This window comes from Microbacterium flavum (genome assembly GCF_018717645.1).
Taxonomy (GTDB): Bacteria; Actinomycetota; Actinomycetes; order Actinomycetales; family Microbacteriaceae; genus Microbacterium; species Microbacterium flavum.
Map to the genome: position 1 here is coordinate 1 of NZ_JAFLHG010000018.1, position 45,704 is coordinate 45,704.

Genomic DNA, 45,704 nt, shown 5'->3' on the forward strand with positions numbered 1-45,704 from the left:
GGCGCGGGCGGTGCGGGCGGCGCGGGGGCTGCGGGCGCAGGAGCCGCGGGCGGCGCGCTCGCGGGAACGGGCGCGATGATCGGCATGGTCGCGGCGGGAGCCCTCGTCGCGGGCGCGGCCGTGGCGGCGATCGTCGTCCCGCAGGTCATCGACAACAGCTCCTCGGCACCCGCCGCCGGAGCGGGCGGGCCTGACTCCGGATCCGGCTCGGACGGACCGGGTGCGCCGCTCGTTCTCGGACCCACGCCGAGCACACTGCCCTCGGCGGCGCCCACGTCGACTCCGGTGCCCTCGGCATCCGCGGAGCCCGACATGGACCCCGACCCGCTTCCGATCCCCGCGCCGACACGTCAGCCCCCCCCCCCCCCCCCCCCACCCCCCCCCCCCCACCCCCCCCGCGCACCGCCCGCGACGCGGCGCGCGCCCCGCCTCCGGGCCCCACGCCCCCCGCGGCCCCGGCTCGGGCCCCCCCCCCGTTCCCGCCCCCCCCGCCGCGCGCCCCCCCCGCCCCGCCCGCCCCGCCGGCCCCGCGTCCTTCCCCGACCTCGACTCCGACTCCGAGCCCGACCGCGACGCCGACACCCAGCCCGACCCCCTCCCCCACGCCAAGCCCCACGCCCACGCCGACGCCGACGCCGACACCCACACCGACGCCCACCCCCACACCGACCCCGACCCCGACGCCGACGCCGACGCCGACGCCACGATTCACGTCCGGCCTCTTCCAGTGGGACGCGGGCAGCACGACGACCGGGACGCTCGATCTCACCGTCGCCGGGACACCGCACGAGACCGTGCAGCTCGTCGTCGGCGGCATCGATCGCGGACGTCGAATCCTGGACGCGGACGGCCAGACCACCTTCAGCTTCGGGGCCGACTACGCGTCCGTCCTGCATGCGCCCGCCACGACCCGATACGTGAACGGCGAACAGCTCGGGCCGGAGTACACGGTCTTCCTGTGGGGTCCTCCTCCGCAGGAGTGACCGGGCTGACCGGCGAACCCACGGCTGCGCCCTGCCCCGCCGCGTAAACTGAGGCCATGTCCGACCTGCCCCATGTCCGCCCCGCCGTTCCCCCTGCGCCGCGGACGGGCGGCACCGCACAGTCACTCCCGGCCGGAACGCGTCCCGCCCTCGACGCGGTGGATGTCCTCGCGTTCCTCTGCGAACTGTTCGCCTTCGGCACGCTCGCCGTGTGGGGGTTCACCGCGTGGCCCTTCCCGTGGAACATCGTCGTCAGCATCGGCGCACCGGTGGTCGCGATCCTGCTCTGGGCGCTGTTCGTCTCACCGCGCGCCGTGATCGCGGTGCACCCCTTCGTCCGCGCGCTGGTGGAACTGCTCGTCTACGCCTCCGCCACCATCGTCTGGTGGACCAGCGGGAACGTGTGGATCGGTCTGGCGTTCGCCGTCGTCGCGGTGACCGTCGGCCTCGTCGCAGGACGCCGCCGCCTCCCGTGACGGATTCCGCCGGATCCGAGGCGGCATCCGTCCTCGGCCGCCTCGTCGCCGCTCTCGGCGAGCGCGTCGACACCGACCTCGCGCACCTCGACGCCGCCCGCGCGGACAAGTCCGGCCACGCCGCCGACGGCCTGCCTCTCGCGATCGTGCGGGCGCGAGACGTCGGCGACGTGCAGGAGACACTCCGCATCGCCCACGCCACCGGGACCCCCGTCGTCACCCGCGGCGCGGGCACCGGTCTGGCCGGCGGCGCGAATGCGGGTGACGGCGAGATCGTCCTCTCGGTGCGCGGGATGGACCGGATCCTCGAGGTGCGGCCCGACGATCTGATCGCCGTCGTCGAGCCCGGCATCCTGAACGCCGATCTGAACCGCGCCCTCGCCGCGGAGGGACTGTGGTGGGCGCCCGACCCCGCCAGTCGCGAGATCTCGACCGTCGGCGGGAACATCGCGACGGGTGCGGGCGGGCTGCTCTGCGCGAAATACGGCGTCGTCCGTGACGCGGTGCTCGGCGTCGACCTCGTCCTCTCCGACGGCCGACTGCTGCGGCTCGGCCACCGGAGCGTGAAGGGAGTCACCGGCCTCGACCTCACCTCCCTCGTGATCGGATCGGAGGGGACGCTGGGCGTCGTGGTCGGGGCGACGCTGAAGCTCCGCAGACTCGTCCCCGGCAGCCCGCGCACACTGACGGCGTCCTTCCCCGACGTGCGGAGCGCGGCCGCGGGCGCGGCCGCGGTCACCGCGTCGGGCGTGCAGCCGGCGATCATGGAGCTCATGGATGCCGCGTGCCTGCGCGCCGTCCACCGCCTCCTCGCGCTCCCCTCCCCTCGCGACGGTGTCGCGCAGCTCACCGTCCAGACCGACGGCCCCGCCGCGACGGCCGAGGCGGCCGCGATCGCCGCGACCCTCACGGAGGCCGGCGGCACCGTGCGCCTGGCCCGTGACGAGGCCGAGGCGGAGCTGCTCCTGCGCATCCGCCGGTCGATGCATCCCGCGATGGAGACCCTCGGCACGACGCTCATCGAAGACGTCTCCGTGCCGCGCAGCGCCCTCCCCGCCATGTTCGACGAGATCGCCCGAATCGAGCGCGCGTACGACCTCGTCATCCCGACCGTCTGCCACGCCGGCGACGGCAACCTCCACCCCAACTTCGTGTTCACGGGCGATGACGTGCCGGATCGGGTCTGGCAGGCCGCGGACGAGCTCTTCCGTGCCGCGCTGCGGCTGGGGGGAACACTGACCGGCGAGCACGGGATCGGCGTCCTGAAGCGGCGCTGGCTCGCCGATGAACTCGGGGACGATCAGTGGGAGCTGCAGCGCCAGATCGCCCGCGTGTTCGACCCGGCCGGCATCCTCAACCCCGGCAAGGTGTTCGCGCCCTGACCGGGGCGGGGGCGCTCAGGCCGACGGATAGATGCGGGGCGATGCCGCGGGGAGCCCGCGACCGCCCAGGGCCATCGCCGCCCCGCCGAGGACGAGCGGCACGACGACGGCGGACACGAAGCCGCCGAGGGCCAGGGCGACGCCCCAGTGCTCGAGGCCCTGCGGCCCGACGGCGACGCCGACGATCTGGCCGATGACCTGGACACCGACGACGACGGCCAGTCCGATCGCGGGCGCCCACCGCCAGGGGCCCGGGACGACGCGCGCGCGGGCGATCTCGACGACGGCGACGAGCGCCGCCGCCGCCGTGACCGCGAGTTCCACGTAGCCGAGCGTCTGCAGCAGCGCCACATCCGACAGATCGACCTGCGTCGGCGTGACGAGGCTGAACAGAAGCGGGGTGATCCCCAGGACGAGGAGGGCCACCATCCCTGCGCCGCGGCGTGCGACGACCGACCCCGCGCCGCGCAGTCCGAACGCGAACACCGCCATCGCCGCCAGAAAGAGCAGGCCGGCGAGGGTCCGGGTGAGGGTCCCCGCATCTCCCGGGCCGAGTGCCCACGGTACGACGGCCGACGCGGCGAGCAGCCCGCCGCCCCAGATCCAGCTGGGCTCGGTCCTGCGGACCTCGGCATCCGTCATGGCGCCACCGTATCAGCGGGCCCGGGCGGGCGCGACGCTCAGAGACCCTGCCAGGCGGGCTTGTTCGCGTACGCGTACCGGTAGTAGTCGGCATGGGCGAGATCAGCAGCCGCGGCCTCATCGACGACGACGGTCACGTGCGGGTGCAGCTGGATCGCCGATCCCGGCAGCGACGAGGTCACCGGACCCTCGACCGCCCCGGCGATGGCCGCGGCCTTGCCCTCGCCGAACGCGAGGAGGAACAGGTGCTTGGCCTCGAGGATCGTCCCGAGTCCCTGCGTGATGCAGTGCATCGGCACATCCTCGACCCGATCGAAGAAGCGGGCGTTGTCCTGACGGGTCTGCTCGATGAGGGTCTTCACGCGCGTCCGCGAGGCGAACGACGATCCGGGCTCGTTGAACCCGATGTGACCGGAGGTCCCGATGCCGAGGATCTGCAGATCGATGCCGCCGGCCGCCGCGATCGCGCGCTCGTAGTCCTCGCCGGCGTGAGCGATCGTCTCGAGGGCGCCGTCCGGGGTCCGGATGAGGGCCGGGTCGAGTCCGAGCGGCTCGACGACCTCCTTGGTGATGACCGACCGGTAGCTCTCCGGGTGGTTCGGGTCGATGCCGACGTACTCGTCGAGCGCGAAGCCGCGCACGCGCGAGAGGTCCACGCCCTCCACGCGGGGCCGCAGCGCTTCGTAGACGCTGAGCGGGGTCGATCCGGTCGCAAGCCCCAGCACCGCGTCGGGTCGTGCGGCGATGAGCTTCACGATCTCGTCGGCGACGAGGACTCCGGCCGCTGCGGCCGATGGGACGATGACGATCTCAGCCATGGGCGACTGCCTCCTGTTCGGTTGCGCTGGCCCCGACGAGGGCGGCACCGACGGCGGCCGCCGGTGAGCCGGGCGGAAGCAGCTCCACCCGATCGGCCAGACGAAGGGACCTCATGAACGGCGACGCCGCGGCGCTCGCGGCCAGGTCGCCCTTCACGAGGCTCAGCATACGGTCCCCGAGGGCGGTCACGCCGCCCCCGAGGATGACGGCGTCGACATCCGCCGAGAGCACGATCACGCGCACCGCGGATGCCACGCCGTGCGCGAGTCCGGTGCGCAGGACGAGCGCCTCGGGATCACCCCGGTCCGCGGCGTCGAACACGTCGAGGACGGGCAGAGCGGAGGGGCGGCCCCAGCGTTCGGCGATCGCGCCGCCGCCGCAGAATGCCTCGATGCAGCCGCGCTGACCGCACTTGCAGAGAGGTCCGTGCGGGTCGACGGAGATGTGGCCGACCTCGCCGGCCGTGCCGTGCACGCCCCGCCACAGAATGCCGTCTCGGACGAACCCGGCGGCGACGCCCGTGCCGAGGTTCAGGTACGCCATCGCGCCGGAGGCGGAGAGGCCCCCGAGACGGGTGCCGTGCGCGCGACCGTGGAGAGCGTAGGCGCCGACCGCGGCGGCCTTGACGTCGTTCTCGGCTCGGACCGGGATGCCCAGCACGATCCCGAGGGCGCGCGCGAGGTCGAGCTCGTCCACGCCGAGGTTGACCGCGTGGGTGACGACCGCGCCTCCGGGCGCGACCTGACCCGGCATCCCGATGCCGACCGAGTCGAACTCGTCGACACGGATGCCGACGGCGGCGGCGAGCTCGGCGGCGAGGCCGAGGACGGTCGCGATGACCCCCTCCGGCCCCCACGCGGTCGGGCGCCGCAGCCGGGCGAGGATCTCCCCGCCGGGCGCGACGGCGACGGCGTCGGTCTTGGTGCCCCCGACGTCGAACCCGAGGCGCATCAGCCCTTCACCGCTCCCGAGACCAGCCCGCTCGTCATCTTGCCCTGCACGATGAGGAAGAAGACGATGACCGGGATGGCCATGAGCGTGGAGCCAGCCATGACGACCGCCCAGTCGGTGGCCTTCGTGGCCTGGACGAAGCTGCGCAGCCAGATCGGCAGGGTCTCCATCTCCGGGCGGGTCATGATGACCAGCGCGAAGACGAACTCGTTCCACGCCTGGATGAAGGCGAAGATGCCCGTGGAGACGAGCCCCGGCGCCAGCAGCGGGAAGGTGACCCGCCAGAACGCCTGCGTCCGCGTGCAGCCGTCGATCATGGCGGCTTCCTCGAGGTCGGCGGGGATCCCGTTGACGAACCCGCGCAGCGTCCAGATCGTGAACGGCAGCACCATCGCGATGTAGACCGCGGCGAGGCCGATGACGGTGTTCAGAAGGTGCCATCCGTCGAGCACGCGGAAGGTCGAGATGATCATCGCCTCGGCGGGGATCATCTGGATGACGAGGATCGCGATGATGAACGTCTTGCGCGAGCGGAACCGGTAGCGCGAGACGGCGATCGAGGCGAGGAACGCGAAGACGAGTGCCGTGACGAGGGTGAGGAGCGTGACGGCGAGCGAGATGCCGAGCGCCGGGACGAATCCCCCGTTCCACGCCGACTGGAAGCTCTTCAGCGTGAACTCGTCGGGCCAGAAGTGCGGGACGTCGGTCTTGACCGCGGAGCCGGGGAGGAGGGCCGTGTTGACCATCCAGTACACCGGGAACACCGAGCACAGGAAGACGATGACGGCGGCGACGTTCAGGGCGATGCGGCCGGTCATACGGCGCGTCCGGGCGCTCACGACTCGTCCTCCTTCAGCATGGTGCGGATGTAGTACGCCGAGATGGCGAGCAGGATGATCACGAGGAGCACCGAGATCGCTCCGCCGGAGCCGAGGTCGCCGGTGGCCATCGAGACGCTGTAGATGTAGACGCCGATCGTGTTCGTGTCGGCGCGGATGCCGCCGACGGTCTGCAGGGCGTAGATCTGCGCGAAGACGCGGAGATCCCAGATGACCTGCAGGATCAGGAGCACGATGAGGATCGACCGCACGTAGGGCAGCACGATGAAGCGGAAGCGCTGCCAGGCGCTGGATCCGTCGAGCGATGCCGCCTCGAGGACCTCGTCGGGGACCTGCGAGAGCCCCGCGTAGGTCGAGAACGCGACGAACGGGATGGCGCCCCAGGTGATGATGATGGCGGCGACCCCGAAGAAGCTCAGCGGGTCGGACAGCCAGCTGTGGCCGATCCAGTTCTGCCCCGTGATCTGGGTGAGCAGGTAGTTGACGAGGCCGTAGGAGGTGTCGAAGATCCAGCCCCAGACGATCGTGGCGGTGAGCGCGGGCATGGCCCACGCGAGCAGCAGGCCGATCGAGACGACCGTGCGCATCACTTTGCCGAGCGACTTCATCATGAGCGCGATGGCGATGCCGAAGACCATCGTCGCGGCGGCGCAGACGATCATGAGGCCGAAGGATCGGCCGAGCACGATCCAGAACTGCGGGTCGGTGAGGACCTTGACGTAGTTGTCGAACCAGACGAAGGAGGGCGGGGCTCCGAAGATCTGTTCGCGACCGTACTTCTGGAACGACATGATGATCAGTTGCAGAAGCGGCCAGCCGATGAAGACGACGAGCATCACCAGCGCCGGCAGCAGGAGTGCCAACGGCGTGCCGTCGAAACGGCGGCGGCGGCGCGGGGTGGGCGCGGCGGGTGCGGGTTGCGTCAACTCGGGGGAGATGAGCTGCGAGGTCATCGCACGATCTCCTTCCGTGAATCGTGGGGGGGGCGGCTCCCCCGGGGGTTCGGGTCCCCGGGGGAGCCGGTGGCGGGCGTCAGCCCGCCGGGATGCGGCTGCGATCAGGCGGTGCTGATCAGCCGTTGAGGATGGACTCGATCTGGGTGTCGAGGTCCGTCGCGAGCGCCTTGACGTCGCCGCCCTGGGCCACCTTGACGAAGAAGTCCTGCAGCAGGCCCTTCGCCTCGACGTCGGCCCACTTCGGGGATGCCGGGGTCAGCTTGGCGTTCGCCGCGGACTCCGCGATGACCTTCGCGAGCTCAGGAGTGGCCGCGGCCACGTCGCCACCGAGGGACTTCTTCGCGGGGACGAGGCCGCCCTTGGCGAGGATGGTCTGGTAGTCGTCACTCAGCATGATCTCCAGCGCGCTCTTGGCGAGGTCGGGGTGAGCCGACTTCGCCGCGATGCCGATGTTCGATCCACCGGCGAAGACCTTCGCGGCGCCGCCGTCCTTGCCCGGAAGGGCGAAGTAGCCGAGCGAGTTCGCCAGCGGGGTCGCCGCCTTGTCCTCATCGGCGACGATCGACCAGTAGGCCCAGCTGGGCGCCGACAGCGTCGCGGCCTTCTCGGTGCGGAACGGGACCCATGCCTCGGTCTCGTCGCCGTCCTTCGGGGCGAGCGAGGATGCCATGACCTCCTGGACCTGCGTGATGCCGGCCACCGAGGCGTCGCTGGAGAGCTGCGCGTCCCACTTGCCGTCCTTCTGCACGGCGATCTCGCCGCCGTTCTCCCAGATGAAGGGGAGGGCGTTGTACCAGTCCTTGCCCGGGAAGTAGACGCCGGAGACGCCGGGGAGTGCCGTCGCGAGCTTGCCCGCGTTGGAGACGTACTCGGCGAGCGTCGTCGGGACGGTCGCACCGGCGGTCTGGTACTGGGTCGTGTTGTAGAACACGACGCGCGCACCCGAGTAGTACGGCGCCGCGTAGAGCTTGCCGTCCCACGAGCCGGCCTCGACGAAGCCGGGGAGCAGGTCGTCGCCGCCGAGGTCGCCCTGGATGTCGGAGATGTCCAGCAGAGCGCCGCTCGAGGTGAAGGCGGCGGCCTGGGTGTTGCCCATCTCGACGATGTCGGGGGTGTCGCTCGAGGAGAGGCTCGTGGTCAGCTTGTCCACGAGGCCCGTCCACTGCTGCTCCTCGATGACGAGCGTCGAACCGGGGTTGTCCGCCTCGAACGTCTTCTTGAGGTAGTCGCGGGCATCCTGAGGCGTGTCGGTGCCGACCAGCCAGACGCGCAGCTCTGCAGCGGCCGGAGTGCCATCGGACCCGCCGGACGTGCCTCCGCCGGCGCAGCCTGCGAGAACGACAGCCGAAGCGCCGAGGAGCGCCAGGGCTCCAAGCTTCTTGTTCATGGTGTCTTCCTTTTTTCTTGGTGTTCCCTTGAGGCCGGGTGACGGGAACTCCGACCGACCCTCCGGGGGGATGGGATGAGGGCTATGAGACCCCGAGTTGTCCGGAGAGGACCATGACGGCCGCGCCGCGGAGGACGATGTCCTCGCCTTGCTCCGTCATCCGCACCCGCACGCCGTCGTGGAACTCGGCGAGCGTGCGAGCACGAAGAGTCTCGACGGTCGCCTCGGCGAGGGGGCCTTCGAGAAGTTCCTGGGGGCCGGAGAGGACGACCTCCGACAGGTCGAGCGCGCCGACGATGGGGGCCAGGGCGATGCCCAGCCGCTCCCCCGCGTCGCGCAGAACCGCGTCGCGGTCGGCGCCGGGCTCGGACAGCGCACGCCGCAGCGACGGCTCGGACAGCCACGCCTCCAGGCATCCGACCTTCCCGCAGACGCAGACCGGTCCGCCGTCCGTTCCGACGGTGACATGGCCGATCTCGCCCGCGGCGAAGCGGCTCCCGACCATCGGCTGGCCGCCCGCCAGCAGCCCCGATCCGACACCACGGCCGACCCGGACGAGCATGACGTCCTCGCCCGCGCCGCCGAACGTGTACTCGGCCAGCACCGCGGCGTTCGCGTCGTTGGCGACCAGGATGGGCAGAGCCACCTCGGAACGGAGGATCTGCTGCAGGTCGACACCGGACCACCCGAAGTTCGGTGCGGTCAGCACGACGCCGTGCGCGTCGACGATGCCGGGAGAGCCCACGCCGATACCGAGGATCGGTGCGTGCGCGTCCGCGACGAGGGTCCGCATGAGCTCGATGACGGCGGGCAGGATGCCGGCGCGATCGGCCGGCACGTCGACGTCGTGGCGAGCGACGATCTCGCCGTCCAGGGTCAGCACCGCGCCGAGGAACCGGTCGCTGCGCGAGAGATCCAGGCCGATGATGCGGTGGCCCTCGCGGTCGAGGTCGACGAGGATGGCGGGCTTTCCGGGGCCGGTGACCTCCCGCACGCCCCGTTCGGCGACGTAGCCGTCGTCGATGAGCTCGGCGACGAGATCGGAGATCGTCACGCGCGTCAGCCCGGTCTCGCGCGAGAGGTCCGCCCGCGACATGGCACCCTGGTGGAAGAGCGTCTGCAGCACGAGCGATCGGTTGTGGGCCCGGGCGTGCTCGGGCAGAACCTTCACAGCCTGCCGCAGCGCACGGCCTGCGCCGAACGAGCGCCCCGTCCGCGGGGCGGTCTCGGCGGAGGAGCTCCGCTGCGTGTCCGATGCTGGCATGTTTGTTAGTAAACCTTACGAACTAACTTTACGCAAGCGAACGGACGGGCAGGACGCGCCTGTTTACACAACTGTTACAACACCTCCGGGAGGCCCCGTGCACCGCGTGATCGCCCGTGCGAGCGTCGTCCCGCTCGCCCTCATCGCGCTCCTGCTCGCCGGATGCGCGGGAGGACCTTCCGGGGATCCGACCGCACCCGCGGGCACGCAGGACCTCGCGGCGGCCTGCGCCTCCGTCCGCGACCACGTCGCCGACGCGACCGCCCGCCTGCAGAGCCTCGATGTGACCGATCCGCAGGCGGCAGCCCAGGCGATGAGCGACGTGGCGGCCGATCTCGCCGATGCGGGCGCCGCGGTCGACAACCCCGAGATCGGCGAGCTCCTTCCCGGCCTCGCGTCCGGTTTCCGCTCGGCGGGAGACGCGCTGAGCGCCATCGCCGCAGGCGACCTCTCCCGCCTTCCCGCCCTGCAGGAGGCGACCGCCGGCATCCGCGACGCGCTCGCGACCTTCGCCGACCGCTGCGCGTGAGCGCGGCCTCTCGCGAGGCCGCGCCGAGGCTCCGACCCCGACCAGAGGGCAATTTCGCGTAGCATTGGGGGGCGGAACGGTGCATTGGGATGCCGCTTCGCTCTGGACCGGGGGTGGGCGCAATGACCGATCTGGCTTCGAAGTCGGAGACCGACGGGACGCCGGACCCTTCGTCGTCCCCCGAGGATGCGACACAGGTCCTGCAGGCCTCGCCCGAGGCTCCCGTCCAATGGGCTCCCGCCGAACCCGCCCGCCGCAGCCGCACGAAGCTGTGGCTCTGGATCGGCATCCCGGTCGCGCTCGTCGTCGCCGGCGTGGCGGCCGCGTCCACCCTCCTCATCGCTCCCGGCACGACCGTCGCCGGTGTTCCCGTCGGGTTCATGACCGCGGGAGCGGCGACCGATGCCATCGACCAGAGGCTCGCGCAGACCTCCGTCGTCCTCGGCGAGGGCGGACCGACCGTGTCGGGCTCCGAGCTCGGTGCGAAGGTCGATGCCGCCGCACTCGCGGACGCCGCCTTCCAGGACCGTCCGATGTGGAATGTCACCCAGTGGTTCGGTGAGCCGCTGGCGGCTCCGGTGGCGCTGGACGAGGCAGCGGCGACGGATGCCCTCCGCGCGGCGGCCCCCGGCGACTACACCGACCCCGTCGGCGCGACCGTCTCCTTCACGGGCGCCGGGTTCGCCGTGACGCCCGCCGTCGACGGGAGCGGCATCGACGTCGCTCAGGTCGGCACCGCACTCCAGGACGCCCTCGCGGCCGGTCAGTCCACGACGACCATCGCCCTCGACCCCGTTGCCGTGTCCGCTGCGGCGAGCACCGCGAAGGCGCAGGCCGCCGCCGACCAGGCGAACGCCATGCTGCAGAACGCCGGCTTCTATGTCGGCGACGAGCGCACCGTGCCCATCGATGCCGCCACCGCGGCGGGCTGGCTGACCATCACGGCGGATCGGTCCGGCGCGTTCAGCATCGCGGCCGACCCCGCCAAGATCCAGGCCTCGGTCGACGCCCTCCCCGCGCTCGTGAACCGGGCGCCGGCCAACGGCGCCGTCATCACCGATGCGGAGGGCACGGTCCTCGAGACGACGACGCCCGGCGCCGACGGCCGCGCGCTGGGTGACCTCGGCGGCGTGGCATCCGACTTCGCGAAGCAGCTCGGCGAGGGCAACGCGGTGTACGCACTGCCGGTGACCGTCACCCCTGCGACGATGGCGGCGTCCGCCCGCATGGTCGAGGTGAACCTCTCCGAGCAGACGCTCTACATGAAGGAGAACGGTCAGGTCATCGACTCGTGGCCGATCTCCAGCGGCATCGCGGACTCGCCGACCACCGTCGGACACTTCACGGTCCAGTCGCACCACCGCGTGCAGACCATGACGTCCTCCTCGGCCACCGACGACTACTGGAACTACGACGTCCCGAACGTCGAGTGGATCATGTACTACTACGGCGGCGAGGCGCTGCACGGTGTCTACTGGCACGACGATTTCGGCAACCCGCGCAGCCACGGCTGCGTCGGCATGCCGAACTTCCGCGCGGAGCAGATCTACGACTTCCTGCCCGACGGCGGAGACGTCTGGATCCACAACTGACCCGGCGCTGACCCGCGGACTGCGGACGGAGAAGGGGTCCGGATGCCAGGCATCCGGACCCCTTCTCTGCGAGTGCCGCCGCGCCTGTCAGAGGGCGTCGATCACCGCGTTGAGGGTCTGCGACGGACGCATGACGCGCACGACCTTCGCCTCGTCGGGGTGGTAGTAGCCGCCGATGTCGACGGGGTGGCCCTGCACCGCGTTCAGCTCCTCGACGATCGCGGCCTCGGCATCCGTCAGCTGCCGGGCGATCGGCGCGAAGGCGGCGGCGAGGTCCGCGTCGGCGGTCTGGCCGGCGAGCTCCTGCGCCCAGTAGAGGCCCAGGTAGAAGTGGCTGCCGCGGTTGTCGATCGTGCCGAGCGCGCGCCCCGGGGAGCGGTCCTCCTCGAGGAACGTGCCCGTCGCGGCGTCGAGGGTGTCGGCGAGGACCTTCGCCTTCGCGTTGCCGGTGTACTCCGCGAGGTGCTCGAAGGATGCCGCGAGCGCGAAGAACTCACCCAGCGAGTCCCACCGCAGGTAGTCCTCCTCCAGGAGCTGCTGCACGTGCTTGGGCGCCGAGCCGCCGGCGCCGGTCTCGAACAGCCCGCCGCCCGCGAGGAGCGGGACGATCGAGAGCATCTTCGCGGACGTGCCGACCTCGAGGATCGGGAAGAGGTCGGTGAGGTAGTCGCGCAGCACGTTGCCGGTGACGGAGATGGTGTCCTCGCCCTTGCGCAGTCGCTTCAGCGTGTAGCGCGTCGCCTCTTCGGGCGGCAGGATCACGATCGTGATGTCCTGCGTGTCGAGCGTTGCGAGCGCCTGGTGCACCTTGCCGATGAGCTGTGCGTCGTGGGCGCGGTTGACGTCCAGCCAGAACACGGCCGGGACGCCGGTCGCGCGGGCGCGGCTCACGGCCAGGCGCACCCAGTCCATGATGGCGATGTGCTTCGCCTGCGTCGCGCGCCAGATGTCGCCCTTCTCGACGTGGTGCTCGATGAGCACGGTCCCCGCGGAGTCGAGCACCTCGACGACGCCGTCGGCGGGGATCTCGAAGGTCTTGTCGTGGCTCCCGTACTCCTCGGCCGCCTGCGCCATCAGGCCCACGTTGGGAACGGTGCCGATCGTGGCGGGGTCCAGCGGGCCGTTCGCGACGACGTCGTCGATGACCGCCTGGTAGACCCCGGCGTACGACGAGTCGGGGATGACGGCGATCGTGTCGTCCTCACCGCCGTCCTTGCCCCAGAGCTTGCCGCCGTTGCGGACGAGCGCGGGCATCGAGGCATCCACGATCACATCGCTGGGGACGTGCAGGTTCGTAATGCCCTTGTCGCTGTTGACGTAGCTCAGGCGCGGGCCGACATCGAGGTCCTGGGCGATGCGGGCGGAGATGGCCTCGCCACCCTCGAGCTCGCCGAGACCCGCGAGGATCGCGCCGAGGCCGTTGTTGCCGTCGAGGCCCGCAGCGTGGAGCTGCTCGCCGTAGGTGTCGAAGACGTCTCGGAAGAAGGCGCGCACGACGTGACCGAAGATGATGGGGTCCGAGACCTTCATCATCGTGGCCTTGAGGTGCACCGAGTAGAGGACGTTCTCGGCCTTCGCCTGTGCGAGCGTGTCGGCGAGGAAGGCGTCGAGGGCCTTCGCGGAGAGGAAGGTCGCGTCGACGACCTCGCGCGGGAGGACCTTCAGACCCTCCTTGAGGACCGTGACGGTGCCGTCCGCGGCGGTGTGGCGGATCGTCAGGACGTCGTCGTGGGCAGCGATCCAGCTCTTCTCGTTGCTCTTGAAGTCGTCGTGGCCCATCGTGGCGACACGGGTCTTCGACCCGCTCGCGAACGCCTTGTTGCGGTGCGGGTGCTTCTTCGCGTAGTTCTTCACGGCCAGGGGCGCGCGGCGGTCGCTGTTGCCCTCGCGCAGCACCGGGTTCACGGCGGAGCCTTTGATCCGGTCGTACCGCGCGCGGATGTCCTTCTCCTCGACGGTGGATGCGTCGTCGGGGTAGTCGGGGATGTCGTAGCCCTGCGACTGCAGTTCGGCGACGGCGGCCTTCAGCTGGGGGATGGATGCCGAGATGTTCGGCAGCTTGATGATGTTGGCCTCGGGGAGGGTGGCGAGGCCGCCGAGTTCGGCGAGCGCGTCGCCCACCTGCTGCTCGGGGGTCAGTCGCTGCGGGAACGCGGCGAGGATGCGCCCGGCGAGCGAGATGTCACGGGTGTCGATCTCGACGCCCGCCTGGCCCGCGAAGCCCTTCACGATGGGCAGGAAAGAGGCGGTGGCAAGCGCCGGAGCCTCGTCGGTGTGGGTGTAGATGATGGTGGACTCAGGCACGTGTGATCTTCCTGTCTGCGCGTCTCGGGAGCGGGATCCACCCTACCGCACCGGGCGAAAGTATCTCGATATCGAGATACTTCGCCCGGTGCGGCGGATCGGTCTCGGCCTTACCGGAACGTGAGGACCTCGTCGCCCCACGCAGAGCGCAGCGACGCGTCGAGATCGGGCATGACGGTGTCCTGACGGTCGATCACGAGGGTCGCGCGCGAGGTCGTGTCGTAGCTCTCCCACTCGGGCGCGCCGGTGGCATCCGGAGTGCGTCCGTGCGCGAACGCCGTCCAGCGCTCCTGCATCCGCTGCGAGATGGCTTCGGCGGCCCGCCGCCCGCCGAAGCGGAACGTGGGGTCCTTGGGTCCGCTGGTCAGATTGCCCCACAGGTAGGGCAGCTCGGTCGCGTGCGTGGCGCCGAGCCCGATGAGGCGCAGGAAGGGCGCCGCGTGGTCGAAGCGGTACAGCCACACGTCGGCGACGGCGCTGTGGCCCTCGGCGATCCACAGGGTGGGCATGCGGAAGCCGATGTCGCGCGCGATGCCGAGCCCCACCTCGCGCGAGCGGGCATGCGCGTACGCGGCGCGCACCTGCTCCTCCGACGGCAGATCGAGAGCGGGGTTGTCCCCGGCCATGTCGGTGAACATCTGCGCGATGCGGTCGTCCGTGATGGGGATGAGGGGTGACTTCATGAAGCGGAACAGCGAAGCCTCGTCCTTGTTGGTGCCGATCATGAGCGGCACCGCGAGACCGCGACCCTCGCGCAGGACGAGGGCGGGGGCCTCCGGCAGCAGCTCGCCGTCGATGACGGGCGCGAACGCGAGCGTACCGGGATCGGCGTCGGGGACGTCCGCGTAGACCTTCATCCCGGCCGTCACGAGGTCGTCGGCGGATGCCGCGCGCAGCCGCTCCGCCACGTCGGCGGCATGGGGGTCGAGACCCAGCTCACGCACGAACCGCGCGGCGACGTCGCGGGCACGGTCGCTGCCATAGACGCTCGAGGCGGGCGAGGACTGCGCGATCGCCCGGTGGAACAGCCCGGCGGCGGAGGGCGTCGCCAGCAGCGTCGTGACGAGGCCGCCCCCGGCCGACTCCCCGAACACGGTCACGCGCTCGGGGTCGCCGCCGAAGGCGCGCACGTTCTCCTGCACCCAGCGGAGGGCCAGCAGCACGTCGCCGAGGGCGAGGTTCCGGTCGAACCCCGCGTCCGGCAGGAGGGCGGCGAGATCGAGGAAGCCGAATGCCGCCAGGCGGTAGTTGATCGTCACGAGGACGACGTCGCCGTGCGAGACGAGCGAGACCCCGTCGTAGAGGGGCTGGCTCGAGGAGCCGAAGGTGTACGCGCCGCCGTGGATCCACACCATGACGGGCCGAGGGGCATCGGCGTCGGTGTCGGGAGCCCACACGGTGAGCGACAGGCAGTCTTCGTCCATCTCGGTGTGCTCGCCGAGGGGCACGGCGGGGTTGATCGGCTGAGGGCAGACGGGGCCGTAGGCGGTGGCATCCACCTCGCCGTCGGCGACGCGCGCGGGCTGGGCGGCGCGCCAGCGCCCCTCTCCCCCCGTCGACTCGGCATAGGGGATGCCGCGCCACACGCGCACTCCCGCGGCGGCGACACCGCGGAAGGTGCCGGCCGGGGCGGAGGCGATGCAGGGAACGGACGCGGGGGTGGACGCGAAGGGGGGAGTCGAGTGGGACATGGCGGTCTCCGTCGTGGGATCAGGTGAGGTCGGGGGGGCGGGATCAGGCGAGCTGGTGGAGGACGTGGGCGCCCTCATTCGCGGCGAGGATGGCGAACAGGACGGTCATGATAATCGCGTTGTGCGCCATCATCTCGGTCTTCACTCGGTCAAGACCCGCGGCCACGCGGGCGGAACCGGTCGCGGCGAGCAGCGTGGGGATGACGAGCGCGAGGACACCCACGAAGGCGACCGCGAGGCACAGGAGCGCCGCGATCAGAGGGGGCACGTGGGCGGCCCCGATGAGGGATCCGCCCTTGAGCTCGAGGGGGATGTTCTTGCTGTTGGTCGCGGCCATGACGAGCCCGAGCCCGGCGGCGCGCGCAGGGGTGATGCTGTCGATCGCGGAGAGCCACCCGGGGGTCTTCGCGGGGGCGCCGGCGCGGGGCCGGGTGAGCCAGCTGACGAGCGCCATCGCGGCGAACCCCGCAGTGAGCGCGATGGTCAGGACGAGGACGACGACCTTGCTGCCGTCCCGCGTTCCGGATGCCGCGGAGGCGCCGGCGCTGGAGAGCGCGCCGAGGGCGATGAAGGCCAGGGTGACCGCCGCGAACGCCGCGGTGAAGGCGGGAGCCGCCTTACGTCCTCGGGCCGACAGCACGATCGCGACGATGGCGACGATGGGCAGCGGCGAGATGAGGATTCCGACGGCGAGGGGAAGGAGTTGGCTGAGAGCGTTCATGGCGTTCATCCGTTTCGTGTCCGGCTCCGGAGGGTGTCCCCGGGCCATGACGACGACGTTAGGAGCGCCGGAGGAGGCTTCAGACCGGATGTTCGGCTGACACGACAGAACCGTCGCGGGCGGGCGCGTCCACGCGGATGAGCGCCTCCAGCACGGCCCCTTCGGACGTGCTGCGCAGCGTCGCGCCGAGCGAGCGGACGTGCGATGCCGGGCGGAGCTCGGCGCCGGCAGACAGCGGCGCGGACGAGCGCACGCGCACACGCAGCGCGGGCCCCGCACCGGTGGCGACGACATCCAGCAAGACCTCCGCGCGGCGCTCCCCGCTGTGCTTGACGGCGTTGAGGATGCCCTCTGCGGCGACATCGTAGGCATCCTGGGCTGCCGTCGCGCCGGCCTCGAGCAGCGCACGGGCGGCCGGGTCGATGTGCGCCCGCAGGTCGATGATGCGGCTCCAGGTCGCCAGCAGCGCGTCGAGTGAGACCGCGTCGGATCGGGCGGGAGCGTCGAACACGCCGCGGACGCGGACGAGCAGTCCGCGCAGCTCGGTCACGAGCGCATCCGTCTGCGACGCGGTCGGCCGCGGATGCTCGAGCGCGAACGCGGTGCACCGGCCCTGTCCGTCGCGGTGCAGGAGCTCGGATGCTGCGCGCAGGGCCTCCCGCGCGGGGCGCGTACCCGCACGCGCCGTCCGCTGCTCGGCGGCGATGACCCCCGAGAGCCGGTGCTGATCGACCTGCAGCGCATGGATCGTCCCGGCGCACGCGGCCATGGCGAGCGCGATGAGCGTGTACACGATCGCAGGGACGGCCGCCTGCAGCGGCGGAGCACCGGAGGCGGCGGCGATCAGGCTCAGCGCTCCCCCGCACCCCACGGCGCCGGCGAGGAACACCGCGACCCGCCGTCGCACGCGGCGGAGACGGCACACGGCATCCATGAGCGCGCCGCCGATGACGGCGACCGCGGCGCCCGTGATCAGCGCGCCGCCCGATGTGGCTCGCACCGCGTAAGGCAGCAGGCACGCGAGATAGAGGACGGTGACGATTCCCCGCGGCGCGACCCGGAGGCGCGGCGCCCGGAGGTGCGGCGCGGACCGGGGGCGCGGCGAGCGCTCCGTGAGAGGAGGCGATGCCGGAGCGCGCCACGAGGTCGGCGGCTCGGCGGCGGCGAGCTCCGCGAGGGCGTGGCCGGCAGGGCGGACGACGTCGGCCGCGAACGCCCGCGCATCGATCGTCGGAGCCTCCGCACCTCCGCCGGAGGCGAGACCATCGAGACCGCGCTCGACCTCCGCCGCACGCAGGCGGACGGCGTCCCGCGCCTGCGCGCGGTAGTCGCGCGCCTCGTCGCCCGCGTCGGCGAGCGCTCCGGCGGCCACGCGCAGGAGCGCGTTCGTCTCGCGCAGGGACCGCAGCGCGTCCACGATCACCGCGATCGTCGTGAAGACGACGAGCCAGGTCACGACGTTCGTCGCGATGCGGGAGGGGAGCTGCCAGCCCGGCGGCGGCACGAGGTCGACCGCGCGGAGCCAGGCATCCTGCACGAGGGGCCGCGCGGCGGCGACGACGGTGACGACGGCGAGGACGACGCCCGCCCGCGCGGCGGGGGTGCGCAGGGCGCGCTCGATGACCGCGAGGAGGCCCAGGGCCGCGGCCATCGCCGCCCAGGTCAGGATGCCCGCGACCAGGAGGGCCAGGGGCGGGCCGCCCGTCGTCGGCGCCATCAGCGTCGGCGAGAGAAGGAGCGCGGCGAGCAGGCTCCACATCGAGACGAACCGCCCGCCGCCCACCGCCCGGCGGACGGCGGCGACGAGGCGGGTCATCGGGCGGGACCGAAGGCCGCGACGTACATGGTGGCCGCCGCGACCCTCGAGCTGACCGCGGCGTCTCCCGTGACGCCGAGCCGCTCGAACAGACGGCTGACCGAGCGCTCGACGGCACGCACCGTCGATCCGGACGCCTCGGCGATCTGCTCGTTCGACCAGCCCCGCGCGATCATCGCGAGCACCTCGAGCTGGTGTCGGGTGAGGGTGCCCAGGGCATCGGTCGGCGGTGGCACGGAGGGCGTCGGCACCGGCCCGGTGGACAGCGCCACCTCGAGCGCCGCCACGAGGTCGGCGGGAGAGCCGAGGTCCTGCTTGGAGACGAAGACCGCGCGATCGAGGCCCATCACCTTCGCGCCCGCCGCGGCTCGCGGATAGCTGCTGAGGAAGACGATGCCCAGGTGAGGGGCCAGTTCCGACAGCATCGAGGCCAGCTCGGCACCCGACGGTCGCGAGCCCAGATCGATGTCGGTGAGCAGTGCATCGGGATCGAACTCGGCGAACAGACGCGCGGCCTCCGCCGCGTCGGCCGCCGCGGCGGTCTCCCACCCGCAGCGTTCGAGCATGTCGCAGACGAGCATCCTCAGCGCGGCCTGATCCTCGACGACCAGCACTCGGCGCACCCAGCTCACGCCCTCACGATAGCGGAGCGCCGAACAGGGGAACCGGCCGGGCCCGGATCGTATTTCTCCCTCTTTCGTCGGTGCCGACCGCAGCGGCGGGCAGGGTAGCCTGTGCACATGACCGAGCTGCGCCTCGTGGAACTGTCCGCCGCAACCATCGTCGCGGTCAACGCACTGTCCCTGAAGCCGGGCCAGGAGGCGTTCATCGCACCGACGAGCTACGCCGTCGCCGGCGCGGTCGTGAACCCCGCGACCTCCTGGCAGCGGGTCGTGCTCGACGGAGACGAGGTCGTCGGGTTCGTCTCGGCGAACTTCGACGACGAAGCCGAGCGCGAGTACTTTCGGTCCGTGCTCTGGCGCATCAACGTGGACGCCGACGACCAGGGCCGCGGCGTCGGCCGCTACGCCGTCGAGAAGCTCCTCGAAGAGGCGCGCACACGTGGCATGGACCGCGTCGATGTGATCTACGAGGCCGGGCAGGGCGGCCCCGAGGCCTTCTTCAGCCGCGTCGGCTTCTCCCCCGTCGACGAGACGGAGTACGGCGAGGTCGTCGCCGAGATCCGCCTCTGACCCTGCGCTGCCCCGCGCGCTCCGCCTGCGCGGCGCCTGCGCGTTCGCCCCGAAATCGGAATCCGACAGCAGAATCGGAGACTCTGGGGCGAGGCATCCGATTCTGTTGCCGTTCTCCGGATCCGCGGTGGCACCGATGCCCCCTCATCACCTCCTCCACCGCAGGTCGATCCGCGATCGTGTGCACAGATCGCTCCCGTCGCAGTCGCGCGCCGCCGCGGTTCGTGAGAATCGGGGAATGGACATCGCGGATGCCGTCGAGCGCGCGGGAGGCATCGTGCACCGGCAGCGCCTCCTGGACGCCGGGGCGAGCGCCTCTCGCCTGCGCGCCGCGATCACGGACGGTGCCGTCCGGCGCGTGCGCCGCTACTGGATCGCCGATGACCATGCTCCGGCCGACCTGCTCGCGGCAGCGCAGGCCGGCGGCCGGCTGGCCTGCGTCTCCGCCGCGCGTCACCACGGCTGGTGGATCCCCTCCGGGGCGCCGGACGGTCTGCACCTTCATCTCGCCGCCGGGGCCCACGCCCCCAGCGGCGGCGGCATCACGGCCCACTGGCGCGCGCCGCTCGTCCCCCGCAGCCGCTACGAGCTCGTAGAATCGGTCGCCGACACCCTGCGACACGTCGCCGGCTGCCTGCCCCGCGAGCAGGCGCTCGTGCTGTGGGAATCAGCGGTCCGGGCGCACCGCATCCCGCTCGCGGAACTCCGACGCACCACGTGGCACAGCGCGGCATCCGCCGAGCTCGCCGCACTGGCCACCGATCTCTCGGGGTCGGGGATCGAGACGATCTTCGCGCACCGCCTCCGCCCCTGGGGCATTCGACTGCGGCAGCAGGTCCACCTCGCCGGTCACGACGTCGACGCCCTCGTCGGCGAGTGCCTGGTCGTTCAGCTCGATGGGTTCGCCCACCACTCGTCGTCGGCGGATCGCACCCGCGACCTCGCGCACGATCGCGCTCTCATGGCCCTCGGCTATCGGGTGCTGCGCTTCTCCTACGCGGAGGTCGTCTTCAGCTGGCCCGCCGTCGAGGCCGCGATCGCGCGCGCTCTTGCGCAGCGACTCGATCTGCCGAGCCGCTGACGCACCCGCCGTCCCGCGCGGAATCGGTGAAGAGCAACAGAATCGGATGCCGGGGGCACAGGCATCCGATTCTGTTCGCTGTTTCCGATCCCGATGTCGGGCGGCGTCAGACGAGGGACTCCCGCCACGCCCGATGCAGCTGGGCGAACTTCCCCGTGCCCGCGATGAGCGCGTCGGGGGTGTCGTCCTCGATGATCTCGCCGTGCTCCATGACGAGAACGCGATCGGCGATCGACACCGTCGAGAGCCGGTGCGCGATGATGATCGCCGTCCGCTCCGCGAGGAGCGTCTGCAGCGCATCCTGGATCTGACGCTCGCTCGGCATGTCGAGCGATGCGGTCGCCTCGTCGAGGATCAGCACCGCCGGGTTCGCGAGGAACGCCCGCGCGAACGAGATCAGCTGACGCTGCCCCGCCGAGACGCGCCCACCGCGCTTGTTGACGTCGGTGCCGTACCCGTCGGGAAGCTCCTGGATGAAGGCATCCGCGCCCACGGCGCGCGCGGCGGCCGTGATCTCGTCCAGAGTCGCGTCGGGCTTTCCGAGAGCGATGTTGTCGGCGACCGTGCCGCTGAACAGGTAGGCCTCCTGCGTGACCATGACGATCGCGCGGCGGAGGTCCTTCGGGTGCAGCGACCGCAGGTCGACGCCGTCGAGCGTGACCTGCCCCCGCGACGGATCGTAGAACCGCGACACGAGCTTCGCGAGCGTCGACTTGCCGGCGCCCGTCGTGCCCACGAGGGCGATCGTCTGACCGGCGGGGATGTCGAGCGAGAAGTGCGGCAGGATGGTGCGCTCGTCCGAGTAGCCGAACAGGACGTCCCGGAACTCGACGTGACCACGCGACTCCCAGAGGTCGACGGGGTCCACGGGGTCCGGAACGGTCGGCTGCTCGTCGAGGACGCCCGAGACCTTCTCGAGCGCCGCCGTCGCCGACTGGTAGGAGTTCAGGAAGAAGGCGACCTCCTGCAGCGGGGCGAAGAAGTTCCGGACGTACAGGACGGCGGCCAGCAGGGTTCCGACCAGCAGGGCGCCGTCGGCCACGCGGATGCCGCCCCACAGCAGGACCCCCGCCACGGCGAAGGCCGAGACCGCCATCATGCCCGGCTCGAAGGTCCCGAAGATCTTCAGCGACCGCATGTTGACGTCGCGGTACTGCCCCGAGAGCTCGCCGAACTCGTCGTCGTTCCGCTCCTCCTTGCGGAACGCCTTGACGGCGCGGATGCCCGTCATCGTCTCGACGAACTTGACGATGACCTTCGCGCTGACCACCCGGGACTCGCGATAGGCCTTCTGCGAGTTCAGGTAGAACCACCGCATGAGGAAGAACAGCGGAATCCCCGCGACAGCGAGCACCACGCCCGACCGCCAGTCGATCAGCAGCAGGGCGATCAGCGTGAAGCCGCCGTACAGTACGCCCGAGACGAGCTCGTTGAGGCCGCCGTCGAGGAGCTCGCGGATCGAGTCGAGGTCACTTGTCTGCCGCGAGATGATGCGCCCCGACGTGTACGACTCGTGGAACTCGAGGCTGAGCCGCTGCGTGTGCACGAAGATGCGCTTGCGCAGGTCGAGCATGACCGCCTGTGTGAGGCGGGCGGCCACGACGGCGTACCAGCCGATCAGCGCGGCGCCCCCGATACCGGCGACGAGGTAGACGGCGACGATCACGATCGTCGAGGTCCAGTTTCCCTCGTCGATCACCTGGGGCAGTGCCGAGTTGATGCCGTAGGCGATCAGCGCCGGGCCGGCGACGCGCAGGGCGGTCGAGATGACCAGCACGACGCCCGCCAGCACGAGCTGCCAGCGCAGCGGCGAGACCAGTGAGCCGAGCAGGCGCAGCGAGCGCCGGCGGATCGCGCGCGATTCCTCGCGCGAGTAGTCGGAGCGGTCTTCACCGGTGGTACCGGAGACGGATGCCGTGCTCATGAGGTCACCTCCTGAGTGGAGCGGGTGGGTTCGGATCCTGAGTCGTGCGCCTGTCCGCCCGGCCCCCGAGCCTGTCGCTCGGCGTCTTCGAGGCTCGAGATGACGTGCCGGTAGTGGTCGCTGTCGCGCAGCAGGTCGCTGTGCCTGCCGACGGCGGTGACCCGGCCGGCTTCGAGCAGCGCGACGCGGTCGGCGAGCGTCACGGTCGACGGGCGGTGCGCGACCACGAGGGTCGTCGTATCGGACATGACCTGGCGGAGGGCATCCTCGACGAGCGCTTCGGTGTCGACGTCGAGCGCCGACAGCGGGTCGTCGAGCACGAGGATGGCCGGACGCGCCGCGACGGCGCGGGCGAGCGCAAGCCGCTGACGCTGGCCGCCCGAGAGCGAGAGGCCCTCCTCCCCGATCACCGTGTCCACGCCGTCGGGCAGGTCGTCGACGAACCCGGCCTGCGCGACGGCGAGCGCCTCGCGCAGGACCGCCTCGGCCTCGGGGGTTCCCGGGTCGAGGTCTTCGCGGCCGAGCAGCACGTTCTCGCGCACCGTCTGCGAGAAGAGGGTCGCGTCTTCGAAGGCCATGCCGACGTGCGTGCGCAGCTCGTGCAGCGTGAGGTCGCGGACGTCGACGCCGTCGATCGTCACGCGGCCGGCGGTCACGTCGTAGAGGCGCGCGGGCAGGGTCGTCAGGGTCGTCTTGCCCGATCCGGTGAGGCCGACGAGGGCCATCGTCTCGCCCGGTTCGAGCACGAGGTCGATGCCGTCGAGCAGGTCGCGCTCGGAGGCGTGGGCGTCCTGGTACCGGAAGTGCACGCTCTCGAAGGCGAGTGCACCGCGCGGCGCGCTCACGGTCTGCGGCGTCTCGGGATCGGTGATGGTGTTCTCCTCGTCGAACACCTCGAAGATGCGGTCCGTCGCGGTGCGGGCATCCAGCAGGAACGAGAAGAGGAAGCCGATCGACTCCATCGGCCACCGCAGCACCGTCGCCATGGCGAAGAACGCGACGAGTTCGGCCACCTGCAGCTGACCCGTCTGCTGCAGCACGATGCCGACGCCGAGGCACAGCGCGAAGGCGATGTCGGGCAGCAGCACGAGCCAGAACCAGATCCACCCGATCGCACGCGCCTTGTTCAGCTCGGTCTCGCGCAGCGTCTCGGCCTGACGCGTGAACTTCACGAGCGCGTGCTTGCCACGGCCGAAGGCCTTGAGCACGCGGATGCCGTGGACGCTCTCCTCGACCGAGGTCGCCAGGTCGCCGGCCTGATCCTGGCTCTGGCGCGCAAGACCGCCGTAGGTCTTCTCGAAGCGGTAGCCGGCGTACCACAGCGGCGCGCACACGATCAGGAAGGTGAGGCCGAGCGCCCAGTGCCAGCGGAACAGCAGCACCATGCCGACGAGGATCGTCAGCACGTTGACGACCAGCAGCACGACGCCGAAGGCGATCCACCGCCGCAGCATGCTGATGTCCTGCATCATCCGGCTCAGCAGCTGGCCCGACTGCCAGCGGTCGTGGAATGCGACCGGAAGCCGCTGCAGGCGCTCGTAGAAGCCCGTGCGCATGTCGTACTCGACGCTCGTCGAGGGGGACAGCACGAACCATCGGCGCAGCCACACCATGAGCGCCTCGAGCAGGCCGAGGAGGAGGATGAGCCCCGCCCCCCACGCGAGCGCGCTGACGTCACCCGAGGCGATCGGCCCCTGCACGAGAACCTCGAGCACGAGCGGGATCGACAGCGCCAGCAGTGCGGCGACGAGGGCGCTGGTCGCCCCGAGCACGAGGCGTGGCACGACCGGTTTGGCGAACGGGTAGAGCCGCGCGAGGGCGCGCGGCGTGGAAAGCGGGGAGTGTCTCTCGGTCGAAGAAGTCATGATCCTTGCGGGGGGGTGGAGCGGATGCCGGAACGGACGACCGGCGGAGTCGGGGGCGCGTGAGAGCGCGGAGAACGGAGAGCCCGAGTGCCGGATGTCCGGTCTCTCAGGATGTCCTCAGGGGCCCTGAGGGGAGGAACGCGATGCGCGGCGGGAGTATGCCGCCGAGGAGGTGGGCGGTCGCGCTAGCCCCGGTTCGACCCGGCCGCGAACGGGCGGAGGACGACGGGCTTCGTGAAGACGATTGCCGTGGACATGAGTTCCTCCAGGTTCGGTGAGCGGGGGCCGGCGCCGGATCACGGCGACAGCCCTCCAGAGTATCCCTGGGCGTTCGCTGAACGCAACACCCGATCCGTGGCGGGCTCAGCGAGCCCGGCCCGGCTGGCTCATCGGGCCGCGGCGGCCTCCCGCGCGAGCAGGGCCCGCTTGACGTCGAGCCCCCAGGCGAAGCCCCCGAGAGCGCCGCCGGTGCGGAGCACGCGGTGGCAGGGCACGAACAGGGCGGGGGCGTTCTTCGCGCAGATCGAGGCGGCCGCGCGCACCGCGGCCGGGGAGCCGAGCGCGGCGGCGAACTCGGCGTACGTGAGGGGTGCCCCCGGCGCGATCTCCCGCAGCGCCGCCCAGCCGGCGAGCTGGCGCGGGGTGCCGATCTGGTGGACGCGCACCGTGTCGAGTGCGGCGAGGTCGCCGCCGTAGTAGGCGCGGACGGCGTCCGCGGCATCCGTCTCGCCTTCGCGCACCGCCGCCGGAGCGGTGCGCACGCGCGCGAGGATCGCCTCGGGGTCGGCGGTCCAGCCGCTCGCGAGGACGCGCCCCTCCTCGTCGGCGAGGAGGGAGAAGGCCCCGTCGGGGGTGTCCAGGGTCTGGATCGTGGCGCTCATGCGGAATTCCCCTGTCGGGTCGTCGGGTCGGTGGGGCGGGTGACGGCGCGCCAGAGGTGCGCGGTGAGGTAGCTGCGCCAGGGGGCGGTGCGAGCCGCCCACGCCTCGAGGCCGCGGGGGTCGGCGGGGATGCCGGCGGCCGCCGCTCCGGTGCGCACGGCGACATCCCCCGGGAGAGTGATGTCCGGATCGCCGAGGACGCGCATGCGCACGTAGTCGGCGGTCCACGGGCCGATGCCGGGCATGGCCAGGAGCGCGGCGCGCTGCGCCGTGGCGTCGTCGCCGCTCGTGAGCGGCAGATCCCCGCTTGCGAGCGCCGCGGCGGCACCCGTGATCGCGCGGATGCGCGCGCCCGGCCCACGGAGGACCTCGTGGCCGCGCTCGGCGATCGCCGACATCGTGGGGAAGAGCCGATCGTGACCCTCGAACCCCTCGACCCGCTCCCCCAGCGCCTCGGTGAGTGCATGGAGAGCGGTGGTGGCGGCGGCGACGGTGATCTGCTGGCCGACCATCGCCCGCATGAGCATCTCATGCGGGTCGGCGGCTCCCGGCACCCGGATGCCGGGGATCCGCGCGACAAGCGGCGCGAGCTCCGGATGCGCGGCGAGCGCGGCATCCACGGCGACGGGATCGGCGTCGAGGTCGAACAGGCGCCGCGCCCGTGCCACGAGCACGGGGAGGTCACCCAGGTGTGCGAGCCGGGCGCGCAGGCGCATCCGCCCGCCGGCATCCACGCGCAGGGCGAACCAGGCGGGTCCTCCGGGAAGGCGGAGGACCCGAGCGAAGGAGTCCGACGTGCCGATCTCCACGCCGCGCACGGCGCGCGCGGCCATCCACGCGAAGAGGCCGGCGTGGTCGAGGGGACCGCGATGGGGCAGGAGGAGGTCGATCGCGCCGGGCGACGGTACGGCAGCCGGCGCGGCCGGTCGGCGTGCGCGGAGGGCGAGGGGAGGCATCCCGAACACCGCCCCGATCGTGTCGTTGAACTGCCGCACGCTCGCGAACCCCGCGGAGAAGGCGACCTCGGCGGCGGGCATGTCGGTGGACACCAGGAGCATCCGCGCGGTGTGCGCCCGTTGCGCGCGGGCGAGCGCGAGGGGCCCCGCGCCGAGCTCGGCGGTGAGCAGTCGCGTGAGGTGGCGGGAGGAGTATCCGAGTCGCGCCGCCAGGCCCGGGACGCCCTCGCGTTCGACGACGCCGTCCGCGATCAGCCGCATCGCCCGCCCCGCGACGTCGCCGCGGAGGTTCCACTCGGGAGACCCGGGCGCGGCCTCGGGGAGGCATCGCTTGCAGGCGCGGTATCCGGCCTCGTGCGCGGCCGCCGAGGTCGGGTAGAACGTCACGTTCTCGGGCTTGGGCGTCCGTGCCGGGCAGCTGGGGCGGCAGTAGATCCCTGTCGATCGGACGGCCGTGACGAACTGTCCGTCGAAGCGCGCATCACGGGCGTCGATCGCGCGGTAGCGCTCGTCGAAGGTCAGGGATGCTGCGGACACCACCCCAGCCTCGCACGCCCGACGCGCACCGTCTCGCGGTTTTCGGACACGGCACCCACCCGTCTCCCCGCGTGTCTTGGACACTCGGCAGAGGCGGAGGGCGCAGCAGACGCACTCGGCGGAGGCGGAGGCAGCGGGCGGAGCGGACGCAGAGAGCAGGAGGGCGCCGGGGAGGCTCAGTGGAAGAAGTGCCGCTCTCCCGTGAAGAACATCGTCACTCCGGCGGCCCGCGCCGCGTCGATGACCTCCTGGTCGCGCACCGATCCCCCCGGCTGGACGATCGTGTGGATGCCGGCGTCGATGAGCACCTGCGGACCGTCCGCGAACGGGAAGAACGCGTCGGATGCCGCCACCGACCCCGCCGCGCGCTCCCCGGCGCGCTCGACGGCGAGGCGGCACGAGTCCACGCGGTTGACCTGCCCCATCCCGATGCCGACCGTCGCGGACCCCTGGGCGAGGACGATCGCGTTCGACTTGACGGCGCGGCACGCCTTCCAGGCGAAGGCGAGATTGCCCTTCTCCTCGTCGGCGGGCATCTCGCCGGTGACGAGCTCCCAGCCGTCGACGAGCGCCTCGACGACGGGCGGGAAGCGGTCGGCGTCCTGCAGCAGGAGCCCGCCGGAGAGGAGGCGGACGTCCATCGGCTCCTGACGCCAGTCGTCGGGCAGGCGCAGGACGCGCAGGTTCTTCTTCAGCGCGAACACCTCGAGCGCCTCCGGTTCGAAGTCCGGCGCGACGATGACCTCGGTGAAGATGTCGCGCAGGTTCTCCGCCATCTTGAGCGTGACGGTACGGTTCGCGGCGATCACCCCGCCGAACGCCGACACGGGGTCGCACTCGTGCGCGCGCAGGTGCGCGGACGCGATGGGATCGAGGGCCTGCGGGGCCGCGATCGCGATCCCGCAGGGGTTCGCGTGCTTGATGATGGCGACAGCGGGCTTGACCATGTCGAACGCGGCGCGCAGCGCGGCATCCGCATCGACATAGTTGTTGTAGCTCATGTCCTTGCCCTGCAGCTGCGTCGCCTGCGCGATCCCGTGGCCGCCGACGCGGGAGTAGAGGGCGGCGCGCTGGTGCGAGTTCTCGCCGTAGCGCAGCGTCTCCAGGCGCTCCGCCTTGATCGTCAGGTGCTGCGGGAGGTCGCCCTCGGGCTCGAGGGTCTCCTCCGCGAACCACGTCGCCACCGAGCGGTCGTAGGCGGCGGTGTGGGCGAACGCGCGCGCCGCGAGCTCGCGTCGCTGGCTGAGAGTCGTGCCGCCCTGGCCGAGCGACTCGATGATCGCCGGGTAGGACTCCGGCGAGACGACGATCGCGACATTGGCGAAGTTCTTCGCGGAGGCGCGCACCATCGCGGGACCCCCGATGTCGATCTGCTCGACGACGGCGTCGCCGGTGGCGCCGGAGTTCACGGTCTCCACGAACGGGTAGAGGTTCACGACGACGAGCTCGAAGGGCAGGATGCCGAGTTCCGCCAGCTGCTGCTCGTGGTCCTCGAGGCGCAGATCCGCCAGAAGGCCCGCGTGCACGTTCGGGTGCAGCGTCTTGACCCGGCCGCCGAGCGACTCGGGGAATCCGGTGATCTCCGCGACGTCCTTCACCGCGAGACCCGCTTCGCGCAGAAGCGCGGCCGATCCTCCCGTGGAGACGAGCTCGACGCCCGCCCCGGCGAGCGCCTGCGCGAGCGGCAGCAGGTCGGTCTTGTCGCTGACCGACAGGAGCGCGCGTCGGATCGGGACGAGGTCGCGGTCGCGGTAGAGGGCGGGATCGATGGTGGGGCCGGCCATGCGGGACTCCAGTGCTCGGGACGTCGGGTGGGTGTCGGGAAGGTCAGTGGGCGCCGGGATCGATGGCGGGGGGATCGGCGACCCGGTCCCTCGCGCGGGCGGCGAGGTCGATGTCGCCGGTGGCGACCGCGCGCACCACGTCGATCAGCAGGCGCCTCTCGACGGGCTTGATGCGCTCGTGCAGGGTGTGCTCGGTGTCGCCGGGAAGGATCGGCACGCGCTCCTGCGCGATGATCGGGCCGGTGTCGACGCCGCTGTCCACGACGATGACGCTCGCGCCCGTCTCGGCGACGCCGGCGGCGAGCGCATCGCGCACCCCGTGGGCGCCGGGGAATTCGGGCAGGTACGCCGGGTGGGTGTTCAGCAGGGCCGGGGCCCAGGCATCCACCAGGGCCTCCGGAAGCAGCCGCATGAGTCCGCTCAAGACGATGAGGTCCGGCGTCCAGACGTCGATCTGGCGGCGCAGTTCGTCGCCCCATTCGTCTCGCGTCTCGAACTCGCGGAACGGGACCAGGACGGTCGGGATGCCGAATCGTTCGGCGTGGGCGAACCCGTCAGCCTCCCGGTCTGCGCCGACGACGACGATGCGCGCGGGGAAACCCGGTTCGGCGGCGGCGTCCAGCAGCGCCCGCAGGTTCGATCCCGCGCCCGAGATGAGGACGGCGACCGTGAGCACGCGGCAAGTCTACCGGGGGGCGGGAACGGCGTCAGGCGGGACGGTGATCGTCCGAGTCGCCGAAGGAGGCGAGGGGGTCGAGGTCGAGCGGGTCCAGGGGCGCGGTCTCGGCGTCGTCGGCGATCGGGAACGGCGTCGACCGGGGCGCGGCGGCAGCGGTCGACGCCGGTGCCGCCGCAGCAGCGGGCGCACGGTCACCGGGCGATCCCCGACGCACCGGGGAGAAGAGCGCGATGGCCGCACCGACGAGGAGCTCGGCGCCCACGGCGAGCGCGACGGGCCCCGCCGACGGCCCGGTCTGGGCGAGGCGTCCCGGCCCGAACGAGCCGGACGCGAGCATCGCGAGAAGGGCCGCCGCGCCGGCTCCGCCGAGCACGATCACCGCGAGGGCCACCGCACGGGCGAATGCGCCGGGAACGGCATCCCGCTCCCCGCCGCCGTCGAGGAGGCGCCTGCGCGCTGTCGCGCCGGCGACGAAGCCGACCGCGACGATGAGGAGGACGAGAAGGAGGGTCCAGGAGGAGGCGGCGGTCGGGACGAGCCCGAGCACCGGGATGCCGGGGAGGACGCCCAGCTCGACCCCCGAGGGCGAGACCGCCGTGCCCGCCCCGATCGAGAAGCCGGGGCCCGCCGCGAACGCCCCGCCCCAGACGACGAGCGTCGGCAGGTAGGCCAGCTGCGCGAGTCCGACGATGACGGCGCCGAGCGCGTCGACATGCGCCGATTCGAAGAGGGCGACCATCTCACCGCCCCGCAGGATCGTGAGGACCGCGAGGAGGAACGCCCCGACGGCCACGAAGCCGAGGACGGCGACGCCGAGGCCCCGGGCGGAGGCCTCGGCGACCTCGCGGTTCCGCGGGTCGTGCTCGAGGCGGATGCGCAGCGCGTCGATGATGCCGTCGTCGCCGTGGCGCCACGCGCCGATGATCGCGCCGAGGAGCGCGGGCACGGCGAAGACCGCGACGGGCAGGAGGAGCGCGGCCGCCGTGGAGACCGCCACCACCTGGTTCGCCGAGGTGCTCCAGAGCAGCCACGCCACCGCGAGGGTGACGACCCCGCCCGAGGCGACTCCGACGGCCCACGCGCCCGAGCGCGCCGCGCGCGCACCCGACCGAGCGGCGAAGAGGGCGGTCGCGCCGGCCGCGGCGAGGGGGACGAGGGAGAGGGTGAAGGTCGCGGCATCCGCCGGGAGTCCGGTCGCCGTGAGGTATTCGGGGGGCAGCGTGAACTGCAGCGGCACGAGCTGACCGAGCTGCCACAGCCGCACCGATGCCGGCCACAGCGCCGCCCAATCCGCCGTTCCGCCGAGGCCCAGCACCCACAGCACCGTGAGCGGCGCGAGCGCGGCGCCCACGCCGACGGCCGCCGCGATCAGGGCATCGAAGGCGGCGAGGAGGGCGACGAGGAGGCGGTTCATGCGGCTTCGACCCTACCTACGGGGGGTGGACGTTCCGAACGGGGCGCGCAGAGCCACTACCTTTTCCCAGAGGAGGACCCCATGACATCCACACCCTCGGCACCGACGCCGACGTCTCCCGCGACCCCCACCAGCGGCCTCGACCGCTTCTTCGAGATCTCCCAGCGCGGCTCCACCGTCGGCGCCGAGATCCGCGGCGGCATCGTCACCTTCGTGACGATGGCCTACATCGTCATCCTCAATCCGCTCATCCTCTCGACTCCGGATGTGGAGGGCACGGTCCTGAGCGGCAGCGCGGTAGCCGCCTCCACGGCGCTCACCGCCGGCGTCATGACGCTCCTGTTCGGCATCATCACCCGCCTGCCGTTCGCGTTCGCGGCAGGCCTCGGGATCAACGCGTTCCTCGCCTTCTCGATCGTGGGATCGGTCAGCTGGGCCGAGGCCATGGCCCTCGTGGTCATCAACGGTGTGATCATCGTCCTGCTCGCGGCGACCGGTCTGCGGAAGCTGATCTTCGATGCCGTCCCCGTCGAGCTCAAGCTCGCGATCACGGTCGGCATCGGCCTGTTCATCGCCTTCATCGGCTTCGTCAACGCAGGATTCGTCACCGCGACCGGGAACCCCTCCCCGCCGGTCGACCTGGGCGTCGGCGGATCGGTCGCCAGCATCCCGACCCTCCTGTTCGTGATCACGCTCCTCATCGGCGGCGTCCTCATCTCCCTGCGCGTTCGTGGCGCAATCCTCATCGCGCTCGTCGCGGGAACGCTGCTCGCCGCGATCACGAGCGCGATCTGGCCGTTCGGCCTCGACTTCGGCTTCTCGGGCGGCATCGTCGCGCTCCCCGACTTCAGCCTCGTCGGTGCCGTCGACTTCGGCTTCGACCTGCAGCGGGTGAGCGTCGTCGCCCTCATCATGTTCGTGTTCACGCTGCTGTTCTCGAACTTCTTCGACGCGATGGGCACCATGACGGGCCTCGCGAAGGAAGCGGACCTCGCCGATGCGAAGGGCGACTTCCCCCGCATCACCTCCGCTCTCGTCGTCGAGGGCGTCGGTGCGATCGTCGGCGGCGGCACCTCGTCCTCGTCGGCCACGGTGTTCGTCGAATCCGGGTCGGGGATCGGCGAGGGCGCGCGCACGGGCCTGGCCTCGGTGGTCACGGGGGCGCTCTTCCTCCTCGCGATGTTCTTCACTCCGCTGACCTCGCTCGTGCCGGGCGCCGTCGCAGCGGCCGCCCTCGTGCTCGTCGGCGCCATGATGCTCTCGCAGATCAAGAACATCGACTTCTCCGACTTCCGCGTCCTGCTGCCCGTCTTCCTCACCGCCACCGTCATGCCGATGACCTACTCGATCGCGAACGGCATCGGCGCGGGCTTCGTCAGCTGGATCGTCCTGCACGCGTTCTCCGGGCGCATCAAGCAGATCCACCCGCTCCTGTGGGTCGTGGGAGTCGGCTTCGTGCTCTTCTTCGCGCGCGGACCCATCGAGGCTCTCTTCGGCGTCGGCTGACTCGTCCCTGCGCGCGGGATGCCGCATGGGGACTTCTCCCCATCGCGACCGCGCACGCGGCCTCCGTACGATGGACGGCGGAAGGAGCATCATGACTCTCGCACTGCCCACGCAGGTCGCCCCCATCCCGGGCAGCCCCGCGACGATCCGCTCGAAGGCGGCTCGGTTCGCCGCGACCGCCGATGCGATCCACGAGGCGGTGGCGGGCCTTCGGACCGCGATCGCCGACACCCGTCAGCACGAGAGCGACGCTCTGGACCAGCTCGCCGAGAACGCGACGAAGGTCGCCGACCGGCTCGCATCGCTGCAGGGCCGCTACGACGACGCATCGGAGGCTCTGGCATCCTTCGCCGGCGACCTCGAATCAGCGCAGCGCGACGCGCAGGCCCTCGTGGCGGAGCACGCGGATGCCGCCCATTCCGAGTCCTCCTACGACCGGCAGATCGCGCACTTCCGCGACGAGCGGGCGCGCACGACGGATCCCGTCGAAGCCGCCGACCTCAACCGGCACCTCCTGACCCTCGCCCAGCGGCGTGACGGCCAGGCCGCGCAGGCGGCCGATGCGCAGGCGCGCTTCGACCGCATCACCGAGCGGCTGCGCCAGTCCGGCGGTGACGCGGCCCGGAAGATGCGCGACGCCGCGGACGGCGATGGCTTCAACGACGGCTGGTGGGACGACTTCTCCGGATGGGTGGCCGAGCACGCCGAGATCCTGAAGGCGATCCACAGCATCCTGCAGAAGATCACGATGGCGCTGTCGATTCTCAGCTTCTTCTTCCCCGTGCTGGCCCCCTTCGCACTGGCCGCGGCGGCGATCACGGCCGGACTCGGGCTGGTTCTCGCCGCGACGGGTCAGATCTCGTGGATCGACTTCGCCCTCGACGTGCTCGCGGTGGCGACGATGGGCGTCGCCGCCGCCGCCTCCCGCACGATCGGCGGGGTCATGACCGCGCTGAAGGGCACCCGCGTGGCCCGGCTCGCCGCGCAGGGCACGAGCAATCCGCTCCGCGTCGTCACGGGCAGCTTCAACGGAGTCCTCAAGGGCAAGAACGGGCTGAGCCTGCTCGGCGGCAGGGTGCGCCTGCCCTCCCCGACCTGGCTGCGTCAGGTGAATTCCGTCAAGGGCACGACCAACGCGCACTTCCTCCGGGTGGCGGAGTCGGCGAAGGCGGGAGCCGGCGGCCCGCTGGACGACATCCTCCTCGGCATCGGGCGCCAGGAGATTCTGAAGATCCGGGTCGCCTCGGCCGTGACGGCGGGATCGAAGGCCGTGGACAGCGCCCTCGGAGACGCGCTGCCGAACCTGCTCGACCTCTTCGGCGACACCGACCACGAGACGGCGGTTCTCGGCCCGGTGGCGGACTGGTACGAAGGCGTCGAGGATGCCGCGACCTGGCGGATCGGCTCGTGAGCGGCAGGCGCACGCTCCCCGCTCCCGCATCCCGACGGCGGACTCCGCCCTCCCGACGGCGGAAGGGGAAGGCCCGCAGCGCCCGGGAGCGCCGGGTCGGGACGGCCGCGCTGTGGTCGATGGTGCTCGTGGTGATCCTCGGGCTCGGCCCGCAGATCCTCCTCGGCATCATCGGGGTCGTGCGAGGCGATATCCCCGCGGATGGTGTCCTCGGCTCCTCGGAGACCTATCCGATCTTCCAGCCGCCGTTCTGGCTCCTCTGGATCCCCGCGCTGCTCATGCTCGCCGCCGCCGTGCTCTCGATGGGTCCGGGGCGCCCCGGCCCGCTCTGGCTCTTCCCGGCGCGATGGGAGCTCGCCGTCCTCGCCTTCGTCGGGCTGAGCATCACGCTCATGTGTGCGGGGGCGTACGGCGGCCCCCAGCTCATGGTCGTCCTGTGGGCGGGTGCCCCGTGGCTGCTCGCGGTGGTCATGCTCGCCGTCCGCGGCGGGTGGGAGCTCGCCCGGGAGGCGTGGACGCTCTGGCGTCCGCGGCGTCCGTCATGACCGTCATCCCCACGCTGTCCCCCCGACTGATCCTGCCGCCGGGATGGCAGTACCTTCCGGTCGCCGCGGACAATGCGCCGACGGTGCACCGCACCTTCGCCTCCGTGCGCACTCTCGGCCCGCGCGACTCGATCACGCCGTTCGCGCGCGAGCTCGAACGCGCTCTGCAGGCGCAGCTCGATGAGGCGTTCCGTGCGGGAGCCTTCGCCGTCGCGCTGCCGCTCGGGCGCCCCTGGGAGGTCCCGGTGTCCACCTCGATCGCCTTCAGCGCCGTATCGCCGGGGACCGGAGCGCCATCGCTGCCGACCGTCGGGGAGCCCGTCGACACCGATGCGGGAGCGGCCCGGCGCCACATCGTCGATGCCGTCATCCCGGACGGCGCGGCCCCCGGAGAGCTCGTGCTCCTGCGCACCCTCGACTACACCTGGGTGCACGGCGAGGGCTACCTCGTCGCCTTCGCCTCGATCACCGGCGACGCCGATCCCGACTACGCACCCGTGACCGATGCCCTCACGCTGCTGCTCACGACGATGCTGGATGCCGTGACGTTCGACCCTGCGGGCACGCACACCGACACCGACCGGCCGGAGGCCCGCCCATGACGCTGCACGTCGACTTCGACCACGATCTGTGGGTGTACGTGCCCGCCGAATGGCCCTGGGAGGGCTTCGCCTCCCTCGAGCAGTGGTCGAGCGCGCTCGTGGGTGCCCTCTCCGATGCCTACGGCTACGACGCATCGATGCGGGAATGGCTCACCGCCACTGTCGAGGGGATGTCGCGGAGCGTCGACGACGAGGAGCATCGCTTCGCCTACCTGTCGCGCCCGCACGAGGCGATCGGGATCGCCAGCATCTACGAGCTGCCGGCGCGCACCGACGCCGAGCTCGCCTCGCTCGTGGGGGTGGGCGACCCCCGCGCGACCCGACCCGTGATCGCCGAGCCGTTCACCGGCGGGCGGCTCGGTCCGGGGCTCACCGCGACGCGTCACATCCAGGACGAGGACGGCACGATCAGCGTCGTCACCCACTGGGCGTGGCGCATCGACGAGCGGGACGTGCTGATGATCGTCGGGGACTTCGACCTCGCCCGCTTCGAGGCCCTGCGCCCCGACTACGACGGCCTCGCCCGCGCCATCGGCACCGCCGACTGAAACGAAGGAGAAGAGCATGGCCGCACGCCTGAAGGTCGATCTGGATCAGGTCGAGATGGTGTCCACGAATCTGCAGTCGATCGTGCAGCGTCTGGGGTCGGCGCAGGCGGACGCCGACTCCCTCGCCGATGCGATCCCCGTCGAGTCGCTGGCGTCTGCGAGCACCGATTTCGCCGCCAAGTGGGATGACCGGCGCAGGGAGCTCGTCGAGCAGGTCGGCTCCCTGCAGAAGGAGGCCCAGGCGTTCGTCCAGGCCTTCACCGACGTCGACTCGCAGCTCGCCGACGCGCTCACCCGGCCCCCGCAGCCGAGCGCTGCCTCGCACGGCCCGACGGCGGTCTGATCGGCCCGGCGCTCGTCACCGGGCGCTCACGACGAAGGGGCTGGATGCCATGGCATCCAGCCCCTTCGTCGATCTGTCCCGATCAGTGCGTCACAGCGCGGTGATGATCTCGCGCATGAGGGCGGCCGTCTCGGACGGGGTCTTCCCGACCTTGACGCCGGCGGCCTCGAGGGCCTCCTTCTTGGCCTGCGCGGTGCCCGCCGAGCCGGACACGATGGCGCCGGCGTGGCCCATCGTCTTCCCCTCGGGGGCCGTGAAGCCGGCGACGTAGCCGACGACCGGCTTCGTCACGTGCGCCTTGATGTACTCCGCCGCCCGCTCCTCGGCGTCGCCGCCGATCTCGCCGATCATGACGATCGCCTTCGTCTCCGGATCGGCCTCGAACGCCTCGAGCGCGTCGATGTGCGTCGTGCCGATGATCGGGTCGCCGCCGATGCCGATGGCGGTCGAGAAGCCGAGATCGCGCAGCTCGAACATCATCTGGTAGGTCAGGGTGCCCGACTTCGAGACGAGGCCGATCGGGCCCTTGCCGGTGATGTTGGCGGGCGTGATGCCGGCGAGCGCCTCCCCCGGCGTGATGATGCCGGGGCAGTTCGGGCCGATGATGCGGGTCTTGTTGCCGCGGCTCTTCGCGTAGGCCCAGGCCTCGGCGCTGTCGCCGACGGGCACGCCCTCGGTGATCACGACGAGGAGCGGGATGTCGGTGTCGATGGCCTCGACCATGGCATCCTTCGTGAACGCGGGCGGCACGAAGGCGATCGACACGTCGGCGCCGGTCTTCTCGATCGCCTCGGCGACGGAGCCGAACACGGGGAGCTCGACCGGGGTGCCGTCCTTGTCGACGTGCGAGACGGTGGTGCCGGCCTTGCGGGCGTTGACGCCGCCGACGACGTTCGTGCCCGCCTTCAGCATCAGCGCGGTGTGCTTGGTGCCCTCGCCGCCGGTGATGCCCTGGACGATGACCTTGGAGTCCTTGTTGAGGTAGATAGACATTGTTTTAGTCCTGTTCCGGTTCCTGAGCTCGTCGAGGGATCAGGCGTTCGCCAGCTCGGCGGCCTTATCGGCGCCCTCGTCCATACCGGCAGCGAGGGTCACGAGGGGGTTGTTCGCGGCGGCGAGGATCGCGCGACCCTCCTCGACCTGGTTGCCGTCCAGCCGGACGACGAGCGGCTTGGTCGCGGTGTCGCCGAGGATCTCCAGCGCCTTCACGATGCCTTCCGCGACGGCCACGCACGAGGTGATGCCGCCGAAGACGTTGACGAAGACCGACTTGACCTGCTCATCGCCGAGGATGACGTCGAGGCCCGCGGCCATGACGGTCGCCGAGGCGCCGCCGCCGATGTCGAGGAAGTTGGCCGGCTTCACGCCGCCGTGGTTCTCGCCGGCGTACGCGACGACGTCGAGCGTCGACATCACGAGGCCCGCGCCGTTGCCGATGATGCCGACCTGGCCGTCGAGCTTGACGTAGTTGAGGCCGGACGCCTTGGCCTTCGCCTCGAGAGGGTCGGCGGCATCCTTGTCCTCGAGCTCCTCGTGCTCGGGGTGGCGCACCTCGGTGGCGTTGTCGTCGAGGGAGACCTTGCCGTCGAGGGCGACGATGTTGCCCGCGGCATCCTGGATGAGCGGGTTGACCTCGACGAGGGTCGCGCCTTCGCCCTTGTAGACATTGTAGAGCTTGACGAAGACGTCGGCGACCTTCGGGGCGAGCTCGTCATCGAAGCCGCCTGCCTTGGCGATCTCGAGGGCCTTCGCCGCGTCGATGCCCGTCAGCGGGTCGACCTCGATCTTGGCGAGCGCGTCGGGCTTCTCCACGGCGAGCTGCTCGATCTCCATGCCGCCCTCGACCGAGCAGAGGCTCAGGTAGGAGCGGTTCGCGCGGTCGAGCAGCACCGAGAAGTAGAACTCCTTCTCGATCTGCGCGCCCGCGGCGACCATGACGCGCTTGACGACGTGGCCCTTGATGTCGAGGCCCAAGATGGCCTTCGCGGCCTCGTAGGCATCCTCGGGGGTCTTCGCGACCTTCACGCCACCGGCCTTGCCGCGGCCGCCGACTTTGACCTGCGCCTTGACGACGACGACACCGCCGAGCTTCTCCGCGGCCGCCTTCGCCTCCTCAGGGGTGTCGGCGATGATGCCGGCAAGCACCGGCACCTCATACTTCTCGAACAGGTCTCGTGCCTGGTATTCGTAGAGATCCACGTGCAATCCTTCGCTGGGCGACTGTGGGTTTTCGGGGGCGTGCCCCGGGTTTTCGCGGGTCGGAGAAATCTCGATGTCGAGAGATCGACCAATCCCCCAGCCTAATACGTGCGCCTGAGTGCCCCGACCCGCTCGGGGGCCGCCGCGCGGCGCCGGTCGCCAGGGGCGCGGCACGCCGTAGGCTCGGGCTATGACCGATGCCGCTCGGGAGAAGGCCGCTCCCACGTCCGCCCGCAACGCCGTGGTCGCCGCGGCGCTCGACCTCTTCGTCGCGCAGGGCTTCGAGGCCACGTCGGTCGAGCAGATCGCGCAGGCGGCGGGCGTGTCGCGCTCCACGTTCTTCCGGCAGTTCGGCGGGAAGGATGACGTCGTCTTCAGCGACCACGACGTCCTGCTCGCGCAGCTGCGCGAGTTCCTGGCCGACGCGCGACGCGACCCGCAGGAGAACCCGTGGGCGGCGGCGTGCGCGGCATCCGTCGAAGTCTTCCGCCATTTCGCCGCCGAGCCCGATCTCGCCCGGCGCCGCTACGCCGTCGTCCGGCAGGTCCCGGCGCTGCGCGAGCGCGAGATCGTGACGGTGTTCCAGTACGAGCGCCTGTTCGACGACTACCTGCGCGGTGCGCTGCCGGGCCTCGACCCGATCGACTCGGTCGCCTTCGCCGCCGCCGTCACCGCCGTTCACAATCACGTGCTGCGACGCCTGCTGCGGGGCACCGACGACGTGTCCGAGAGCGTCCTCACCGACGCCTACGAGGGTCTGCTCCACCGCTTCGGCGTGCACCCCGACGGCGAGGACGCTCGGGCCGACGACGTCGTCGTGGCGACCTTCCCGCGGCGGATGCCGTCGGCCGAGGTCGCCCGTCGCATGCGCGACGCCCTCTGACGCCGACTCAGAGCGTCTCGCCGGAGGCGACCGTCTCGGCGAGGGCGTGCACGCGCGGCAGGTGATGCGCGCCGTAGAAGTCGGCGGCGGTGAGCCGCGCGCCGTCCGCGTCGTCGGGCGCCGTGTGCGCGGCGACCGCGACGACCGCGAGCCCGTGCATCCACCCGCCCGCGAGCACGCCGAGGAGCATGAGGTAGGGCACGCTCACGGCGTGGGCGTCGCGCGGCGATCCGGCGAAGCCCACGATGTCCGCCGTGGCCCGGCGCGCGGATGCCACGGCGCGCTCGAGGCGATCGGCGGCACGCGTGGCGGGCTGCGCCGCCGCGCCCTGCGGCTGATCGCCTGCCGCGGCGCGGAGCGCCGCGATCGTCTCATCGACCTGGGCGAACAGGCGTTCGGCCGTGGCGCCGCGATCGCGGATCACCTTGCGACCGATGAGGTCGTTCGACTGGATCGCCGTGGTCCCCTCGTAGATCGGCATGATGCGCGCATCGCGGTAATGCTGCGCGGCGCCGGTCTCCTCGATGAAGCCCATCCCGCCGTGCACCTGGATCGCGTCGCTCGTGAGGGTGACCGCATCCTCGGTCGCCCACCCCTTCAGGATCGGGACGAAGAACTCCGCGAGCGCGAGCGTGGCGGCATCCCCCGAGGCCTCGGCCTGGTCGAACAGGTCTCCGACGTGGACGCTGAGGGCCCGCATCGCGAAGACGTCGCTGCGCATCGACAGCAGGAGGCGGCGGACGTCGGGGTGCTCGGCGATCGGCGCATCGGCGTCGCGTTCGAGCACGCGGCCCTGCATGCGTCCGGCGGCATACGCCTCGGCCTGCTGCAGTGCGCGGTCCGCGATCCCGGTGGCCTGGAACCCCATGCCGGTGCGCGCGGAGTTCATCATGACGAACATCCCGGCCAGGCCTCCCCCCACCTCGCCCACGAGGTATCCGGTCGCGTCCTCATAGCTGAGGACGCACGTGGGCGAACCGTGGATGCCGAGCTTGTGCTCGATCGCGACGGTCTCCACGCCGTTCCGATCGCCGAGGGAGCCGTCGGCGTTCACGAGGAACTTCGGCACGACGAAGAGGGACAGCCCCCTGGCACCGTCCGGCGCATCGGGGGTGCGGGCCAGGACGAGGTGCACGATGTTGTCGGCCACGTCGTGGTCGCCCCACGTGATGAAGATCTTCTGACCCTTGACAGACCAGCTCCCGTCGCCTCGCGGCGTCGCCGTCGTCCGGATGGCGCCGAGGTCGGTGCCCGCCGCCGGTTCGGTGAGGTTCATCGTGCCGGTCCACTCGCCCGAGACGAGCTTCGTGAGGAACGTCTCGCGCAGCTCGTCCGACGCCGCGGCATCCAGCGCATGGATCTGTCCCGCCGTCAGCAGCCAGCACAGGGCGAACGCCGCGTTCGACGCGTTCCAGATCTCGCCGAGCCCCGCGCGGATCGAGCCGGGCAGGCCGTCGCCTCCCGCCGATGCGGGCGCCTCGGCGCTCACCCAGCCCGCGTCGGCGAAGGCGCGGTAGGCCTCGGCGAATCCGTCCGGCAGATGGACCTGCCCGTCGACCAGCCGCGCCCCCTCGCGGTCGCCGATGCTCTGAAGGGGGGCGAGAACAGACGCCGCGAACTCCCCCGCGCCGGCGATCACATCCGCGGCGTCCTCGGCGGTGAGCTCCCCGCCGGTCGCGCGCGCGACGATGTCGGTGCCGAACGCCTCGCGGTAGAGGAACGCGTAGTCGGATGTCGGCGGCTGATAGTCGATGGCCATGGGAGCTCCCTCGGGGTGCGACCGGTCCGACAGAGGACCGGAGTGAGACTGCGAGTCAGTTTAGCTGATACTCGGTGTCATTCGCGCGGCTGATCCCCCACCGCCCGGTAGCGCCCCGGACGCCCCCGCGGCAGGATGACAGCGTGTACGAGATTCCCGCACCGATGCTCGCGAAGGCGGTCCCCGCGATCCCCGACCCCGCCGCGGTGCCCGGCGGACTGTCGTACGAGCCCAAATGGGACGGGTTCCGCGCGCTGGTCTCCTCCGACGGCACCGGACCGGACGGCGTCGTCATCGGCTCGCGCGGTGCGAAGCCGCTCACCCGCTACTTCCCCGAGCTCGTCGCCGCCTTCGCGAGACTCCTTCCCGAACCGTGCCTCATCGACGGCGAGATCATCGTCGCCCTCCCGCAGCCCGGCGGCGCCGAGCGGCTGTCGTGGGAGGCGCTGTCGCAGCGGATCCATCCGGCCGCGTCGCGGGTCGCGCTGCTCAGCGCCGACACTCCCGCCCGATTCGTCGCGTTCGACCTCCTTGCGCGCGGGGATCGCGACCTGCGGGACGAGCCGTTCTCGGTGCGGCGGGCAGAGCTCGAGGACCTGCTGCGCTCCGTTCCGACTCCTCTCCACCTCACCCGGACGACGACCGACCCCGCGCTCGCGCGAGAGTGGCTCGCCCGATTCGAGGGCGCGGGCCTCGACGGCGTCGTCGCGAAGCCGCTGGCCCAGCCCTACAGCCCCGGCAAGCGCACGATGCTCAAGATCAAGCACGCCCGCACGGCCGACGTCGTCGCCCTGGGCTACCGCGTCCACAAGAGCGGCGCGGGGGTCGGCTCGCTCCTCGTCGGGCTCTACGACGAGGCCGGGGAGCTGCACCAGGTGGGCGGGGTCTCGGCCTTCAGCGACGTCCGGCGGCGCGAACTCGTCGACGAGCTCGCCCCGCTCGTCGAGACGGATGCCGACGGCCGCACGCTGCACGGCGACGGAGAGCGCTCACGATTCGCCGCCGCGGGCAAGGACACCTCCTTCGTGCGGCTGCGCCCCGAGCGCGTGCTCGAGGTGCGATACGACCAGCTCGAAGGGAGCAGGTTCCGCCACACCGTCCAGTTCGCGCGGTGGCGCGCCGACCGCGAGCCGCGCTCCTGCACGTACGACCAGCTGGAGACGGTGACCGCGTACGACCTGGCGGACGTCCTCGCCTGATCGCGCGCGGGTCGGGCGGGTGCGCCGTGCGCCGTCCGGACACACCACGGGCCCGCATCGGCGCCGGACTGCGGCGGCCGGCCATGCGGGCCCGGAGTGGCGAAGGGGGCTGATGCCCTCCTCCATGACGCCGACGATATCGGCGTCCGACCGCGCGCCACGCCCGGTCGGGCCGTGAAAATCGCCGGCGTGCGAGGAGGGCCGCCGGGTGCCAGGATCAAGGCATGGCCGAGGCATCCGACGCGTCAGCGACCAGCGAGCTGCGCCTGGAACCGGTGCAGTTCATCGCTCGCACCGACGCGGTGATGCGCCTCGGTGCGATGATGCTCGGCGCCGGCGGATCGTCGGCGCGCGTCCGCGACAGCATGGAGCGCGCCGCCCACGCGCTCGGGATCGAGGAGCTCCACACGCGCGTCGGCATGACGGACATCGTGGCGACCGCGAGCCGCGGGCCGCTCTTCCGGACCCGGGTCGCCGAGATCCGCCGTCCGGCGATCGACGCCGACCGGCTCACGGAGATCAAGCGCCTCACCTCCTCGCTCCGGCCCGGGACCAGCGCACCGCAGCTCCAGCGCGACCTCGATGCGATCGCCGCGCGGCCCCGGCGGTACCCCGACATCCTGCGCGTCCTCGGCGCTGCGTTCGCGTGCGCGGCCTTCGCCCTGCTGGGCAACGGCGGATGGCAGGAGTTCCTCGCGGTCGGCATCGCGGCGGGCGCCGGGCAGTTCGTCCGCATGCGCCTCGCGCGGCTCCGCACGAACGACTTCCTCGTGGTCTTCGTCGCGGCCGGCACCTCGCTCCTGGTCTACCTCGGCGCCACGGCGCTCCTCGCCGCACTCGGAGCCCCCGGCGCCCAGCACGATGCCGCGATGACGAGCGCCGTCCTCTACCTGGTCCCGGGGTTCCCCCTCGTCACCGGCGCCCTCGACCTCGCCCGACTCGATCTGAACGCGGGAATCGCGCGGGTCGTCTACGCGACGCTCCTCCTCCTCGCGACCGGAACCGCCGTCTGGGGCGTCGCGGCACTCTTCCACACCTCGGTCTCGCAGACGGCTTCCCCCGTGTTCGACGAGCCCCTGCTGTCGGTCGTGCGCCTCCTCGCGGGGTTCGTCGGCGTTCTCGGCTTCGCCGTGCTCTTCGACACCCCGCCCGCGATCGCGCTGACCGCGGCCGCGCTGGGCGCGGTTGCGGGCGTCGGCCGCCTGGCTCTCGTCGATGCCGGGGCGACGCCCCCGCTCGCCGCGGCGGTCGCCGCGTTCGCGGTCGGCGCCGGCGCCTTCCTCTTCGGCGATCGACTTCGCGCGGCCCGCGTGACCCTCACCGTCCCCGCCGTCCTCATCATGGTGCCGGGTGCCGCCGCGTATCGGGCGATCACCGGGGTGATCGCCGGCGACACCCTCGCCGCGATCCAGAGCGGCCTCACCGCGGTCTTCGTCGTCGTCGCGCTCGCGATCGGACTCACCGTGGCACGGGTCCTCACCGAGCGGGAATGGACGCGACCCGGGGGCTGAGCCCGGCCCGTGCGGTGGCGCCTGGCGGCCTGTCAAGGCTTCGCACGGGCGGCCCGGAGCCGTTAGCGTCGAAGGATGGGACTCTTCCGCTCCTCCGCCCCTCTCGCCGTCCGCGGCACCGCGAACGACGACCCCGTCCGGGTCGCGCCCAGCGGAAAGCCCGCGTCCCTCTGGCAGGACGGATTCGGGAGCCTCGCCATCCGGTCGCTCCAGATCATCCTCGTCGTCGCCGTGGCGACGGGGCTCATCTTCGGTCTTCGCCAGCTCACCGTGGTCGTGATCCCGCTGCTGCTGGCCCTCATCCTCGCCTGCGCCTTCGCGCCCGTGATGGCGTGGCTGCGTCGGAAGGGCGTCCCCCCGCTCGGTGCGACGCTCATGGTGCTGCTGACGATCGTGGCCATCTTCGCCGGCATCGGCTGGCTGATCGTCGCCGCCGTCCGCGGGCAGTGGGAGGAGCTGGCCGCCAAGGCGCAGCAGGGCTTCGATCAGCTCATGTCGTGGGTGTCGACCCTGCCGTTCTCGATCGACCAGGCCCAGATCGACGAGTGGATCGACTCCGCGACCGACTTCCTCACCTCGGCGCAGTTCGGATCGGGCGCAATCGCCGGGGTGAGCGCGGTCGCCTCATTCGTGACGGGATTCATCCTCCTCGTCGTGGTCCTCTTCTTCTTCCTCAAGGACGGTCCGCAGATGTGGGCGTTCACGCTGCGCCCCTTCGAGGGCGAGAAGTACGCCCGCGCCGTCCGCATCGGCTCCAAGACGGTCAGCGTCTTCGGCTCCTACGTCCGCGGGACCGCATCGGTCGCGGCGGTGGATGCCCTCGGCATCCTCATCGGCCTCCTCATCCTCCAGGTGCCTCTCGCGCTCCCCCTGGCGGTGCTCGTCTTCCTGCTCGCGTTCATCCCGTTCGTCGGAGCGACCCTCGCCGGCATCCTCGCGGCCCTCGTCGCCCTCGTCGCCAACGGCTGGGTCGTCGCCCTCCTCGTCGTCGGTGTCGTCGTGCTCGTGAACCAGCTGGAGGGCAACTTCCTGCAGCCGGTGCTCATGGGCCGCTCGATGAAGCTGCACGCCTTCGTCGTCCTCATCGCCCTGACCGCGGGCACCGTGCTCGGCGGGATCGTGGGTGCCGTCCTCGCGGTGCCGCTGACGGCGACCGCGTGGGGCATCATCCAGGTGTGGGACGGGCCGTCCACCCCGGCGCGCTGGGCGCGGCGAAAGCACCGCACCGACGAGCGCGCCCTCGTCGCGGGCCACGGTCCGGTGACCGTGGAGCCCGCCTCCTGATCAGTTGGGCCTGCGGGCGCGACTCGGCTGCACGCGCGGCGGCTCTCCGGGCATCTTGGGGAACTCGGGGGGGAACGGGAGCTCGCCGAGCCCCGCATCGAGGTCGCGCTGCCACCACTCGAGCAGGGTGTCGATCCGGCCGGGGTGGGCCTGCAGGTCCTCCCACGGGTCGCCGATCTCGGCGAGGCGCGTCGGCACCGTCCGCACCGTGAAGGCGGCGGGGTCGACGCCCGCCTCCAGCTCCTCCCACGTGATCGGTGTCGCGACCGTCGCACCGGGCAGGGCGCGCGGGCTGTAGGCACCCGCCATCGTGCGATCGCGGTTCGCCTGGTTGAAGTCCACGAACACGCGCTCGCCTCGCTCCTCCTTCCACCACGCCGTGGTCACCCGGTCGGGCATCCGCCGCTCGAGCTCGCGCCCGGCGGCGATGACGGCGTGGCGCACATCGAGGAACTCGTGCTCGGGCGCGATCGGGCAGAACACGTGGATGCCGCGGTTGCCGCTCGTCTTCAGCCACGCCTCCAGCCCCGCTTCGCGGAGGACCTCCCGGAGGGCGGGCGCCACCGCGGCGGCATCGGTGAAGTCCGTCCCCGGCTGAGGGTCGAGGTCGATCCGCAGCTCCACCGGATCGTCCGTGTCTGCGGCGAGCGAGGCCCACGGATGGAAGACGACCGTGTTCATCTGCACTGCCCAGACGATGGCGGCGGCCTCGTCGAGGACGACCTGCGGATGCCGGCGGCCGCTGTTGTACGTGCACATCACCTCGTGCACGTAGTCGGGCGCGCCTTTGGGCGGGTTCTTGGAGAAGAAGCTCTCCCCCGCGACGGAGTCGGGGAAGCGCTCGAGCGACACCGGGCGATGTCCGTTGGCGCGCAGGAACGGCTCCGACACGGCGATCGCGTACTCGGCGAGCTCGCGCTTGGTGATCCCCGCCTCCGGCCAGATGACCCGGCTCGGGCTCGACAGCGACACCTCGCGGTCGCCATCCGGGCCCGGGACGGTCAGAGTGATGCGCTCGGAGGCCATGCGCTCACCCTAGGCGCGCGCCCCATCCCGCGACACCCCCCGTTTCTGCCTCTTGTGCCCGCCCCTCCCCCCCCCATACCCCCACTCCCCCGCCCCCCCCCCCCCCCTCTACACAATTGCCGGCCCCCACCACACCGAAACAAACCACGGTCGGCCTTCTTCCTTATAATCAACACAAAAACAATATATGAACACCTCCAGGACACAACCATGCTACTGCAC

Annotated in this window: 40 protein-coding genes and 1 pseudogene; 17 read left to right on the forward strand and 24 right to left on the reverse strand. The window is 71.6% G+C overall.

From position 1 onward, the window contains the following. Positions 1 to 314: pseudogene (locus J0P97_RS14770) on the reverse strand (hypothetical protein); the annotation flags it as partial. 480 nt (positions 315 to 794) lie between these two features. Between J0P97_RS14770 and J0P97_RS14775 the strand changes: the two are divergent. The 3 genes from J0P97_RS14775 to J0P97_RS14785 are packed head-to-tail and all read left to right on the forward strand — an operon-like array spanning position 795 to position 2,841. After that, on the forward strand, positions 795 to 983 hold the full coding sequence (locus tag J0P97_RS14775; RefSeq protein WP_215488556.1) for a hypothetical protein: 189 nt from the start codon (positions 795 to 797) through the stop codon (positions 981 to 983). A 56-nt stretch (positions 984 to 1,039) separates the two neighbouring features. After that, positions 1,040 to 1,459, forward strand: coding sequence for a YrdB family protein (locus J0P97_RS14780; protein WP_215488557.1), 420 nt, complete (start codon positions 1,040 to 1,042; stop codon positions 1,457 to 1,459). Continuing rightward, positions 1,456 to 2,841 carry an FAD-binding oxidoreductase gene (locus J0P97_RS14785; protein WP_215488558.1) on the forward strand — a complete coding sequence of 462 codons (1,386 nt, stop codon included), beginning with the start codon at positions 1,456 to 1,458 and terminating at the stop codon, positions 2,839 to 2,841. The genes J0P97_RS14780 and J0P97_RS14785 overlap by 4 nt, the downstream gene beginning before the upstream one ends. A 15-nt stretch (positions 2,842 to 2,856) precedes the next feature. Here J0P97_RS14785 and J0P97_RS14790 read toward each other — a convergent pair whose 3' ends face one another. The 7 genes from J0P97_RS14790 to J0P97_RS14820 form a co-directional block, all read right to left on the reverse strand. Beyond that, positions 2,857 to 3,483: a hypothetical protein gene (locus tag J0P97_RS14790; protein ID WP_215488559.1), complete on the reverse strand. Its 627-nt coding sequence runs from the start codon at positions 3,481 to 3,483 to the stop codon at positions 2,857 to 2,859. Between the two features lie 38 nt (positions 3,484 to 3,521). Then, positions 3,522 to 4,301 (reverse strand): glucosamine-6-phosphate deaminase, encoded by a 780-nt coding sequence (locus tag J0P97_RS14795; protein ID WP_215488560.1) that lies wholly within the window; start codon positions 4,299 to 4,301, stop codon positions 3,522 to 3,524. Next, entirely contained in the window at positions 4,294 to 5,253 is a 960-nt protein-coding gene (locus tag J0P97_RS14800; RefSeq protein ID WP_215488561.1) for an ROK family protein, read from the reverse strand. The genes J0P97_RS14795 and J0P97_RS14800 overlap by 8 nt, the downstream gene beginning before the upstream one ends. After that, complete coding sequence (locus tag J0P97_RS14805) at positions 5,253 to 6,092, reverse strand: carbohydrate ABC transporter permease (RefSeq protein WP_282838216.1); 840 nt, start codon at positions 6,090 to 6,092, stop codon at positions 5,253 to 5,255. Before J0P97_RS14805 ends, J0P97_RS14800 begins: the two co-directional genes overlap by 1 nt. Beyond that, entirely contained in the window at positions 6,089 to 7,045 is a 957-nt protein-coding gene (locus J0P97_RS14810; protein WP_215488562.1) for a carbohydrate ABC transporter permease, read from the reverse strand. The genes J0P97_RS14805 and J0P97_RS14810 overlap by 4 nt, the downstream gene beginning before the upstream one ends. A gap of 118 nt (positions 7,046 to 7,163) precedes the next feature. Then, the gene (locus J0P97_RS14815) at positions 7,164 to 8,435 is read right to left on the reverse strand and encodes an extracellular solute-binding protein (protein WP_215488563.1); all 1,272 of its coding nucleotides are present in this window, start codon (positions 8,433 to 8,435) and stop codon (positions 7,164 to 7,166) included. A gap of 82 nt (positions 8,436 to 8,517) precedes the next feature. Beyond that, positions 8,518 to 9,699: an ROK family transcriptional regulator gene (locus J0P97_RS14820; RefSeq protein ID WP_215488564.1), complete on the reverse strand. Its 1,182-nt coding sequence runs from the start codon at positions 9,697 to 9,699 to the stop codon at positions 8,518 to 8,520. A gap of 97 nt (positions 9,700 to 9,796) precedes the next feature. Here J0P97_RS14820 and J0P97_RS14825 point away from each other — a divergent pair, with 97 nt between their 5' ends. Together J0P97_RS14825 and J0P97_RS14830 are read left to right on the forward strand one after the other, a co-directional pair. Then, the gene (locus J0P97_RS14825; protein ID WP_215488565.1) at positions 9,797 to 10,228 is read left to right on the forward strand and encodes a hypothetical protein; all 432 of its coding nucleotides are present in this window, start codon (positions 9,797 to 9,799) and stop codon (positions 10,226 to 10,228) included. Between the two features lie 122 nt (positions 10,229 to 10,350). Beyond that, positions 10,351 to 11,820 (forward strand): L,D-transpeptidase family protein, encoded by a 1,470-nt coding sequence (locus J0P97_RS14830; protein ID WP_215488566.1) that lies wholly within the window; start codon positions 10,351 to 10,353, stop codon positions 11,818 to 11,820. An 87-nt stretch (positions 11,821 to 11,907) separates the two neighbouring features. Here the strand turns inward: J0P97_RS14830 and J0P97_RS14835 are convergent, their stop codons facing one another. The 5 genes from J0P97_RS14835 to J0P97_RS14855 form a co-directional block, all read right to left on the reverse strand. Continuing rightward, the gene (locus J0P97_RS14835) at positions 11,908 to 14,124 is read right to left on the reverse strand and encodes an NADP-dependent isocitrate dehydrogenase (RefSeq protein ID WP_215488567.1); all 2,217 of its coding nucleotides are present in this window, start codon (positions 14,122 to 14,124) and stop codon (positions 11,908 to 11,910) included. Between the two features lie 110 nt (positions 14,125 to 14,234). Next, positions 14,235 to 15,815, reverse strand: a complete 1,581-nt coding sequence (locus J0P97_RS14840) for a carboxylesterase/lipase family protein (RefSeq protein ID WP_215488568.1) — start codon at positions 15,813 to 15,815, stop codon at positions 14,235 to 14,237. Positions 15,816 to 15,858: 43 nt separating this feature from the next. After that, positions 15,859 to 16,536: a GAP family protein gene (locus J0P97_RS14845; protein ID WP_215488569.1), complete on the reverse strand. Its 678-nt coding sequence runs from the start codon at positions 16,534 to 16,536 to the stop codon at positions 15,859 to 15,861. A 79-nt stretch (positions 16,537 to 16,615) separates the two neighbouring features. Continuing rightward, positions 16,616 to 18,352 (reverse strand): hypothetical protein, encoded by a 1,737-nt coding sequence (locus J0P97_RS14850; RefSeq protein ID WP_215488570.1) that lies wholly within the window; start codon positions 18,350 to 18,352, stop codon positions 16,616 to 16,618. Continuing rightward, positions 18,349 to 18,984, reverse strand: coding sequence for a response regulator (locus tag J0P97_RS14855; RefSeq protein ID WP_308163585.1), 636 nt, complete (start codon positions 18,982 to 18,984; stop codon positions 18,349 to 18,351). Before J0P97_RS14855 ends, J0P97_RS14850 begins: the two co-directional genes overlap by 4 nt. Positions 18,985 to 19,092: 108 nt before the next feature. On the opposite strand from J0P97_RS14855, the gene J0P97_RS14860 reads away from it, so the two are divergent. Continuing rightward, positions 19,093 to 19,545, forward strand: a complete 453-nt coding sequence (locus J0P97_RS14860) for a GNAT family N-acetyltransferase (protein WP_215488571.1) — start codon at positions 19,093 to 19,095, stop codon at positions 19,543 to 19,545. Between the two features lie 238 nt (positions 19,546 to 19,783). Continuing rightward, positions 19,784 to 20,626 (forward strand): endonuclease domain-containing protein, encoded by an 843-nt coding sequence (locus J0P97_RS14865; protein ID WP_215488572.1) that lies wholly within the window; start codon positions 19,784 to 19,786, stop codon positions 20,624 to 20,626. 106 nt (positions 20,627 to 20,732) lie between these two features. Here J0P97_RS14865 and J0P97_RS14870 read toward each other — a convergent pair whose 3' ends face one another. The 7 genes from J0P97_RS14870 to J0P97_RS14900 all read right to left on the reverse strand — a co-directional run bounded on the left by J0P97_RS14870 (position 20,733) and on the right by J0P97_RS14900 (position 30,666). Further along, positions 20,733 to 22,550, reverse strand: a complete 1,818-nt coding sequence (locus tag J0P97_RS14870; protein WP_215488573.1) for an ABC transporter ATP-binding protein — start codon at positions 22,548 to 22,550, stop codon at positions 20,733 to 20,735. Next, on the reverse strand, positions 22,547 to 24,415 hold the full coding sequence (locus J0P97_RS14875; protein WP_215488574.1) for an ABC transporter ATP-binding protein: 1,869 nt from the start codon (positions 24,413 to 24,415) through the stop codon (positions 22,547 to 22,549). The genes J0P97_RS14870 and J0P97_RS14875 overlap by 4 nt, the downstream gene beginning before the upstream one ends. Positions 24,416 to 24,801: 386 nt before the next feature. Continuing rightward, the gene (locus tag J0P97_RS14880) at positions 24,802 to 25,296 is read right to left on the reverse strand and encodes a methylated-DNA--[protein]-cysteine S-methyltransferase (RefSeq protein WP_215488575.1); all 495 of its coding nucleotides are present in this window, start codon (positions 25,294 to 25,296) and stop codon (positions 24,802 to 24,804) included. After that, the gene (locus tag J0P97_RS14885) at positions 25,293 to 26,789 is read right to left on the reverse strand and encodes a DNA-3-methyladenine glycosylase 2 family protein (protein WP_215488576.1); all 1,497 of its coding nucleotides are present in this window, start codon (positions 26,787 to 26,789) and stop codon (positions 25,293 to 25,295) included. Before J0P97_RS14885 ends, J0P97_RS14880 begins: the two co-directional genes overlap by 4 nt. 176 nt (positions 26,790 to 26,965) lie before the next feature. After that, entirely contained in the window at positions 26,966 to 28,573 is a 1,608-nt protein-coding gene (gene purH / locus J0P97_RS14890) for a bifunctional phosphoribosylaminoimidazolecarboxamide formyltransferase/IMP cyclohydrolase (protein ID WP_215488577.1), read from the reverse strand. A 43-nt stretch (positions 28,574 to 28,616) separates the two neighbouring features. Continuing rightward, the gene (purN, locus tag J0P97_RS14895) at positions 28,617 to 29,249 is read right to left on the reverse strand and encodes a phosphoribosylglycinamide formyltransferase (protein WP_215488578.1); all 633 of its coding nucleotides are present in this window, start codon (positions 29,247 to 29,249) and stop codon (positions 28,617 to 28,619) included. A 31-nt stretch (positions 29,250 to 29,280) separates the two neighbouring features. Next, positions 29,281 to 30,666 (reverse strand): cell division protein PerM, encoded by a 1,386-nt coding sequence (locus tag J0P97_RS14900; protein ID WP_215488579.1) that lies wholly within the window; start codon positions 30,664 to 30,666, stop codon positions 29,281 to 29,283. 81 nt (positions 30,667 to 30,747) lie between these two features. On the opposite strand from J0P97_RS14900, the gene J0P97_RS14905 reads away from it, so the two are divergent. The 6 genes from J0P97_RS14905 to J0P97_RS14930 all read left to right on the forward strand — a co-directional run bounded on the left by J0P97_RS14905 (position 30,748) and on the right by J0P97_RS14930 (position 35,621). Then, on the forward strand, positions 30,748 to 32,172 hold the full coding sequence (locus tag J0P97_RS14905; protein ID WP_215488580.1) for an NCS2 family permease: 1,425 nt from the start codon (positions 30,748 to 30,750) through the stop codon (positions 32,170 to 32,172). 91 nt (positions 32,173 to 32,263) lie between these two features. Then, the gene (locus J0P97_RS14910) at positions 32,264 to 33,583 is read left to right on the forward strand and encodes a hypothetical protein (protein ID WP_215488581.1); all 1,320 of its coding nucleotides are present in this window, start codon (positions 32,264 to 32,266) and stop codon (positions 33,581 to 33,583) included. Then, entirely contained in the window at positions 33,580 to 34,128 is a 549-nt protein-coding gene (locus J0P97_RS14915) for a hypothetical protein (RefSeq protein ID WP_215488582.1), read from the forward strand. Before J0P97_RS14910 ends, J0P97_RS14915 begins: the two co-directional genes overlap by 4 nt. Next, positions 34,125 to 34,730 (forward strand): hypothetical protein, encoded by a 606-nt coding sequence (locus J0P97_RS14920; RefSeq protein ID WP_215488583.1) that lies wholly within the window; start codon positions 34,125 to 34,127, stop codon positions 34,728 to 34,730. The genes J0P97_RS14915 and J0P97_RS14920 overlap by 4 nt, the downstream gene beginning before the upstream one ends. Further along, positions 34,727 to 35,278, forward strand: a complete 552-nt coding sequence (locus J0P97_RS14925) for a hypothetical protein (RefSeq protein WP_215488584.1) — start codon at positions 34,727 to 34,729, stop codon at positions 35,276 to 35,278. Before J0P97_RS14920 ends, J0P97_RS14925 begins: the two co-directional genes overlap by 4 nt. A 16-nt stretch (positions 35,279 to 35,294) precedes the next feature. Beyond that, positions 35,295 to 35,621, forward strand: a complete 327-nt coding sequence (locus J0P97_RS14930; protein ID WP_215488585.1) for a hypothetical protein — start codon at positions 35,295 to 35,297, stop codon at positions 35,619 to 35,621. Positions 35,622 to 35,711: 90 nt separating this feature from the next. Here J0P97_RS14930 and sucD read toward each other — a convergent pair whose 3' ends face one another. Continuing rightward, on the reverse strand, positions 35,712 to 36,614 hold the full coding sequence (gene sucD, locus J0P97_RS14935; RefSeq protein ID WP_215488586.1) for a succinate--CoA ligase subunit alpha: 903 nt from the start codon (positions 36,612 to 36,614) through the stop codon (positions 35,712 to 35,714). Positions 36,615 to 36,653: 39 nt separating this feature from the next. Further along, complete coding sequence (gene sucC / locus J0P97_RS14940; RefSeq protein ID WP_215488587.1) at positions 36,654 to 37,820, reverse strand: ADP-forming succinate--CoA ligase subunit beta; 1,167 nt, start codon at positions 37,818 to 37,820, stop codon at positions 36,654 to 36,656. A gap of 190 nt (positions 37,821 to 38,010) precedes the next feature. On the opposite strand from sucC, the gene J0P97_RS14945 reads away from it, so the two are divergent. Beyond that, complete coding sequence (locus J0P97_RS14945) at positions 38,011 to 38,703, forward strand: TetR/AcrR family transcriptional regulator (RefSeq protein WP_215488588.1); 693 nt, start codon at positions 38,011 to 38,013, stop codon at positions 38,701 to 38,703. Between the two features lie 7 nt (positions 38,704 to 38,710). Here J0P97_RS14945 and J0P97_RS14950 read toward each other — a convergent pair whose 3' ends face one another. Further along, positions 38,711 to 40,462 carry an acyl-CoA dehydrogenase family protein gene (locus J0P97_RS14950; protein ID WP_215488589.1) on the reverse strand — a complete coding sequence of 584 codons (1,752 nt, stop codon included), beginning with the start codon at positions 40,460 to 40,462 and terminating at the stop codon, positions 38,711 to 38,713. A 164-nt stretch (positions 40,463 to 40,626) separates the two neighbouring features. On the opposite strand from J0P97_RS14950, the gene J0P97_RS14955 reads away from it, so the two are divergent. From J0P97_RS14955 to J0P97_RS14965, 3 genes are all read left to right on the forward strand, one after another. Further along, on the forward strand, positions 40,627 to 41,661 hold the full coding sequence (locus J0P97_RS14955; RefSeq protein ID WP_215488595.1) for an ATP-dependent DNA ligase: 1,035 nt from the start codon (positions 40,627 to 40,629) through the stop codon (positions 41,659 to 41,661). Positions 41,662 to 41,885: 224 nt separating this feature from the next. After that, positions 41,886 to 43,172, forward strand: a complete 1,287-nt coding sequence (locus tag J0P97_RS14960) for a threonine/serine exporter family protein (RefSeq protein WP_215488590.1) — start codon at positions 41,886 to 41,888, stop codon at positions 43,170 to 43,172. Between the two features lie 75 nt (positions 43,173 to 43,247). Beyond that, positions 43,248 to 44,456, forward strand: a complete 1,209-nt coding sequence (locus tag J0P97_RS14965) for an AI-2E family transporter (RefSeq protein WP_215488591.1) — start codon at positions 43,248 to 43,250, stop codon at positions 44,454 to 44,456. Here J0P97_RS14965 and ligD read toward each other — a convergent pair whose 3' ends face one another. Beyond that, the gene (gene ligD, locus J0P97_RS14970) at positions 44,457 to 45,482 is read right to left on the reverse strand and encodes a non-homologous end-joining DNA ligase (protein WP_215488592.1); all 1,026 of its coding nucleotides are present in this window, start codon (positions 45,480 to 45,482) and stop codon (positions 44,457 to 44,459) included. It abuts the gene before it with no gap. Positions 45,483 to 45,704: the final 222 nt, after the last annotated feature.

What these genes read in the sequence shown, in the direction of transcription:
- J0P97_RS14900 (WP_215488579.1), bottom strand. Translation starts at nt 30,666, where the DNA reads ATGAACCGCCTCCTCGTCGCCCTCCTCGCCGCCTTCGATGCCCTGATC.
- J0P97_RS14920 (WP_215488583.1), top strand. Translation starts at nt 34,125, where the DNA reads ATGACCGTCATCCCCACGCTGTCCCCCCGACTGATCCTGCCGCCGGGA.
- J0P97_RS14910 (WP_215488581.1), top strand. Translation starts at nt 32,264, where the DNA reads ATGACTCTCGCACTGCCCACGCAGGTCGCCCCCATCCCGGGCAGCCCC.
- J0P97_RS14880 (WP_215488575.1), bottom strand. Translation starts at nt 25,296, where the DNA reads ATGAGCGCCACGATCCAGACCCTGGACACCCCCGACGGGGCCTTCTCC.
- J0P97_RS14820 (WP_215488564.1), bottom strand. Translation starts at nt 9,699, where the DNA reads ATGCCAGCATCGGACACGCAGCGGAGCTCCTCCGCCGAGACCGCCCCG.
- J0P97_RS14845 (WP_215488569.1), bottom strand. Translation starts at nt 16,536, where the DNA reads ATGAACGCTCTCAGCCAACTCCTTCCCCTCGCCGTCGGAATCCTCATC.
- J0P97_RS14950 (WP_215488589.1), bottom strand. Translation starts at nt 40,462, where the DNA reads ATGGCCATCGACTATCAGCCGCCGACATCCGACTACGCGTTCCTCTAC.
- J0P97_RS14840 (WP_215488568.1), bottom strand. Translation starts at nt 15,815, where the DNA reads ATGTCCCACTCGACTCCCCCCTTCGCGTCCACCCCCGCGTCCGTTCCC.
- J0P97_RS14830 (WP_215488566.1), top strand. Translation starts at nt 10,351, where the DNA reads ATGACCGATCTGGCTTCGAAGTCGGAGACCGACGGGACGCCGGACCCT.
- J0P97_RS14800 (WP_215488561.1), bottom strand. Translation starts at nt 5,253, where the DNA reads ATGCGCCTCGGGTTCGACGTCGGGGGCACCAAGACCGACGCCGTCGCC.
- J0P97_RS14815 (WP_215488563.1), bottom strand. Translation starts at nt 8,435, where the DNA reads ATGAACAAGAAGCTTGGAGCCCTGGCGCTCCTCGGCGCTTCGGCTGTC.
- J0P97_RS14850 (WP_215488570.1), bottom strand. Translation starts at nt 18,352, where the DNA reads ATGACCCGCCTCGTCGCCGCCGTCCGCCGGGCGGTGGGCGGCGGGCGG.
- J0P97_RS14925 (WP_215488584.1), top strand. Translation starts at nt 34,727, where the DNA reads ATGACGCTGCACGTCGACTTCGACCACGATCTGTGGGTGTACGTGCCC.
- J0P97_RS14945 (WP_215488588.1), top strand. Translation starts at nt 38,011, where the DNA reads ATGACCGATGCCGCTCGGGAGAAGGCCGCTCCCACGTCCGCCCGCAAC.
- J0P97_RS14930 (WP_215488585.1), top strand. Translation starts at nt 35,295, where the DNA reads ATGGCCGCACGCCTGAAGGTCGATCTGGATCAGGTCGAGATGGTGTCC.
- J0P97_RS14810 (WP_215488562.1), bottom strand. Translation starts at nt 7,045, where the DNA reads ATGACCTCGCAGCTCATCTCCCCCGAGTTGACGCAACCCGCACCCGCC.
- J0P97_RS14780 (WP_215488557.1), top strand. Translation starts at nt 1,040, where the DNA reads ATGTCCGACCTGCCCCATGTCCGCCCCGCCGTTCCCCCTGCGCCGCGG.
- J0P97_RS14955 (WP_215488595.1), top strand. Translation starts at nt 40,627, where the DNA reads ATGCTCGCGAAGGCGGTCCCCGCGATCCCCGACCCCGCCGCGGTGCCC.
- J0P97_RS14960 (WP_215488590.1), top strand. Translation starts at nt 41,886, where the DNA reads ATGGCCGAGGCATCCGACGCGTCAGCGACCAGCGAGCTGCGCCTGGAA.
- J0P97_RS14965 (WP_215488591.1), top strand. Translation starts at nt 43,248, where the DNA reads ATGGGACTCTTCCGCTCCTCCGCCCCTCTCGCCGTCCGCGGCACCGCG.
- J0P97_RS14905 (WP_215488580.1), top strand. Translation starts at nt 30,748, where the DNA reads ATGACATCCACACCCTCGGCACCGACGCCGACGTCTCCCGCGACCCCC.
- purH (WP_215488577.1), bottom strand. Translation starts at nt 28,573, where the DNA reads ATGGCCGGCCCCACCATCGATCCCGCCCTCTACCGCGACCGCGACCTC.
- J0P97_RS14860 (WP_215488571.1), top strand. Translation starts at nt 19,093, where the DNA reads ATGACCGAGCTGCGCCTCGTGGAACTGTCCGCCGCAACCATCGTCGCG.
- J0P97_RS14790 (WP_215488559.1), bottom strand. Translation starts at nt 3,483, where the DNA reads ATGACGGATGCCGAGGTCCGCAGGACCGAGCCCAGCTGGATCTGGGGC.
- sucD (WP_215488586.1), bottom strand. Translation starts at nt 36,614, where the DNA reads ATGTCTATCTACCTCAACAAGGACTCCAAGGTCATCGTCCAGGGCATC.
- J0P97_RS14795 (WP_215488560.1), bottom strand. Translation starts at nt 4,301, where the DNA reads ATGGCTGAGATCGTCATCGTCCCATCGGCCGCAGCGGCCGGAGTCCTC.
- ligD (WP_215488592.1), bottom strand. Translation starts at nt 45,482, where the DNA reads ATGGCCTCCGAGCGCATCACTCTGACCGTCCCGGGCCCGGATGGCGAC.
- J0P97_RS14875 (WP_215488574.1), bottom strand. Translation starts at nt 24,415, where the DNA reads ATGACTTCTTCGACCGAGAGACACTCCCCGCTTTCCACGCCGCGCGCC.
- J0P97_RS14870 (WP_215488573.1), bottom strand. Translation starts at nt 22,550, where the DNA reads ATGAGCACGGCATCCGTCTCCGGTACCACCGGTGAAGACCGCTCCGAC.
- J0P97_RS14865 (WP_215488572.1), top strand. Translation starts at nt 19,784, where the DNA reads ATGGACATCGCGGATGCCGTCGAGCGCGCGGGAGGCATCGTGCACCGG.